Source organism: Microcoleus sp. FACHB-672 (assembly GCF_014695725.1).
Lineage (GTDB): Bacteria > Cyanobacteriota > Cyanobacteriia > Cyanobacteriales > Oscillatoriaceae > FACHB-68.
In genome coordinates this window covers 1-57671 of sequence record NZ_JACJOU010000033.1, presented here as the reverse complement: position 1 = coordinate 57671, position 57671 = coordinate 1, and the positions used below count along the sequence as shown (strand labels likewise).

Genomic DNA, 57671 nt, shown 5'->3' with positions numbered 1-57671 from the left:
GAGGTCTCTAACTTGATTGTTCTGAAGCATGAGGTTCTTCAGGTTCGTCAGGTTCGTCAAGGGTTTGAGTTCTCTGATTTGATTGTTTTGAAGCCAAAGGCTAGTCAGGTTGGTTAGGCTACTTAAGGATGTGAGTTCTCTAATTTGATTGCCAGAAAGGTCGAGGCCAGTTAGGTTAGTCAGAGTGTTCAACGGTTTAAGATCGCTGATTTGATTATTCCAGAGTCCAAGGATCTTTAGGTCGGTCAGAGCGCTTAAGGGTTGAACATCGCTGATTTGATTGTTGCCGAGGCTGAGGATAGTCACGTTGGTTAAGCTCCTCAAGGGTTTGAGATCGCTGATTTGATTGCCGGAGAGGTGGAGTTCAGTCAGGTTAGTCAGGGAACTCAAGGGTTTGAGTTCTCTGATTTGTTTGTAGCCGAGGTCGAGTATTCCGAGAGTTGAAAGCTTCTGGTTAGCCTGAGTGCAATCAGAAGTGCCGGCCTTCTCCAAAAGCACATCAACAGTATGTTTTGTCTCTGGAGTCAGACTTTCTTTACTCAAACACCAATCCGCAAAACTTTTTGGAGTGGCTGTTTGTGCATTAACAGAAAACGATGATCCTCCTAGAAACAGAGGGACAACTAGGCCGGCTAAGAAGATTTTCTGCATCAGATACTGAGATTTATTCATCTAAATACTCTCTACGCACATTGAAAAAGTTAATCATCGGCTTGATTTCGTGACAGTTCCCACAAAGAGCAATCGAACCTTAAATCTTAGTAGTTTAAAATCTACAGATAGATTCTGGCTTAACTGGACAAGTTTGATTTGTGAGCATTGGATTGTTGTCGAGTTGGATTTCTTTCAGATTGGTTAGGGAATTCAAAGATTTAAGGTCACTGATTTGATTGTTGCTGAGGTTGAGGAAAGTCAGGTTGGTCAGGGAACTTAAGAATTTGAGTTCACTGATTTGATTGTTCTCAAGCCCGAGGCCAGTCAGGTTGGTCAGGGAACTTAAGGGTTTGAGTTCACTGATTTGATTGTTGCTGAGGTTGAGGCCAGTCAGGTTGGTCAGGGAACTTAAGGGTTCGAGTTCACTGATTTGATTGTTCTCAAGCCCGAGGCGAGTCAGGTTGGTCAGGGAACTTAAGGGTTTGAGTTCACTGATTTGATTGTTGTTGAGGCTGAGGATTGTCAGGTTGGTCAGGGAACTTAAGGGTTTGAGTTCACTGATTTGATTGTTGCCGAGGCTGAGGCCAGTCAGGTTGGTCAGGGAACTTAAGGGTTTGAGTTCACTGATTTGATTGTTGTCAAGGATGAGGCCAGTCAGGTTGGTCAGGGAACTTAAGGGTTTGATATCACTGATTTGATTGTTGTTGAGGCTGAGGATTGTCAGGTTGATCAGGGAACTTAAGGGTTTGATATCACTGATTTGATTGTTGCCGAGGTCGAGGATTGTCAGGTTGGTCAGGGAACTTAAGGGTTTGAGTTCACTGATTTGATTGTTGTCAAGGATGAGGCCAGTCGTGGTTGAAAGCTCTTGGTTAGCCTCGTTACAATCAGAAGTGCCGGCCTTCTTCAAAAGCACATCAACTGTATGTTTTGTCTCTGGAGTCAGACTTTCTTTACTCAAACACCAATCGGCAAAACTTTTTGGAGTCGCTGTCTGTGCATTAACAGAAAACGATGATGCTCCCAGATAACAACACAAGACGGTGTTAATTAAGCAAGCTTTCTGTTGAAGATGCCGGCACAGTTTCATAAAAAAGTCCTCATTTTTTAATACAAACTCAACTCAAACAAAAGGCATTAGAAAAACTTCAGTCGATAAACTTCAGTAAATCTTTATACACAATCTCAATTTTATGAGACTCAGTAGAAACATCCGTTTCCAGTTTTTTCAAACGTTCGAGTTCCGCACTTCGGTTGATTTCACGGGATTGTTTTTGTTGCAGTAAATTATCCAGTTCAGCTTTGCGGGAATTAATATCATCATTCACCCGTTTAGTCACTTCCCGCTCATACACATCAAAACACTCTTTAACCGCATCATAAACTGGCTGCCATTGTTCTTGGGCAACTTGTGGCAGATGTTTAACTAACTCTTTTCTCGCTGCTTTAACGACTTCCTTCCGCGCTTGATCGGCTTGGAAAAAACCCACACCTAAGCCTAATAAAGCAAGCCCCACCGGCCCAAAAATCATTGCAGCTGGAAAAACCGCAACAATGATGCTGCTCAAACCAATTACCGTAAAATAATTGAGGAGAATGCTTTTCCAATCAAAACCGGCACCTGCCATTGCTACCCCAGCAATATTGCCGGTTGAGAGAGAAAATAATCCCATCGCCCATTTCGCCCATCCCGGTGATTTATCCTCCGTTGAATTATGGGTGCCGGCTTGTACTTTTTGCCCGGTTAACTTCTCCGTAATCTTATCCGTCACCTGGCTATAAGAAGCCCCATAATTTGCCGCACTTCTGGATAATTGGGCAAAGGCAGCAGTCATTTCTTGCTCAGCCGTGAGACTCCAATCAGCCAATTTATCACTGATATATTGCTCAAATGCCTGTTGCAGCGATGTATTAAATGCTTCCCGTTTGTCTCCATCAAAGAAATCAGTTAACTTTAACTCTGGTTGATAGCGTAAAAAATCTGATTCAAAGGTGTTACCCAAATTCAACACATAAGTACGGAAAGAATCTGCAACCGTTTTTGCTTTGAGATCGCGAGTATTTTTGATTTCTTCCTGAAATTTATCCCGAATTTCTGTCAAGATTTTAAATTCTGGCTCAACAGAGCTAATTTTATTTTTTAATTCATTGACATCTTGATCCAGCAAGGGAATCCGGCGTTCAATTGCTTCTTGAACATGAGAGGAAGTTTGACGCGCTAAGGTTCTCACCTGCCGCAATTCAGAAACCGCCCGTTCTTTCGTCAAAAATGTGTTGAGTGCGCCCATAAACTCGGAAAAGCCGGTTCCTTCTAAAGACGCCGAAAGATTTTTTAAGCGTTTGCGTAAAGCTTTCAGCGCAGAAACTTCAAACACTCGTTCATCGTAAATATCATGTCCTTCGACTTGGCAGTATTCTGCTAAGTTTGCTTTGAAAACTCGCCGCAGTTTTGTCTCAGATTCTTCCAGTTCTTCCGTATCATCCGGATCGATTAAACTCTCGCGCACCTGATCCCACGCATTAATTAAAAAGAAGACAGTTAACCCGCGACCTTTGATATAATTTTCTAAATACCGGCGCTCTCCAAGAGTACAAGGTTGCGAGGCTCTCAACACAAAAAGAATTGCATGACAATTATTAATATAACCAAGGGATAACTCGTTTCGCGCCTCTGTATCATTCAGCCCCGGACTATCAACAATTTCAATACCTTTTTCTAACAGAGGCAGGGGATATTCTACCACCGCACAGTCAACATCTGGAAAGGCTTGTTTTTTCTCTTGTTCTAGCCGCTTGGCTTCAGCCGGATCAATCGTATAGTTCTGTTTAAAGCTTTTAAAGTCTAATTGTTGTGCCGGCTTCCCATCATTAAAATAAAGTGTAACTTTCTTTTCTGGGCCAAATCGTAAAATTGTTAACAGCGCTGTACAAGGATTGACATCGCTGGGCAAGACATTTTCACCAATTAAAGCATTTAAAAAAGTGCTTTTGCCCCGTTTCATATCCCCCAAGACTAAAAGCCGAAATACTCCCGTTCGTAAATTTTCACCGGCAACCTTAATATCCTCGATTTCTTGCTCTAAACCAAGCCCCCCAGAATTCTGTTTTCCTTCTAATTCTGCTTGCTCGATTGTGTCAGCAATTCTGCCCAAACAACCCGCAACTTCAGCACGAACTTGCGCCACTTGGTTTAAATTATTCAGGAAACTGTCAGGTTCAATTTTGTAAGTCATATCAATTAGAGCTTTGCTGAGGTGTGAGTGCCGGCTCTAACTAAAAATGAGTGAGAACAAATCAAGAAAATTATGTCAAGCGCCGGCAGACAGGTATTTCACCATTTAAACACCCTTCGCCAAGATTTCGTAAGTGGTTTTCTCTACAAAAATCATGTATAAATATGAAGCAGACCGCGAATTATCAATAATTTCGTAAAAACACTTATTAAGCAACTAAGCCAACGAGATACCAACTCAGGTAAAGTTGCGAGCAATCAACGAATAAGTCTATGGTTAATCTCCAAACCCCTCATAGTGGCTATCAATGGGACGGCACCAGTCAGCGATTTTTTGAAGGTTGGTATTACCGCGTCACCCTGCCGGCAGACAATCAAACCTTCGCCTTCATGTACTCAATAGAAGATCCTGCCGGTGGTACACCCCACAGTGGCGGCGCAGCCCAAATTCTCGGCCCTGATGATAGCTATCTTTGCCGCACCTTTCCCGCAACGGATCGATTTTGGGGATGGCGAGATGCCTTGGGACTGGGACATTGGGGCAAAACCGACTTAAACACCCCTCCGCTTTACTTAGAGCCGGCAGAATTTGAGCATCACATTCAAGAAGGTTATCAAGGAACCGCCACGTGGCATCAAGGAATTCTTCGCGATCCCGGCAGTGGAAACTTAGCACAGTGGCAGTACGAAATAAAACCAGTGTACGGCTGGGGCAACACCGGCAGCCCGCAACAATCAACTGCCGGCTGGCTGTCTTATTTCCCCATTTTTGAACCCGGATGGCAAATTTTGATGGCACACGGGTTGGCCACCGGCTGGATCGATTGGAATGGCCGGCGCTACGAATTCACCGACGCGCCCGCCTATAGTGAAAAAAACTGGGGCCGGTCTTTCCCGCAAAAATGGTTTTGGCTGAATTGCAACTGCTTTGACAATGAACCCGATCTCGCCTTAACAGCCGGTGGAGGCCGGCGCGGCGTGCTGTGGTGGATGGAATCAGTCGCGATGATAGGCTTGCATTATCAAGGCAAATTTTATGAATTTGTGCCCTGGAACTCCCAAGTTTCTTGGAAGATAGAACCTTGGGGTAATTGGCAGATGCAAGCAAGAAATGCCCACTACGCGATTGAACTGACCGGCACCACAGATCGGGCCGGCACACCACTAAGGGCACCCACCGAACAAGGCTTAATCTTCTGCTGCCGCGACACCATGCACGGTCAGCTTAGCCTGCAACTGAGCGAACTTTCAGCCGGTCAATCGCAACCGATCCTGAAAGCCACCAGTTCTGTCTGCGGACTCGAAACAGGCGGTGGCCCTTGGGAAGAAACTTGGCACTCTTCTTAAAAGTGAAAAATTAACAAAAACTCATCTCCAAAAACTGCTATCATAGTTCTGTATTTGGGGTTGTAGCTCAGTTGGATAGAGCGAGCGCCTCCTGAAAATCGGGCACCTTGGGGGAAACTCCAGGCGTGAATGTGGTCAAATTCAAGGAAGCCTACCTCTGGCAACAGATAAGGTAATCTTGAGCCAAGCCAAAGACAGTGCTGAGTAATGGGTGAATTTAAAACTTAAAAATTGAAGCTCAAAACTCAAAACGCTTTGGAAGGTGCAGAGACTGGTTTTAAGGAGTCAAAAAAGATAGACTATCATGTCTTATCAAAAGTAGAGCAGAGAGGAATTCTGGTTGGAGTGTTATTAGGTGAGGGAAGAAGAAGCCAAAATAACTTCTTTATTCTGAACTCATCTAAATTAGAGAGCTACATTCTTTATAAAAAAGAAGTTCTCGAAACCATAACTAGAAGACCCGTAAGTTTACAAAGGGTGCAGGGAAAAGAAGGAGAAGAACTGATTCGCATAGAACCCAAGTTAATTCCTTTAACGCGGGTTTTGGTGAAAAAGTTATATCGGGGTGGAACGAAAACAATCACACGAAAGTTTTTGAACCTTTTAACTCCCCAAGGAATAGCGATTTGGTTTATAGATCGCGGTTCTAAATCCTTCAAGAAAAAAAACGGTAAAGTTCATGCGCTGGAAATTAGCCTAAATACTTATCTTTCCAAAGAAGAGAGTGAGATCATCGTTTCTTATTTCTCAGACGTGTGGGGGTTTAAGTGGGGGTTAAGTAAAAGTCACGAAACTTACCGGCTCAGAATGGGCACCAAAGAAGGAAAACGGTTTTTATCCTTCATTCACCCTTACGTTCACGAAAGTATGCTCTACAAAATTCAAACCTCCTTAAACACAACGGCCACCACCTAAGGGTTTATAGCCTATGGTGAAGGAATAGTCCAGAGAGTGAAGAAACTCACGCAAATCTGAAGCGCTAGGCCGCCGGTTCGATCCCGGCCAATCCCGTTATCTGCTAAGCTTTATGTGACAAATTCCCTGATTTGAGTGGATCTGCTTAGAAGGGAGTTCAGGAAGCGCTCTGAAGCCGCCGGCTATAAAGGGCGGTTCTGGGTGCAGTGTTATATATGATTTTTGTATATGCTTTTGAGGATCTGTCCAAACCCTAAACGTCACCGACGTTCCAGAGACTCGTTACGCTCCGTCTCTATGTGGTCTAGAGGCAGATCGGTTTTATGCTGGTTACTAGGAGTTTCTGTTGTGTGTTGGATTGGCTACCGGCAGTTGCAAAATAACTTCAGTACACCCCAAGCATTATTAGTATTGGGTGGCGCGAAAGAGCGAGAAATTTTTGCGGCAGAATTGGCAAACGAGCATCCTGAAATGGATATTTGGGTTTCTAGCGGGAGCAACCCAGAGTATGCAGAATGGGTGTTTTCAGAAGCAGGAATCGATCTGAGCCGGCTGCATTTAGATGATCGCGCGATAGACACCGTCACCAACTTCACCACCCTGGTTGATGAATTTCAAGCCAGAGGCATTAAAAGTGTTTATTTAATTACCTCCGATGACCACATGAGGCGAGCTACGGTCATTGGAGAAATTATATTCGGAAGTCGGGGAATCGCCTTCAAACCGATGCCGGTGCCTTCTGGACGACCGCCAGAACCGATTGAAAAAACACTCCGAGATGGAGCCAGAGCGGTTCTGTGGGTGGCAACAGGCCGTACAGGTTCAACATTCAGCAAGGTTTTACCGCCTTCCCAATCCGTCAACAGAAACCGTTGAAGCGTCTGTGCCGGCTAAGAATGCCGGCTGAACCTTTATCACCCCTCAAGCAGCCGCCAATTCTTGAACCAAAACAAAAGGCTGCACAATTAACGTATTAAAGCGTTTGCTGCGGTTCACGTTCCAGTTTGCTACTTGCTCAGGTGATGGTTTGTAAATCAATTGCTCACCCAGCCAATGCTGTACAGACTGAACGTTATCACTAGCAATTGCCACTCCCACGTCAATCAAGTCTAGCTCTTGCCCCACCACAACCAACGCTTGCCGATCAGCATGAGGCTGCAGCCAGTTCCACTCAGCCTCATCCAGCATTTCCTCTAATTCTGCTTTAATATCTTCCATTCGCTCAAAATTCCCGTTCGCTCATCGCTCATTTTAGCGAATTCAGTAAGGCATTCGCGTTCAGCCCTGCAAAATTTCTTCCCTGCTCTTGAGTTAGTTTATAACTAGAAACAGCAGTCACTCGTCCTGTAAATGTTTCTGCACAGCCGGCAGCCTTCCAAATCCCCTAATCTCAGCTTTTAAAAAATTATCCATAAAATTACCTCGAGAAAATCCTATGAAACGCGACGAAGTCATCGCAACTTTAGCAGCCCATAAAGACGAATTAAAAGCTTTAGGAGTAAAATCTTTAGAGCTATTTGGTTCAGTGGCGCGGGATGAAGCCGGCCCAGATAGTGATGTAGATTTCTTAGTAGAGTTTGAAGATGAAAACTCTATTGGACTGTTTGAATTTAGCAAAGTGCGGTTTTTCTTAGAGGATGTCTTGGGATGCTCTGTTGAAATGGGAACCCGAAACGCTTTGAGGAAAGAATTACGGGAGCGAGTGATTAAGGAGGCAATTCGTGCCTACTAGAGAATGGCCTCTACGGATTCTGGATATTATCGATGCGATTGCCAGAATTCAACGTTTAACAGAGCAGAAGACGTTTGAGGAATTTGAGGCAGATGAAGCGATTTCAGGAGCCATTCTCTACTGTTTTATCATCATTGATGAGGCGGCTGTCAATGTCCCTTTGGCTTTGCAAAACCGTTACCCTCACATTCCCTGGCGGCTGATGGGAAACATGAGAAATGTGATGGCTCACGAATATTTTCAAGTGATACCAATTTAAAAGGAGTTAACGACAGATAAGGCATCCAAGATGAAGGAATAACCTGTGATGGAAGCAATCATTTCAGGTGTTAACTGCGCCAAGAGTTGATCCACTTTGGTTTGCAGTTGAGCCAGGGTTTGGAACGACGCCCACTTGAGGTTAGCCTTGAGATGTTCCCATAACCGTTCAATAGGATTTAGCGCTGGACAATAAGGTGGTTGAAACAACAAAATGACATTCTCTGGCACAATCAAGTTTTTGCTTGTGTCAAACCGTCCATTATCGACTTGAAGAATATTGAGACTATTTCGATAGGCTTGGGAAAACTCATCCAAAAACCGTTGATAGCACTGGGTATCAACATGAGAAAATTGCAGGAAGAAAGACTCTCCCGTTGCCGGTTCTACGGCACCGTAGAGCCAGAATGCCTTGAACAACCATTGCCACTGTCCAATGGGTTTGACTCCGCAAGCTGTAATTAATCGTCCACAGATGGTTTTAAGTCCAAAGCGACTCTCATCTTGTGCAAAGTAGCGAATCTCTTGCTGAGCCTGCCCCACTAGCCGAGCGTGCTGGCTCAACAGCGCAAGGTCATCGGCAAGGTTTTTTTAAATGCAGAACGCTGTTGACTATTTTGCTTGTAATTTTGCGGACGGGCGACCTTGAGTTTGGCTTTGAGTCGATAACGGGTCATCTGGTACACCGCATGATACTGTGCTTCTACCCCCAGAGTTTCCAAAAGCCATTGCTGTACTTCTCCATAGCTGCTAAATCCATGATTTGGCTGTTGTAAGCGCTTGGCCAACGCCGCTTCTGCCCATTGCGGAATCACTCGTACCCCTCCTGGGGATTTCTTAATTTCCAGCATCGCTTCCACTCCCCCGTATCGGTACATCGATAACCACGTTTGTAGTGTGCTGCGATGTTTCCCCATGGCTTTGGCAATTGCACTAATACTGGGTGGATTATCTTGTTTGAGCCAGTAGAGCACTTGCAATCGTTCTTTGATGGTTGCTGTCTCGGCTTGACGCAACCTTTGTGCCAGATTCTCTAAACTTTCCTGCACGTCTATTGAGGTGACTCCAACCATCTCGACACAGGGGTAAACGGCGATTCTCACTTTATCACATCTGTCGATTATTCAATTTAAATTGGTATGAATATGAGACGAGTTTGGAATACGATTCAAAATCACCTGCCGGCACTTGTACCGCAATTACACGAGTTACTACGAAGTGAAGGGATCAAATGAATAGTTCACTTCTTAGGAGGGTGCATGAGTCACGCACTCTACGCGCTTGCACCTCTTACCAGCATCACCGTGCAATCACAACCTCGCGTGATTGCTTCGGGAATATTTCCTTTAATAACTTGCTGCAATAAACCCTCTCGGCTTGCCCCTAAAACAATCACATCGCACTGATCCTTGTGCGCTAAATCTATTAAGGCTTCAGATACAGAATTCGCACACACCGGCATCGAAATCACCGGCACATTCAATTGCCGATCTAGAAACTTCGAGGCATTATCCAATAACGTTGTATCAAATTTCCCAGCCGACGACTGACAAACCTGACACAGGCGGATTTCTGGTTTCGCACTAATTGCGACCAAAGCCGGCAGTAATTGCACCGCACGCTGAGAATTCGGGCCGCCGGCCATCGGCACCAGCCAGCGATTTAAAGAAAGTGCTGAGTTTTGAGTGCTGAGTGTTGCGTGGGGGATTGCTGGCTGGTTGAAGATTTCAAGCTTTCGCCGGCTTTTCTCACCCCATTTCACCAACACCACATCGCATGCCGCCTGCCGGATTAGCGTATCTACAGAATCGCCAAAAATCCGACCGGGAGTGGATGTGTTGCCTTTCCACCCCATCAAAATTAAATCGATGTGTCGCTCCTTAATGGTTTCTAAAATTGCCTGGGCTACATCATGGGCGACGCGCACCTGGGTATGCACCGGCACGTCCCAATCTCGCCCGATCCGCTCAGCCTCACGCAGCATCCGGCGACTTTTGACGGTTCTCACCGGCGTCTCAGCCGGCGAACTATGGCGAGATACCAGCATTACCTGAAGGCACTCAATTTCATAGTTGCGCTCGTGGGCCATTGCCGCCGCCAGACGCAATAAGGCTGGGGCGGTTTGCGGGTTGGCCAAAGGCACCAGCAGCCGACCTTTACCCGTCGCCGGTGCTCGCGTTTGGTAAACCACATAAGAAGGCTCAGGATGAGGGCCAACCTGAGCCTTTTCACCAGTCAGTTTGTCTGACTCTGCGCGAATAATATCGCTGCGCGTGATAATCCCCACCAGCTTTCGCCCCTCCGTCACCGGCAGTCGGCTGAGATTGTAGCGATTGAGCCGGTACAGTACCTCACTTAAGGTATCCACAGGTCTCACTGTCACCGGCTGTGGCGTCATGAACTCGTTCAAAGGCGTATTTCCGGGCAACTGGCGCTTGCCGGTGTTTGCCAAGTCTGTTTGGGTAACAATCCCCACCAGCTTGCCATTATCGACCACCGGAAAGCCCCGGTGGTGAGAGCGGGAAAACGCCTGCATCACTTCATCCAAGTTCATTTGGCTCGATAGCGTTTCCACACGGCGCTGCATGACATCCGACGCCGACAGCTCAGCCAAAATCCCATCTGCCGGCTTTTCCTTTTTCAAATTAATGCCATTAAATTCTAGTAGCCGGTCATAAAGGGATTCCTTCTCTACCTTTTCTGCCACCAAATAAGCCACTATAGAGCCAATCATTAAAGGCAGCACCAGTTTAAAATCGGTAGTAATTTCAAAAACAATCACCACGGCTGTAATCGGTGCTCTGCAAACCGCACAAAAAAATGCGCCCATGCCGGCAAGGGCGTAGGTGGTAGGCACCCCAATGCCGAACCAATCCCACTGCAAAATCCCGACGATGTGGCCCAAGGCAGAACCCAGCACCAGGGATGGGGCGAATAACCCGCCCGGTGCGCCTGAAGAGGCGGCGATAATGGTCAGAACGAAGTGAGCGACAAAGGCGAGGGAGATATTTGTCAGGTTGGCTTCTTTGCTGAGGAGGAACTCTCGCAAACCTGAATTGTTGCGGAAGGCTTCGGGTAGCATCGCCACCACCAGGCCACATACCAGCCCCGCTAGGGCGATACGCACCGGCAGGCTCAGACGCAGTACGCGCCGGTTGAAGTATAAGAGCGCAACTATTGATTTCGTGAACAGGCTGCCCAGCAATCCAGCCAGGATTCCCAACACCACGTAACAGGGAATCTCCTGAGCTAAAAACCGAGTCTGGGAAACGCTTTGAGTGATGTCAAGATTCAGATCGCCACCCAGCAATTGGGAGACAACAGCACCGATAAAGGAAGCGATAATTGCTGGGCCAAGGGTAAAGCCGGAGATATCGTAGAGCAGTTCTTCCACGACAAACAACACGCCGGCTATGGGTGCGTTGAAACCGGCAGCTAAGCCGGCTGCCGCCCCACAAGCAATGAGTTGGCGTCGGTAGTCGGGCGAGGTGGGAATCAAACGACCGATCCCCGCAGCCAAAGCGGCTCCAATTTGCACAGTCGGGCCTTGCCGGCCTAAGGTTAACCCTGAACCCACCGCTAAAATTGTGCCGACCAGCTTGACACTAGCCACCCGCCAATCTAGAGAAATACTCACGCCGGCTAAAGCGGCTTTGACGTGGGGAATGCCGCTGCCGGCAGTCTCAGGGGCCAGTCGTTCTACCAGCCAGCCGGTGAGCAACCCCCCAACGACTCCGACACTGGGGAGCAAGAACCATGCGGGAATCAGATGGGCTGCTGTATAAACTCGCCAGCCTCCCAGCCATCCCACCCCTTGTTTGAGCAAAACACCCGCTAGTCCAGAGACTAAGCCAATCAGACACGCTTCCAAAATTGCAAGGCGTTTTGGGCCTAGAATTTGAGATACGAGAATCTTTCGATATTTTTTAAGCTTGAACTTTGAATTTTGAATTAAGTTCTGATAATTCATAATTCATAATTCACGAACCAAATGGATATTTTTAAAGCCATCTTTTTTTAGTTTAGTCTGTTTTTTAAGGGTGGGTTCGCTTGATGTACAGTCAAAACTTTTGATGGAGCTTCTTTAATAATTCCACCCGACAGATATTTGATCAAACGTCTGTTGGGTAAGCAGTTGAGTCAGTTTTTACCGGCTGGGAATTACTGGCCCCTGTGAGGATTGCTGAAAGGGATTTTCAGTAAAGGCTACTACCTCTAGGAAAAATAGTTTAAGGCTCAGCCCATAAATGAACCCACGCACACTGCCCTTGGAAGCGTTTCTCGCAGTTTCACAAGGAGTGGGGTATGCGTGGTGTGGTTTATTGCATTAAACCAGGCTCAGCAAAATTTTGATTTTTTCTTTTGCAGGAACACTTCAATATTATCAAAGTATTGGAGCGGATCTTCTAGTTTGCTTATTATTAGATTTGTTGCAAAGGTTGTTTTTTTCTACCGCAGATGATAAGGCATTGTGCGGAAGCCATAGGCAGATAATAGGGTAGTCTGCCGGCAGGCATATACAGATAAATGCAGATGGTGAATGCCGGCGCGGTAGGTTATCGCTTACAAGGGCCGGCTTTTGGGATTTTTGTAAAAAAGGTACTGAGTCTGTGCCTTTCCTTATCGCTTACTCTGCTTGGGATGAGGGGTGCTCGCTATCCAATTTTTTAATCGCGGTTTCCAAGCGATCAGTGAGCTGTTGTGCGCCTTGCTTGGTATGTTGCTTGCAGTAATCAGCCACCACTAAAGGCGAACCGATGCGAACACTGACACCGCAGCCCCAAGTGGCATAGGGATGACCGTAACGAATGCTCATCGGCACAATTTTAACACCCAATCCGGGGTGGGTCGATTCAGCTTTCAGGGCGATCCGAGCAAGTCCGGGTTTTAGCGGGTGAACTTCACCATCATGAAAAATGCCACCTTCGGGAAAAATCACCATCATCTGGCTATCTAGAAGCAGTTCTACACCATGACGCACGCTGGAAATGCCAGGATGTTTGACATCAATGGGAAATCCACCGAGTTGCCGAATTATCCAGCCTTGCAGTCCTTTAACTTCATCTGCTGTCACCATAAATCGCAAATGCCGGCCTGTGACATGATGTCCTGTGGCGTAAGGCAGCATCAGCGAATCCCAGCGAGAACGGTGGGTGGGGGCCAAAATCACCGGCCCTTCTTTTGGTAGATTTTCTTGCCCGCTCACCTCTAGCCGGCCAAAATAAGATGGCAGAACCAAGAAACGACCCAAGGGATAAGTTAAGGCAGTTAGCCAAGGCGAAACACCAGAAGTTACCGGCCCCATATTGGAAAAAGGTGTGACGTTGAGAGAATTTTCGGAGGAATTGAGCTGCATCATGGTGGTATCGCTGACTGTGGCTAGAACTGATGAACTTCCTTAAAGGCCGCTTAAACCCAACTTAAGGTGCTTTGTCTGCCTTGTCTTCTTTCTAAGGGACACTTTTCCCAGTGTCCTCAATCCTCCAGTAGCTAGATTAAAAAGGGACGTAAAGGCGATCTTTGGCTTAAACAGATTTTATTCCTAAAAAAAATTAATCGTTAAACTCACTTTTGCAACAGAGAAAAAGGCGTTAAGAACAAAACTTTGCAAAAGTTAAACAGCTTGATGCCGGCAGTGGCGCATCTAACAATTCATACAAGCCGGTGATGAAATTAAACCTTTATTTAACTCGATGCTGTGATGTGTTAAGGAGAAAAGCACAGAGCGCTGCAACGTGAGAAAATGAGCGAATAGATAGATTTATGCGTTATCTCAAAGCCTGATTGTCGTTGACTAAATGAAAAATCAGTAAATATACCAGGTGCATACAGCGACTCATCACTTAACCTTAATTGAGGAAGCTTGGGAGGTATTTTGCGCCCTATTCAATTCGCTAGAGATGGCTACACCGGCACAGACGCAAACGCAGTTTCCCCAAGCACTGAAACTGTCGTTTCCATCGGTGAACCGCTGGGAAGGTGGCGGGATACCGCCCTTGCCAATCGTTCTCCCGCAGATTAAGGTGATGGTGAAGAAAAAAAAGAATCCGCCTAACGGCAGACTTCGCCTGCATGGGGAAGATTTGCTGCAAAGCAACCCGTTACATTTTTAAGCATTTAGTGGAATTAACCCAAACTATTAATTACAGGGGCATCCAGTGGAACTCAATATTGAAGCTCAGTTAAACAACACCCGCAACCTCTTAAAAGAGTTAGGTAACTCAGTTTCTAGCTTAGTCAACGCGTCCCCTGATGTTTTTAATGATCCACAGATTAAATCTTGCCTAGAGGAATTTTTAACGGTTTATGAAGAAGCCGTCCAACGGTTAGAAAATCCTAGTTTTCGGATTGCGACTCTGGGAACTACGTCTTCTGGAAAGTCAACAATTGTTAACGCGCTGATTGGTCGGAAAATCGCACCGATTGAAGCCGGAGAAATGAGTGGGGGTGTATTAACTATCAAACATTCTCAAGAACAAAAATTAATTATTGCAGAAACGGAAGATGCTGCTTGGGAGACTGGTGAATGGACTGGATTAAGTGATGAGGATTTATACCAGCGGATTAGCACGGTGATGCACTCCTATCACGCGGCGCGGAAAAAGCGTGACTATGTTGCGCCACAAATAACCGCTCATGTTCCTCTTTTACCTGCTTGTGATGCTGCTTTGCTAGGTTTACCCAACGGAATCGGAGTTGAATTGATTGATTTACCAGGATTGAAATCAGTTCAAGACCGGGCCAACTTAGCAACTATCCAAACGCAAGTTAATAAAGCTTTTAATTTAGTAGCTTTGGACTATATGCAGGTAGATGATGACCACAGAAAACGCCTCTTGGAAGAATTAAAGACAGTGGTCGAATACTTACAGGGAAGCACAGATTCGATGATTTTTATCTTAAATCGGGTCGATAACCGAGGAGCGGATGATTTACCCCTATCAGAGCGGATTGATCAGTTAAGAGAGGGAATTAAAGAGGTCTTATCACTTAAAGAACTTCCTGATGTTCTGCGTTTTAATGCTCGTCTTTTATATTATGCTCAGTGTGCTTGGGGTTCAAACTCCCCTTATGAACCTTCAATCGTTGACCCAAAAACACGGCTAGAACGACTCAAAGCCCTTTTTAGAGACTGTGCAAGTACGATTGAAGAATATACCGATCAAAATGAGGAGTTAGAGAAGTGGTTTTATGAAGTAAAACGAGAAGTAAAAAGAGGTCAACCTATTAATGATGAAACCATGCGAAAAATTCTCCGCTATTCCCTAGAATGGAGTGGTGGCAGAGAACTTTGGGATTGTTTTCATCGGCGGGTTCAAGAATCATTTGCAAAAATGGTAATACTTCCTGCTTTGTTGGAGGTATTCGCTAATTACGATGCTTTGGCGAAATCTCTCGATGTTCTGATTGAAGCTAGAAAGATTTATAATCAACAGCAAGTTACACAAGAAAGAGAGAAAATCGCTAAAATTCGCCAAGATTTTCATAAAGATATAAAAAATATCAAGAAAACTTTTGATAATAAGCTTAAAAAATTAGTAGAAGGATTAAAAAAGAAGAATAATAGTATGACTCCCATTGAGTTCATAAACGAGAACCCAGAGATTACAGGCTTTGCTAGAGTTTTTCACGCTGTCGCTGAAGTAGAAGGAGACTTAACAAAATATCTAATTGTGCCAGTTCGTGATGCTCTTAAGAATAATCAAGGAGCTTTTAAGCTAAGAGATAAATTAGGAGAAGTTATATCACCTGCATTAGCAGATGATATTGCTAAAGCCTATGATGATGTTAGTCGAAGGCTCAGTAAATTTTCTTCTGAGTCAGAACATTTGGTTAAGCGGGTACGGGATGATGATAATAAGGGGAAAAAAGAACTTGAACATGATGAGCGTTATGTTCGTCTGCTCTATCACACAATGAGGCAAGCTATATCCGTAAGGGCAGAGTTTTTATTACAAGGAAAAGCAAAACAGTTTGAAGACGCTCTAGAATCATTAGGTAATGCAGAAATTGAGGAATTAAAAAAATCCTTGTCTGAAGCAAATCTCTCTTCAATTAAGCTTGAAAAAGCAGCCATTAGTAATTTACTCAAGAAGTTAGCTCAAAACCCGCCAACTTTACCTGATGAATTTTTTGAACTTCCAGACGCTATTAAGCAAAATCGTTCTAAACAAACAGAAGTAGTTGGTACGAAAACAGAATATGAAACTCGCACAAAAACAGAAGAGGAAGAATATACAGAATCTTATCAAGATGGTTCTTGTTTCGCTAGCACAAAAACGAGAACAAAAACACGTCCTGTAACCCGTAATTATGAAGAAGCGGTAACTAGCAATGTTTATGAAGATATTGAATATGTTGAACTTTTTCTTCCATCCCCAGACTTAATGGCAAAACAATGGTTAAGTGGAATTGAGAAAGGAAAAGGAAGCTTATGGGATATTTTACAAAAGTGGATTCAGCCACGATTGGATTATGTTAGCACTAGCTTTGAAGAATCCGTTGATGAGGTTACGAATTTAGCTGAACGTGCTTTGCAACAACAGTTAAGGATTATTGAGGATAACTTTGAACAGGAAAAACAGTTTTGGCGCGATTTTGAAGTTCAAAAAAATAATACGACAGAACTTTGTCAAAAGTTAGAAGAAGGTTCTCGTCAGTGAAGTAAGTTTTAAACATAAGGAAATTCAGGAGTTAAAAAATGGAGCCTAGGGAATTTTTAGCACTACTAGCAAAATTAGCAGCAATAGGAGGAATGGCAGCGGTAGTACATTTTCTCCTCAATCCCAAGAAGCAAGAAGAGGAGCAGTCACAACAGCTAACTCATCGAGGAGAACCTAGAGGCTCTGTTCCAACTCAGACAATTCAAACTCCTCCAGTTAAAACTCCTACAGTTCCACAGTTTTTAGTTTTAGTAGTTTCTGCTGCACAAGAAGAGTTTCTTAAATCACTCCAAGCAAAAGGACAAATTGATATGGGTGATGGAGAACGGCTTTATGAAATTACAAATTACTTATGCCTAGACTCTGGAAGCGACTTTAATAAATCAGTTGACGCTATTAGCAATCAGTATTCAGTCTCAGCAGGAGAAAAATCAGAATATGACATTTGCTTAGTCTCTATTGAACTAAATGAATCTAGCAAAGGATTTGAGCCTAATGTCAATCAACTCGATAGATATGACGCTTTTCGTAACTTAGCTGGGTTAAAAATTAATTTTCTATCGCGTAGATTACAAATGGAATCCTACGGAAACTTTGAAGTTTACAATCGATAAATAGAGTAAAAAATGTTAATTGATACGACTCTTTTAGTTAACAATCCCGAAATCATCAAAGCTTTACTAGATGGCTCAATGAAACGCCACGGAAGCGTTATTAGATGGGCTGCTGGTACAGAAAATGGTGGTCAAATTGTGCGCCATTTAGCCGAAACCCCAGGACTAACTAGCAAACTAATGGGTATTCCCTTTTCCCCCATCTTAGGAGGAACTGATGTTATTGGTCATGGGCTTACTTATCATAAATTAATCGGTATTGAAAAAACTTTATCCTCAGTAATGAGATTAACTCAAATTGCTGCCGGCGCAAGTGTTTTAAACCTTGGTGTCAGCATTGCCGGCTTTGCCTATATGGGCTATAAACTGCACCAAATCCAAAACACTTTAGGTCACATTCAGCAGTCAATGGAAGCAGGCTTTAACCGAGTTGAAGCTGGATTGAATCGGATTGAAAACAGCGTAATAACAGGTTTTAATCGGGTTGAAGCTGGATTAAATCGTATTGATAATCGCTTAGATACTATTTCTGGACAATTAGCCTATCTGTATTTATTAGTAGAAGATAGCCGGCAAAAACAACAAAGCCTCGCCAAAGCGATTTCCCATGTTCATCAAGCAATGCTCATTAAAGAAATTGCTGCTTTACAAGCTGAACTAAATGATCGTTCTCGGTTTCCTGATGAATCACCGAGAGAAGCCATTAAAACAGCTTCCAGAGTGCGATTATTTCTCAGTAATCAAGCGATGCAAGCTACGCCTGAATTAGAAGCTGAAATTATGCTCAATGTTGATGTTTCTATTCAAGGTTGGGCAGTAGCCACAGCAACAGAGGCGAATCTTCTCCTAGAAATCGGGAAGCATCAAGAAGCTAAAGAATTGCTTGCGATAGAAGTCCCTAAATTTAAACAAGTCGCGGAAAGATGGGGCGATGAGTTAATCAGTGAAGAAAACTCTTATTTGTCTACAGCTTATCGCTTTACTAATTCTCGGTTTGAAAAGCATATTACAACCGAACGAGTAGAACGAATTACGGAAATATCAACCAGCGACCGCGCTTTATCTCCTGACCAAATCAGAGGCAAAAAAACTAATGTTGATGTAGAGTTTGGAATGTCCTATAGTTCTTCAAAATTTGATGAAACATGGACACATCGCCAAATTGCTGTAGCTGAATATTTAGATGCTTTGAGCGAACTGGCAGCAAGATTAGAAAGTTTAGAGTCTTTTGCACAGTTGTGCGAGAGTAGAGGTGTTAAAAGTAGCCGTGATATTCTTCCTGGGGCTGACACTGAACCAGGTTTATATATACTTTAAAAAAATATTGAAAGCTTATAAACAATTGAAATAATCGACTACTCACAGCGCCAAATCTTGATAGTCGCGTCATCACTCCCACTCACAAGCGTCTGACTATCGGGACTAAAGGCAACCGAATAAACCGGCCCTGAATGCCCAGTCAGGGTGTGTGCGGGGTCGCAGGTGTCCATCTGCCAGAGCTTAATCGTGCCGTTCTCGAATCAAATTCTTCTGCAACAGCATCTGACAGCAGTGCTGAAAGACCACTTCCTCTAGCTCGTCCAAAGTCTCAAACAATTCATTAGCAACTAGCTCATTTGTCAAAGCTAGTATAGTGTTGGGCGCAGTAACAGCAGATGTTGCAGTGAGAAAGTTTGGAGATGAAGCTTAGGGTTATTGCATCAACATCATTCCAATTTGTAAAGGCTTTCAGTTTCCAGCACCCACGCCGACGAGAAAAAAATCACCCATTCGCCAACACCGGCTAAATCCAACGCTACTCAGGCTGCTTGAGTTGGTAATTGTACTGTCAATCAACTATTATCCACGCCCTTGAATGTATCCTCGGATAAGCTGGGTGATAGCCAACATCTCAAGCATCAAGTAGGTATAACCATTCGCTATCCAAAATGATTGGCTGTTTTTGATTGATTTTATCAAAAAGGAGCCAACGAAAAATTCTAAAGCAACAGAAGCGAAAAACATGGGAATGAGTGTTACCATAATTTCTACGGGCAAAAATGGAAAATTACCCGACTGGACTGGCAAATAATAATATCCCAGTAACATCGACACAATATACGGCAATAAAAACAATAGAACTATAATTCCTGCAATTGTTGAAATAATATTAACAGCAAAAGAAACCCAAATCGCCTTAATTTGACTAATTTTAAGCATTTTTTGGTAAATGAATGCTTCGATAATAATAATTGGAATAAGCAGCAAAATCTGATATCCAATACTTTGGGCGAATAGTGGGACACCTAAATTCGCAAGATAGAGATTGTTCATCTTTTTATTCAATAAAAACTAAGAAGTGAAACCTAGGGGAGCAAGGGTTAAGACATTCATTTCCGCCAAGGCCATTTTGTCCCCATCTCAGTCTTTGCTGAAACAATGAGGTAGAGTACCAACAACCCTGCACTAGCCAGAAATAAAACAACATCGTTATCCATTAATGGTTGTCGCTAAACTGCATACTGAGGATACACCTCGTTTGTCATCCCATCCCATACCCAAACTTCACTAATATGATACCTGCTCGTACTGTGCCCGTCATTATGCACTTGTCTGTGCTGTACTATTATGTCGTTAACCATAATATGGTTCGGTCGCTAATCTTGTCCTACCAGAATTCGGCCATCTCACGCTGAGTTTTGTCCCCGTGGATTTCCACGAAGGCTCGAAACTTCTCCCAGTCGGTGATTTTGTGTCTATTACCTCGATGCTCTCTGACTTTTGCCTTAAAGTCACCCGTTTGCGCTCTACGCTGCAACCATGTATGGATAGTGTTGCGACTAATGTTGAAAACTTCACTGGCTTCTCCTGGCTTCATACCATTGAGTTCTATTGCCTCGATCACTTTTCGTCGCAGGTCATAGCTGTAAGGGTTTGCCATAGGAACGCGGAAACAAATGACTTCTCATCTATCCTATGTACTGACTGAAGTGGCGACTGCTATATATATTTCGATTTAAAAAAGAATTTTCACAAAGAAGGCTTTATAAGGTTGGATTTATTTGTGTTTATATACGGTTTTTAAATTTTAAAAAATAACTGAATCAACAATTGAAATAATCGACTACTCACAGCGCCAAATCTTGATAGTCGCGTCATCACTCCCACTCACAAGCGTCTGACTATCGGGACTAAAGGCAACCGAATAAACCGGCCCTGAATGCCCAGTCAGGGTGTGTGCGGGGTCGCAGGTGTCCATCTGCCATAGCTTAATCGTGCCGTCGCGACTGCCACTCGCTAAAATCTTGCCATCTTCACCAAAGGCAACCGAATAAACGTAGCTGGAATGACCGGCAAGGGTGCGTAGCGGCTTAGTTGCCGGCTGTCTGTGGATCTCCCACAGCTCAATCGTATTATCCCAACTGCCACTGGCTAAAAGTTGCCCATCGGGACTGAAAGCAACAGAACGAACGCAATTTGAATGACCGGCAAGGGTGCAACAATTGGCACTGTCGGGTCTGCCACCGGCACCCAATCCCCATAATTTAACCAGCCGGTCATCACTGCCGCCGGCGAGAAGTTTCCCATTCGGACTAATCGCCAGAGTGCGAACACAATCTGAGCCGGTCAGGGTTTCTATAAGCTGTCCTGTATTCAACTGCCAGACTTTAATTGTTTTATCCCAACTGCTGCTAACAAGGGTTTGAGCATCGGGACTAATCGCCACAGAATTCACATAATTGTTATGTCCTTTCAGCGTATGAATCAGTTTGCCACTGCCCAAATTCCAGACTTTAATCGTGCGATCCCAACTGCCACTGACGAGAATGTAACCATCTGGACTAATCGCAACGGAACTGACATGACCGAAATGGCCTCGCAGCGTGTGAATTAGCGTGCCGGTGTTCAGATTCCAGACTTTAATCGTGTGATCCCAACTGCCACTCACCAGAACGTAAGCTTGAGGACTGAGGGCAATGGAATTCACCTCTTTTGTATGACCGATCAAGGTTTGCACACATCGCCAAACCGGCACACTTTTTGATTTAGGATTTTTGATCGTTTTGGTGGATTTCACCCCTATCTTTGCAGCCGTTAAATGTCCCAAACCAACAGTAGAACTCACGGGCTGCTTATTAAAAATTGCGGGGATTTTATTAAGGTCTTTAAGCACTTCTGCGGCGGATTGATAGCGCTCATTCACCCCATCTTTCAGCATTTTGTCTAAAATTTCAGCCAACTCAGGGGTAATATTTATTCCTTTCGCGCTTAGAAATTCTCGCCATACCCAGCGCCCTTCCATCGCATCATAAAGCTCATCCAGTGAGCCTTGGGTGAGCAACTGAATACAAGTCACACCCAAACTGTAAAGATCGCTCGCTGGATAAGCCTTGCCACCCCGTATTTGCTCAATAGGCGCATATCCTTCTGTCCCCACTCTTGAGCCGGCTTGGTTGCTGCCGTTGCCGGTTAGCTGCTTGGCAACCCCGAAATCAATCAGCACCAATTCCCCATTGTGCCGGCGTAGAATATTCATCGGTTTGATATCCCGGTGAATCACCTGATGCTCATGGACAAATTGCAACACCGGCAGCAACTCTTTCAACAACTGCCGGCTTTGTCCCTCATTGTCAGAACCCTTGCGTTTGCCCTTGCCCAATTCGTGCGAGAGATCGTGCCCATCAATTAACTCTTGCACCAAATACAAGAGCCGGTTTTGCTCAAAAAACGCAAACAGCGATGGAATCTGGGGATGATGTCCTAAGTGAAACAACTGCCGCGCTTCCCGCTTAAACAACTTGATCGCCTTAGCCATTGCCTGAGAATTATTTTGAATATGCGGCTGTGGCAACAATTGCTTAATTACGCACAAACTCTCCAGACGATGTGCGTCTTCCGCTAAAAACGTTCTGCCAAAGCTGCCGGCACCGATTGGCTCAATCGCTTTGTAGCGCTCTTTCAGCCGCAGCAGCGAACCACAAGTTAAGCAGAAACTTGCGGAGTCTGGGTTTTGGGCCTTCAGGCAAGCAGGGTTGAGACAGTAGCTCATACTGGCGACATCACCAGGTTAAACATTCACTTTAGACGATCTAGAGAATTTTGAGAGTTTTCATAAATTCTCTTAATCCCAGCTTGCCGGCTCTACCGAACTCGACAACAAAGCCGGGGGTTGAAGTGCTGGAGAAACAATCACTTCAACCCCCGGCTGTCGCCGTCTCCCTTGCTAAAGGGGACTACAGGGCTGTATTTAATGATGGCTACCTACTTAGAAAACCGAAGCAAGCAGCCAAAGACAATTTTTCAGTTTTAAAGCAAACTTTGACTTAGCGGGCTAGTTACAGATTTTTCTTCTGACCAATCTGTAAAGGTATTGTCATCTTTGTAATGCCGAGGAGTTTGCAGCAACAACTGCCAAGCTTCGCCGGCATCCAATATATTCATCCGACCCGGATAGTGAAGTTCTAGCAATTCTCTGACTTGGGGGTAATAATCAGAGTTCATGCCAGGGAAAATATGATGCTCCGTGTGGTAAGAAAAATTGAGATGCAACCAATCAAAAAATTTAGGCACCCGGATTGACAAGCTATTGAGCAAGGGATCATTAATGCTTGTCATCGGGGAAAGCATATGATTGGTATAAATATAAAACATCAGGCCGGCATAACCAATCCCGATGGGAAGAAAGTAACCCAGTACGAGTTTGAGTGGGTTAAATTGCAAGAAGCTGAGAATACACAGATGAAGCGCTAAAATTATGAGAACTTCACCCGCAATTGCCCGCCTTTCTTTATCGCTGACTGTAAAAGCAGCCGGCACATAATCAACCGATTCATCATTAAAAAACAGCACCGAGGTGAGGTTTCTAAAAGTATGAACGCCCCAAGCACTTGTCATCCCCACAGTTAACCACAAAGGATTCACTTCGGCAGAGGGGACAAATAAATTTTGAATCCATTTTCCCCAGGTTTTCGGCTGCTCGTTTAAGTAATTGCGGTCGGGATCTGTCAGAGAATTCGTTTTGTTGTGATGCTCTCGGTTATGCACTGCTTTCCACTGCGTTGGCGGCATCCACAAGATCGCAAGTCCCAGCAAACCCAGAACACTCATGATTCGGCGGTTTCTAATGACGCTGCCGTGCATGAGGTTATGGGAACTGAAAAGCAATACAATCACGCTGTTACCCATCACCAGTGAGATGGGTAGGTAAAGCCATAAAAGGTAGGCCGGCCAATGATCTAATGTGGAGGCAATGGCCCAACCTCCCATCAAAATTACCAGATTCAGCAACAGGAGGACTAACTTGCTGGGAGCCGGTTCAAATGCTTCGGGTGGCAGCAGGGGACGCAATTTCTTTGCATACTCTGGCTGGGAAACCATAATCTGCTCGTCAGCAAGATTCTTTAGATTTTGTAAAGTCAACGGGAAATACCTTGATTAACAACCAACTGAATTGGCTAAGCCAACAGGCTGTGCATAATATTACACTGGACTCTTTGACAAATTAGGAGAAATGTATTTTGTCAAGAAGCCGTGTGTAAATCTTATTAAATCTTGTATTGAGTAGTTTGGGAATCCCCACCCAGGCATAGAGTTGGGTGAGGAGGCGGTTAAGAATCTGAATCACTCAAGATTCGCAGACGAATGGTGCGTTCGTTATCGCCTAATTGCACTTCAATCACCTCACCGGCAAGTCGCTCCATGCAGCTGATGAGAGAGCGCAGGTGCGGAGTTGTCGCGCCGGTGTCTACATAAAGCCGGTCAGCAAGACTTGACAAACGCTTCCAAGTGGTGTATAGCTTTGCCACTGTCTGTTCTACTTGGGATGCTTGCTTCACCATATCCGCTGCCGTATTGAGACAGCCTAGCCGCAAAGCTTCTTCTAGCGCCATTTCCATATCTAGAGACGACTGGTTAATGGTTTGCACTTGGGCGGCAGCATCCAGATATTTTGACAAGTTACGAGCGTCCGAAGTGAGCTGTTTGACAGTATCAACATCGGGATTTTCGGCGGCTTCCTGGCGGATGGCGTTGAGGTGCGACTCTGGCAGCTTTTCCATCTCTTTCACCAGAGGCGCGAGAAAGCGAGTGGGGACTGATCCACCGGCAGCTTTTTCCTTGACTTCATCCGGCAGCAAGTCGGAACTCATAGCTGTCCACTCATCAGAGAGTTGGCGCACTTCCCGCCGGGTGATGCGATCGCCGGTGCGGGCGGCATCTGTGACAAGCTGCTGCACTTCTGGGGAGGCTTTGGCAGTTTCCACAAAAGCCCGTTTGCTGAAGTTGTTGATCGAAGAGGGATCGAGATGTCCTTGTTCGAGGAGGGTGTCAGCACTGTTGGAGAGTTCAATGAGTGCGTAGGCTTGACTTTTACTAATTTCCCGGTTTTTCAGCCAGTTAAGAAAGCCGGTGCCGCGCCCGTCTCCACCTTTTTTCTCACGATCTCGGATGGATCGCAAAATTCGTCCGCGCCAAATGTCGGTTTGCAAGTCGAAGCGATCGCAGACTTGCCACGCACTGTCAAGTTGCTGCTGATAATCTAATTCAGAAATTTGCTCATCTTCTGGATCAGGCAGTTGAAAAGTCAGATCGGTGATGCCGGCGAGGGCATTGGCAAGATCGTCGGGAGACTGGAAAGACTGAACCATTGGAGAAAAGCAGACAACAGCTGGTTTATTATCCCACCTCTTGGGAAGCCGGCGCGTGGGGAGCCGGCTAACTGCCACCCATTAGCCGCCGGTGAACAGTCTCACCACTAGGCTGATCAGGAATACGCTCAAACCCGCAACCGCAATCACGACAAGCATCAAGCCGGCTAGCAGCAGGAACACAAACCACTTGTCAGCTTTTTTGCTATTGGGTTGGGGAACGTTCAAGTGACTTTCCACCAATGCCACGTTCTTAGTATTGGCTTTCCAAGTGACATCCACCAAGTCTCCCAACACCGGCACCGTGCCGGCGAATGTCTCAAATAGGATGTTAGAAACCATTTGCACCAAGGTTTCTCGCGGCAAGCCTAGCTTTGCGGCTGAGTAGACGATGTAGCCAGAAAGAACCGCGCCGGCAATGTCACCGCCACCCGGTAGCAGTCCCAGGAGAGGATCAAGTCCGATGCGATAGCGAGTGCCAGGGATGCCAACGGCGTTATCGAGGAGATGGCTAAGCTGGCGCAGCCGGTGCACGGTTGCTATTTGAGCTTCGTTGCCTGGAGTGATGGGGGAAGGTTGATGAGGAGGTTGGGACATCTGAACGCTCTCTTTTTATCGCATGGCAGCTAGCTTACAATTTGCCAGATGCCTATTAAGATCCAGATCATAATGCAGTGAAGGTCACAAAATGAGAGTCAAGCGCCTGAAGATGCAATCGTTTCGCGGAATCGGCAATTTAACCCTAGAGTTCCCAACAGATGAACCGACAGTATTTATCGGTATTAACGGCGTGGGCAAATCCAGTATTCTTGACTGTATTGCTATTCTCTTCTCTCCTTATATAGATTTGATTCGAGTGCGCGATAAAATAAATTTCGAGGATTTTCGAGTAGATAGCAATTCGATTGACTGGACATCCAGGGATATAGTAAGGCTCCTCTATAGAAATCATCTCCCAGGAGAAAGAGAATCAAATACTTTGATATCACGTTTTTTTAGTAATGAAGATATTAAAAATGGACAAATTAAAAACAATCTCGAAATTACAACATCAGTAGGCAAAAAGAGAGAATTAAACTGGTCATTGAGTAGCAAAAAGCCTTTGATCGATAGCACAGAACTTTACGCTCTTGTATTATTAAAGATACTTAATCAACCTCAATTAATTTTTGAGAAAAACTTACCTTTAGTAATTTACTATCCGAGCAATCGAGAATTGCTTGATATTCCTTTAGATATTTCTAGTAATTTTTCATTTGATCAGTTAGATGCCTATAAATCTGCAGTAGCAGGTGTCCAAATAGTCTTTGATAGATTCTTTCAATGGTTTAGAGCATTGGAGGATTTGGAGAACGAGGAACGATTGGATAACTCTAAATATAAAGATAAGCAGCTAGAAGCAGTGAGAAAAGCAATATATGCTCTCATTCCTAATTTTTCAAATTTACGAGTTAGGCGCTCACCATTGCGAATGACTGTAAAAAAACAAGGTCAGGAGCTTATTCTAAATCAGTTATCTGATGGGGAGAAATGCTTGCTGGCAATGGTAGGAGATTTGGCGAGGCGTTTAGCACTTGCTAACCCAGATTTAGAAGATCCCCTAGAAGGAGCGGGTGTGGTATTGATTGATGAAATTGAGCTGCACCTTCACCCAGAATGGCAACGTAAAATTATGCCGGCGCTGAGCAGGACATTTCCCAATTGCCAGTTTATTGTCACCACCCATTCTCCACAAGTCCTCAGCCAAGTTAAACCGGAAAGCATCTATATTCTTGAGAGAACAGATGAAGGAGAGATCGTTGCCACGCGTCCGGAAAGTTCATCATTTGGCAGAGACAGCAATCGTATCCTTGAAGACTTGATGGGGGTTTCAGAACGTCCAAAGGAAATTAAAGAAGAGATTCTAGAATTGTTTCGAGTTATTGATGCGGGAAACCTCGATTTAGCAAGGCAATTACGTCAGGAAATTGCTGAAAAGATTGGATTAGACGATCCAGAACTGGTTAAGGCGGGTGTATCTATTAGACGCCGGGAGATCCTGAAAAAGTGAAATATATTAAAAAGAGTGAGGAGCCACAGTGTTTGGCAAACTGGAAGGCACTCGCTAACGAGAATTGGACACCTACTTATGAGGATGATTTTCGAGGAAAAGTAAAAACTGAGGTGCATGATTGGTTACTACATGAGCAAGGTTATATCTGTTGCTATTGCGGAATCCGAGTTACTAGAGATACCAGCCATATTGAACATCTCAAGCCAAGGAGTGCTTATCCAGAACTCGCGCTAGATTATAGAAATTTATTAGTTTCATGTCAGAGAAAGCGAACACAGTCTGAACACTGTGCTTATAAGAAAGATGACTGGTACGATGAGCATCTGATGATTTCTCCATTACAATCTAACTGTGCGGAGTTTTTTAGATATTCAGAGGCTGGAGAAATTTTGCCGGCAGATAAGCCAGATAAGCAAGCGGCTGCTACCACGATTTTCAAACTTGGACTTAATATTTCTAAGCTAACTGCAAATCGCAAAAAAGCAATTGAAGATATTTTAGAAGTTATCGAAGTTTTGTCTGACGAAGACATAAAAAAGCTGATTCAAGGGTTCAATCAGCCGGATGCTAATGGAGAGTGCGAAGAGTTTAGCACGGCAATTATTTACATCCTAAATCAAACACTACTTTATCGGCACCCCATGATCTAACCTATCTTGCCGCTTGCGAATTTGAACAACCCTGTTATCTAAATCGCCCATCCAATTACTATTTTCTTTGAAATTACAATATTATTCGTATTTTTATTAGTTTTTTGCTTGAGTTCGCTTAATAACAAGTTTAAGCTAATTTATCTCTTTTTGCCTTCTTTTAGCAATGCAGAAACAGTGGTGACTTCACGCACAATTAGTAGCCATAGACACCGGCAATTTCTGTTACCACCGGCAGAGAAATGTTGTGGCTGCCGGCTTAAAAATGATCAATCTCCAGGCAGATCCAAGGTGAGGGGTGGGTCTTGTTATCCTGCTACAAGAAAGGACGAAAAAATCTCAAGGAGAAGCATAATGCCTGACCAATATCAAGCAGAACGCACAATATCAGCCGTATTTAAAGAAGAAAGTCAATTAGATGGCGTTGTTCGGCGTCTGCTAGATCGGGGTGTGCCCCAAGATCACATCTCAATGATGGGCAAAAACTTTAAATCCAACACCCGAATCACTGGCTTTATAACGAAAAAAGATGTGATTTTGGGAGGCTTGCGAAGCGGCGCGATTTTTGGTTCCCTTTTTGGTTCGTTTTTAAGTCTGCTGACCGGCGTTGGTATCCTATTTATTCCCTTTGTCGGTTCAGTGGTAGCAGCCGGCCCATTGGGTGCTGTACTCTTAGGTGCAGCCAGTGGGGCTCTGGCGGGTAGTGCCGGTGCCGGCTTAGTTTCCGCATTGGGGACGCTGGGAATGCCTGAAGATAAAGCGGCAATTTATCAAACCCGCGTAGAAGCTGGGGAATTTCTAGTGATGGCAGAAGTGCCGGCAGATAAAGCCAGTGACATTCAACTGCTGCTGGAAAGTGCCGGTGGGGAAGAAATTACAGTCAACGAAATGACGCTGCCTCGTGCAAGTGCCGGCAAGTACAACAGTGTAGCCGATTTGTCTCCCGAAGTCCGTTCACACCTATCTGAAGAGGCGCAACAGACATTTATACAAAGCTACAACACCGCCTTAGAGCAAAATAACGATCCCTTGAACGCTGAACACGCTGCCTGGAAAACCATTCACGAACAGTACGACGAAGACGGAAATGGTGTTTGGTCACTAGCCAAGGCGACTGTGTAGTTTAGATTACATTCCTTGCCTTCGTTTGAAAGAAGATTGTAACCAGCCTCTAGAACTTTGGTTCTGGAGGCTTGGCTTGTATCATAAGAGGGAATGTATCAGGAGAAACTTAGAATGCAGAAATATATATGCACCCTCTGCGCCTATGAATATGACCCAGCACAAGGCGACCCTGATAGCGGAATTGCACCCGGTACCCCATTTGAAGATATTCCAGAGGATTGGGTTTGTCCTACTTGCGGGGCTTCCAAAGCAGATTTTGAGCCGGCTGGATAATCGAGAGTTCCTTTACTTTTGAATCAGGGAAATGGGTAAAAGGTAATCAAAAAATGGGATGAAATGGAGCTTTTACCCATTTCCTTTTTTAAACCACCAAGCTTGAAAATTTTAAGTAAGCGCCCATCTCCTCCCCATTTTATATTTAAACTGGAAGGTGAGGAAAACTGAAGCGTAAAAATAAGAATGAAAAAACTTTTAATCACCGGCAGTAGTGGATTCCTAGGGTGGAACCTATGTCAAATTGCCCAGGAAGAATGGCAGGTTTATGGAACCTACTTTTCCCAGCCGGTAGAAATTCCAGAAATTAACTTATTGCAATCTGATTTAAGAAACTTTGAGGAACTCAAGCATATCTTTGAAGAAATTAAACCTGATGCTGTTATTCATGCTGCCGCTCAATCACAACCGAATTATTGCCAAACCCACCCTGAAGAATCCCACGAAATCAATGTAACCGCATCTTGTAATATTGCCGGCATTTGTGCAGATTACTCCATTCCTTGCGTTTTCACTTCCACCGACTTAGTGTTTAATGGCTTAAATGCTCCTTACCGGGAAACAGATCCCGTGAGTCCTGTCAGCCTTTATGGCGAGCAAAAAGTGTTAGCTGAAGAAGGAATGCTCGAACGCTATCCCCAGACAGCCATTTGCCGGATGCCTTTAATGTTTGGCTATGGAGGGCCGGCAGCTAAAAGTTTCATTCAACCCATGCTAGAAAGCCTCAGAAAAGGACAAGAACTTGCCTTATTCACCGACGAATTTCGCACGCCAGTAAGCGGCCAAACAGCAGCAAAAGGACTTTTACTCGCATTAGAAAAAGTCAACGGACGAATCCATTTAGGCGGAAAAGAAAGAATCTCGCGTTATGACTTTTTCCGATTACTCGTAGAAGTGCTAGGACTAGACGAAGCCAAAATTCTAACCTGCCGGCAACAAGACGTTAAAATGGCAGCCCCCAGACCCCCGGACGTATCCCTAGACAGTTCTAAAGCATACACCCTAGGCTATCACCCACAATCCTTGCGAGAAGAATTTGAACAATTGCGAGGAAAAGTGTAAGCTTAATAAAGCCTAAGCGTGCCCTAAATCTTATTTGTGTTTATCTGTGTGCATCTGTGGTTAAAAAAAATCCAATATCCCTAAAAAAACTAATAAACCCTTCAGCTTCCCTTCTTACATTCAGCCCCCAAAATAACCAGGTATCGCCTTGAGTTCGCAATCTTTAAAAGTAGTCGTAATTGGTGGAGGTGCCGCCGGCTTCTTCGGTGCGATCGCGTGCGCCAAAACTCATCCTCACACCCAAGTTACCCTACTTGAAGCAGGGCGGGAACCCCTCGCCAAAGTTCGTATTTCCGGCGGAGGACGGTGTAACGTCACTCACGCCTGCTTTGAACCGGCCTTATTAGTGCAAAATTACCCTAGAGGCGGCAAAGCCTTGCGGGGCGCATTCACGCGGTTTCAGTGTCGCGATACCGTTGCCTGGTTTGAAGAACGGGGAGTGCAGCTAAAAACCGAAGAGGATGGGCGGATGTTTCCCATAACCGATGACTCCGCCACAATTGTAGAGTGTCTGATGCGGGCGGCTCACCGGGCTGGGGTAGAATTTCGCAACGGCAGCCAGGTTAGTTCCATCTATCACTCTCCCGACCCTTCCTTTAAAATTGAATTAAAATCCGGCGAAACTGTAACCTGTGATCGCCTCCTACTCGCCACCGGCAGCAATCCGATGGGTTACAAATGGGCAAAAAATTTAGGCCATCAAATTGAGTCACCCGTGCCTTCTCTCTTCACCTTTAACGTGCCCGATGAGCGACTCAAGGAATTAGGCGGCGTCTCCGTTGCCAACGCCCGCGTGCGCCTGTCGGCAGCCAAATTAGAGCAAACCGGGCCGGTACTCATCACCCACTGGGGATTAAGCGGGCCGGCTGTACTCAAACTCTCAGCGTGGGGTGCTCGGTTTTTGCACGAGTGCCGGTATCAAACCTCTTTGCTAATTAATTGGTTGCCGCAGTACAAAGAAGAAGAACTGCGTCAAATGTTACTCCTCGTAAAATCTCAACTGCCCCGACGTGCAATCTCAACCAGTTGTCCCGTTCCCATTCCCCGCCGGCTTTGGGAACGTTTAATTGATGCTGCCGGTATTGATAACGAAAAACGCTGGGCAGAACTTCCCAATAAATCCTTAAATGAACTCATTCAACAACTCATTCAAGGCAAATACGAAATCACCGGCAAAGGCATTTTCAAAGAAGAATTCGTCACCTGTGGCGGCGTTAACTTAAAAGAAATCGATTTCAAAACAATGGAAAGCCGGCACTGTTCAGGACTGTATTTTGCCGGAGAAATTTTAGACATTGATGGAGTCACCGGCGGCTTTAACTTTCAGAGTGCCTGGACAACCGCTTGGATAGCCGGTCAAGCAATTGGCAATACCCAATCACCCTAACCATTAGATCATCTGCGTTTATCTCTGTATACCTAACAGCAAACTACCGCAACATCTGCGTTTATCTGCGGTTAAAAAACTCCTCCCTAACTCCTAAACAAGAGGCCAACCTTCAAGTTCCAATTCCTCAATCAGCTGTATACCACGCGGATCGCCCACACGTAACAGAGAACCTTTAGCATCTTCGCGAACGCCCATATCTTCATCTTCCGCAAAAGCCTCAATTAAGGCATCAATTGCCGTGGCATACACCACATTAGAAGGCAATTCACGGCACAATTGCCCCAACGCCCAAGCGCAATTACTCCGCACCGCCGGCATCGGATCTCGACGCAACGATTCAATGAGTGGAGGAAGGGCAGCAATCACCGTATCATAACCGACTGAAGCCATCTGGCCCAGTGAACTAGCCGCCCACAGGCGCACCGCAGAAATATCCGTTTTCAGCGCATCCAGCAAAGGCATTAACGACCGGCGATCGCGACAATTTCCCAGCGCCCAAACCACGCCCTTACGCACATAGCCATTCCAATCCCGATTAAGCTGTTCTATCAGCGAATCGACCGCATCCGGACTGGGATTTCGCCCCAACGCATAGCCGGCGCTAACCCTAACTAACGGGCAAGGATCTTTTAACAACCGGATCAAATGGGGAATTGCCCGCTCATCCTGAATTTCGCAAAAAGCCCGCGTTGCCAACATCCGTTGTTGGGAGTCTGGTGAGTCCAGCAATGGCAGCATTTCCTCTGGATCGGGCTTGGGAGGCTCTGCCTCTTCCATCAGATCCAAAGGACTTTCCAGTTCTGCCTCAATCGTGAGGGCACTCAAGTCATCGTAATCGTCCATAAAAGTAACTTTACCGCACGAAGCGCACTGCTATTATACGGTTTCAACTTCGATTCGCCACATATCAGCAGAGGAGCTTTAGCAGTTTAGGGGAAGTCTTTGTTTCTTTGAACCTAAATAATAGTATTCGCACATTCTACACAAGGCAGCAGGAAGCAATCAGCCCAGACTTACGCACAATTGCGATTATGCGTAAATCTTGTCAGGTTCATTCTTGATTGGGTTGCAGAAGTTTTAACATCCACAGAGACTGGGTTTGATAGCCCAGCTTTTGGTATAGATTCAAAGCAGGCTGGTTCTGCACAAAAACTTGCAGGGCAATTTGATGATCACCGCGTTCTTTGGCCCAAGCTTCAGCATGAGACACTAACGCCTCACCAATCCCGCGACGTCGGTGTTCTGGCGCGACATATACCAGAAAAATGTGAGCGTGCCGATCCCCACTCGGCTGATCGATGGCATTCCCCACCCACAAACAACCGACAGGGGAAGGATGACGGGTGAAGGGAGGGGGGTAAAATGTACTGTCCGCTTCATCCTTGAGATCAACCCACCAAAGCGGCGTTTTGTTGGAAAAATACTGTTCAACAGTTAGGGCTAAATGGGAAAAATCCTGTTCTGGGTAAAGTTCTTGGTAAGTTCGCTGCATGAACTTGACCAGCAAAGCCCGATCTAAGCCAGAGCCGGTACGCAACGTGTATCCCGGTAACAGCACTAATTGACACTCGCCCTTAAATGTAATTGGTATGCTGAACTATTCTGCAAGCCGGCATCCGCATGGAGCGAGCTGAGCGTTTGGATTGGTGCGCTTGATGTTTGGGGTGTGACTTCTTCAACGGGTGCCGGTGCTGCCATATCGTTCGGCAAAAAGCTGCGAGCAGCCACTGCAACCAGTGCCACCAAAAACACTAACAAAATTAAAAATGGTGCGATGTACTGACGGAAGATTGCCATAGTGATTCGGGGTTGAGAGTTGGGGAAATGCTATATTTAGTGGCTTTTACACAATTTGAGAAGCTAGCTCAAGATTTGTAAAGCTTTCTTTATCTATTTTACAACTCGTCGCCACCGGCATTGCACTCGTCGCGTCTGAGTGAGGAAAGGTGCAGAAATTTTGCTAATTTGCGAAATAAGCGCCTATTTTGTGGGTTTCAAATCTGAAAACTTGCTCAGCATCCTTTGTGCCGGTGTCGGTAGCAAAAAGCATACGAAGTCACGACACATCATGTACAATTGCTGAATTTCAACCGGCAATAACAGAGGAAACTAAGTCATGAGTGCATCAGCAGCCGTTTATGAAAGTCTAGCAAAGTCAATTGTTTATGTGGATGATAATCCACAGTTCCAAAGTCAAGTTCAAGGTTTTCTAGCGGCCACCGGCTACACAATTGATCGAGTATTTGACGATCCGCAAACAGGTCTTCACGCTATCGGGTTAGTTTCCGCAACACCAGATAGACCCCCCGTTCTTGTCTTTCGCGGTGCCGATTCCCCTGTTGATGATATCGCGCTATCAGATGCGCGGGGAGTAGGTGTTAGCCAAATACAAGCCAATCAGGAAGCTCTACAAAGTTGGCTCACAGAAATTAGCCAAGATACCACTAAAAATCCCAATCAATTATTAGCTCAAGTGATGGGTCACAGCCTGGGTGGTGCCTTAGCGCAAACTGCAGCAGCTGTATTTACCCCTCTCATCGGCGGGACAATTACTTTCAACTCTCCAGGGGTTAACCAAACGGCTGTCAGTGCATTTATTCAACAAGGAGGCTCTGACAAACCCGTCGTTCACTACATTGTTAATGGCGACTTTGTCAGCCTGTCTGGACAAGCTTTTCTTCCGGGACAAGTAATTTTACAATCCTTTACCGACCCAAATATTAATCCACTAATTGTACGAACTAAACATCGAGTGGAAGGTCTACTAAGTACCCCTCCTGCCGGTTACAGTGAGCGGGAAATTTCTGCTGAGGAATTGAACAACCCTTCTTTTTCTTTCACCAATGATCCTGATTTTCAAGAGTTTGCCGCAGCCATGTCGGTTGCACTGCCGCAACTGGTAACACCCCTTAGCTCAAGGTTGGGTGCGGAAAGTTTAAGAGTTACGCCAGGATTTTCTTATTTGGGACTACTGAATCAGATAGATACTGCTCTCGATCTGTCTCAAAACAATTATCTGGATGGATATGCTTTAAATAATACAGTTTTAGGGCTGGAAGGCAATGACATAGTGATTGGAGATGAGGGAAATGATACCCTTAATGGCAATCAAGCCGATGATATTTTGAGCGGTGCCGGTAGAGATGATATTCTTTATGGCGGTCAGAATAATGATGCCCTATTCGGCAACCTAGGGACTGATTATTTATCCGGGGATTTAGGGAATGATAGCCTTTACGGAGGCAAAGGAAGTGATACCTTAATTGGTAGTGAGGGTGATGATATTCTCAGGGGAGAATCAGATAGCGACTTTTTAACCGGCGGCAGTGGTTTCGATCAGTTTGTCTTAGCTGTAGGAGAAGGAACCGATACCATCATTGATTTTATCAAAGGTGAAGATTTACTGGCTTTATCGGGTGGTTTAACTTTCAGACAGCTCGTAATTGCAGCGGGCGAAAATTCAACGTTGATTGCTTCTAACGGTCAATTTATTGCCAATGTGGTTGGAATCGATCCCAGCTCAATTTCAGAAAGTGATTTCATCCAAATCTAACTTTCTCCCCTACCTCCATAATTCGGGCGCATACGCTCTTGCGCCCTTATCGCTCACTCTCTCCTCAATTTTATAAACCCTTAAATCGAAACTCACCGGCGCGTGTAGCGATGCTTAACTCCAACCGGAAAATATTCAGGATCGCCGGTGGGTGTTAGGGTGATTTGTGGGATTTGGTAATCTTCTGGGACATAGTTCGCAAACTCACTATTAAGCCGGCGCAGATGAGTTAAAATAGAAGCCGCAATCGCCTCCTGCTTTTCTTCACTTGCTTCCACTGCCGGCGCTAATTCCACAACAATAGATAACAACCGATTTTTATCCGCGTCTTCTTTTACTTGCAAGACAAATTTACCCGTTACCCAATCTTGAATAAGTGGCTGTTCTAATCCAACGGTGACGTTTTCTGGATAAACATTTGCCCCGAAATAAGAAACTGTAAAATGAGAGCGACCAAACACATAAACAAAAGGTAAAGAATAAATGCCTCGCTCACTCTGAGATTGTAATTCATCCAGGGGATCAAAACCCCAGTCTAAAAGAAATTGCAGCATTTCAGAATAAGAAATAATTCCACCGGCATCGGAAATGTGATAGCGAACTAAAGGAATACCGTTGTCACCAGAAAACAGCAAAGTGCCATTATCTACCTCAAAAAAGCGACTCAAGGGATCATACTGTACCAGCGTTGGCAGGCGAGACTCCCCAAACAGGGAACGGGCGACAGTAGGATGATTTGCCAAAAACCGGCGAATGCAGATACTCAGCGGTGTCTCATTGCCTAAAACGCCGGCATCTGCTGTCCCGTAAAGGGAAGCAAAGTCATAGCAAGGACTTAACGAACCCATGCGTTCGCCTACTAAAGTCCGCCACTCTTCGCTAAAAACCTCACCTGCCATCACTAACTTAATTGCATATTTATCCCACTCGATGCCTTGGGCGATGCCGGCATCAATGGTATCTTTTAAAAACGGTGGATAGCCTAAAAGTACGACTTGATCAAATGCCGGTGCGAGTTCTTGTACAACTCGAAAAATTTCTGTTTTATTGTTACCTGGAGTGATCACAGTAATCGGGTAGCCTTTTGCAGCAAGGTGCCGGCAGCAGCTAGCGGTATACATCCCTCCTACCCAAGTTCCTAAAGCAAAACAAATGACAGCTAGTGTGTGGAGACTATCGGCTTGGAAACTGTCACGAAAAATTTGCTCAAATCGGCTGGCAATTTGGAACTCATCGGTGATAAAACGGGGCCAAAATGTGGGAGTGCCGGTTGAACCGGAGGAAACGGCAATTATATCGCAATTTTCCAGTTTTCCATTGCGACAAAGTGCAGGGAGAGAGTGCCGGCGCAAGTAATTTTCTTTGGTTGTCAGGGGTAGTTTTTGAAAGTCTTCAAAGGTTTTAATTGAAGTTGGATCAATGCCTTGTTCTTGTAAGAATGACTGATAAGCCGGCACAGTTGCAACCACTGAATCAAACAACTTTAGAGCGGCTGTCGGCGCGTTTTCTTTTGCGCGTTCTTGCAACAACGTTTCCACCGGCATATTTAAAAACGCTTGCAAACCCGCCAGCGCCCTCTGTTTTTGTTCTTCCTGCATTTCCTCATTCCTCTTATCTCTGCTTTGTCGGCAACTTCTTCTCCATCTTGCTCAAAATGATAAACAGGTAAGTCTCAATAAATATGATTGCGTAAAAAAATGTAACTTAATCAATTAGCAGATTTACCCGCACTGCATAGTCGGTCAGTAGGCAACATAAAAAATAAAAAAATCATAAAGCGAGTAATATATAATACAAAGTTTTAAACCTTAATTAATAAATTTTGTTGTTTTTGTTGAACAATTTTAATGCCTATTTAATTTTTAAATATTTAATCAAAGAAAAGTAGGGTGACACCAGTAAAATGTTAGAGATTAAACGATGACGATTTCCGTCGGCGCACCCCTCTCAGCTTGCTTTCACACTCTTATTTTCATTCTCCAAATAGCGCTTACCCCAACCACTCTGGATTCTTCGCTGTACCGTCAAATCGGTTAGACGTCTTATAAAGCTCGTATTCACCTTTTAAAGCCGCCTCGCGAGTCTTAGCTAACAACGCCGAAACTTGTTCTTGACTCATCGCCTCAAACGTTCGTACTGCCTCGAAGGCTTGCTCTAGAATTTCCATAGTCTCCATGCCGGTGATGACTGTTGAAGTTGGCAAATTCATGACGTAATGAAGGCATTCAATTGGTTTAATCGTATTGCTCTTTAAAATGTAGGGATCGCCCATTGATTTCATTCCCAGAACTCCGATTTCATCTTTCACCAGTCTGGTTAAAACTTCGCTTTCAAAACTGCGAAAATGAGCGTCCATCGCATTAAGCGGCATCTGCACTGCATCAAAACGGAAATTATTTTGATCGGCAATTTCTAGCATTCTGAGATGAACAAGAGGATCTTTATGTCCTGTAAAGCCAATGTAGCGAATTTTGCCGGCTTTCTGTGCCGCAACCACAGCCTCCATCGCACCGCCGGCAGCAAAGATCCGATCCGGATCTTCCAAGCGAATCACTTCATGATGCTGCATCAAATCGATAGAATCGGTTTGCAAGCGTTTCAAAGACTCGTCAATTTGCTTAGCAGCAGCCTCTTTCGTTCGCCCGTCGATTTTAGTCATTAAAAACACCTTGTCGCGATAACCATTCTGGAGCGCTTTACCCATACGGATTTCGCTATTTCCATCATGATAATCCCAGCAGTTATCCATAAAATTGATGCCTCGATCAATGGCACTACGCATCAGTTTGATGCTCTCTTGCTCATCTTCTATCCGTCCGATGTGGTGCCCGCCTAAACCAATTAGGGATACTTTTTCTCCGGTGCGCCCCAGTGTCCTGTATAACATCTCCCCGCTTCTTGTTTGGGCTGGGGTTGATTGTTGTTGCGCTAAAAGCGATTTGCCAAACAACCCGTCTGAAGCCGCAAGCCCTGCTGCAACCAAACCAGAGGTAGAAGCTACTTTCAACAAATCTCGTCTACTGATATTCACGAACGTCTCCTTCTAAGGACTTATCAGAACTCATCCTCACAGGATTGCACGATGACATCATGAGGTGCATCTAACTATTGAAAGAGAAGAGCCGTTGCTTTTGTTGCCAATAATTTGTTGTTTAATCAAGTTGCTGCTCAGTAAGCAATGCTCCCAGCTAGAGCAGCCACCACCAAAGTTCTTAGAGGATACAGGGGTAATCAACAAAAATGATCGTTATCCTCAATTATTGGTGAGCGTTAAAAACTTGAGTAATTTCCCTCATTTACAAATCAAATAGGAGGGTTACAAAAAAATCACGACTAAAATTTTTGATTAAACGGAAAAAGAGTCAAGTTCAAGCCGACAAATAATGTTTAAACTTTGTTTAGACGTTTACAAGCCAGAAGGCTACTCTAGAGGAATTTGCGATCGCTCCATCATAATCGCCCCTCCCAAACGCCACACACTCTATACAACTCATGGCATAATAACGCCTTAGTGCAACTAAGCTTTTGACTGTCTATGCCGCTCTCTGCTGCTCAACCGGCCCTTCTCGTACTCATCGATGGAACTGTTTATCGCGGTTGGTCTTTTGGGGCCACCGGCACTACCGTCGGAGAGGTAGTCTTCAACACCGGCATGACCGGCTATCAAGAAGTTCTGACTGATCCCAGCTACTGTGGCCAACTCGTCACCTTTACCTACCCAGAACTCGGCAACACTGGCGTCAATCCCGAAGACGAAGAATCCAACCGCCCTCAAATTAGAGGAGCGATCGCTCGCAACATCTGTAGCCGGCCTAGCAACTGGCGATCCACCCAATCCTTAAGCGACTATCTCAAAGAACACAACATTCCAGGAATCTACGGGATCGATACCAGAGCACTCACCCGCAAAATTCGCTCGGTTGGAGCGATGAACGGGGCCATTTCCACCGAAATCCTTGACCCGACAGAGTTGCGGTCAGTGGTGCAAGACGCGCCCAGCATGAATGGATTAAATCTGGTTCCCGAAGTCACCACCTCTAAAACCTACGAATGGTCAGAAGCCACCCAAGGAGTCTGGGAATTTAGCGACACAACCCAGCCTGCCGGGGAACAGTTAACCGTTGTCGCGATTGATTTTGGCATCAAACGCAATATCCTGCGGCGTCTGGCCAGTTATGGCTGCCGACTCATCGTCGTGCCGGCAAACACGCCCCCAGAGGAAATACTCAAACACAACCCAGACGGCATTTTCCTCTCCAACGGCCCAGGCGATCCGGCTGCCGTCAAAGAAGGCATCGCGACAACCAAAGCCCTGCTGAACAGCGAGAAACCCGTATTTGGCATTTGCTTGGGGCACCAGATTCTCGGCCTTTCCCTCGGTGCGGAAACCTTCAAACTCAAATTTGGCCATCGGGGTTTAAATCAGCCTGCCGGTTTAGAACAGCGGGTAGAAATTACCAGCCAAAATCACGGGTTTGCCATCGATCCCGACTCCTTATCCCCTGAAGTAGAAATCACCCATCTCAACCTCAACGACCACACCGTAGCCGGTTTGCGGCACCGTTCGCTGCCCCTGTTTTCTGTCCAATATCACCCAGAAGCTAGTCCCGGACCGCATGATGCCGATTATATGTTTGAACAATTTGTCCAAACCATGCGAGACGCCCGCAAAGCCACAACCGCCTCTTAAATACATCAGTGAGCAGAGAAAGTGATAAACATAAGTCAGTAGCGTTTACTGTCGGCTTTTTTATCACCAGCAGGGCAGTAGACAAGACACAAGAAAGAATCTATACTGGAGCGTCGATTTGAGGAAGATGCAGCTAGGAGGGAGCTATTGCTGAGCCACTAACCTTGACCGTAAGCCTCAGAGGCACTCGCGAAGTCAAGGAGAATTACCAACTATTCCGACTCACCGGCTTATTAGACGCCTTTTCCGAAGCCACCTTTCGCAAGGTTATTAGCAAGTGTATTGAGGACGGTCCAAAGCATATAATTTTGGATCTCTCTCAGATAGACTTTGTTGACAGTTCCGGGCTGGGCGCTCTGGTGCAGTTAGTTAAGAAAGCCCAAACCGATGAGGGCACATTGCAAATTGTCACCAATCCCAGGGTGACTCAGACTGTCAAGCTTGTTCGCTTAGAGAAGTTTCTGTCGTTGCAGCCTTCGGTTGATGACGCCTTAAACAACATCAAGCCGTCCAAGTCATCTTGACTTATAAGGAGGAAGCGAGCTATCCAGTTTTTTCTGGATAGCTTGTTTGTGCAGGGTGCATCTTTCACTCCCCAGAAAAAGTCAAGGCCCAAGCGCTTTTACGGGAAATTGAGGCTCGTGGGTCAGTGCCTAAACCCCGTGCAATCCGCACCCCGTCAAAACCGCAGACTCAATATAATATGAGGTAAGTAACAACACTAATGTCATTAAATCAATCAACATCAGCGTGGAGGCTAGGGCTATCAGCCATTTAATCAAAGGTCAGCTCCGGTGATAGCTTGTGAAGGATAGAGGCAGGATCATGTCATCAAGCGCAGATGAAAATCCAGCGTCGAATCTGGCCAATATAGGGTTCATGCAGCTGCCTCCAGAAACCTTGTCATGGGCGCAACTTCAACAAATATCACCAGCAGCCTTAGCCTATTTAGGGGACGCTGTTTACGAACTCTATATCCGCAAGTCCTATCTCATGCCTCCCAGGCGCTTACAAACTTACCATAACCAAGTCGTTGCTCAAGTGCGAGCAGAAACTCAGGCAAGGCATCTACGCCTACTTGAACCTCACCTCACGAGCACAGAACTAGACATCCTCCGGCGAGGCCGCAATGCTGCCCTCGGAAGGCCCAAGCGGGTCGCTCCAGAAATTTACCAACAGGCAACCAGTCTGGAAGCCTTAATCGGATATTTGTACCTGAGCGATCCCCAACGTTTGACCCAGCTGCTAGCACAGTTGGAACTTGAACCCACTTGAACTGAATAGTTAAAGGTTTCCTACGTCTGACGCTGATCAGACTGTAACCAGGATAATTCAGCTAAAGTGACCCAAAAGTCAGGAATTCATCACAAAGCTCGACAAGTCAGGAATTGTATAACGCTATGCCAGAGAAACCGCAAAACCCCTCCCCCAGAGGCAAACCCCAACGCAACAAACTTTCCCTCAAACCCAAGTCTAAGCGGGTCATAACCACCCCAGTTTCCAGCACTTCGGAGAGAAGAGGTGAGCGTAAACGCAGCATAACCACCCCAACTTCCAGCACTTCGGAGAGAAGAGGTGAGCGCAAACGCAGCATAACCACCCCAACTTCCAGCACTTCGGAGAGAAGAGGCGACCGTAAACTCACGATTCCAAGCAGGCCGGCTGAGGAGAGAACGTTCCAAAGCCGGCAGCGCCAAGTCATTGAGACGCCTCTTCCGCCGTCAGAGGAAGAAGCCGACTTGATCTACGGTCGTCATCCGGTTCTCTCGGCTTTAGAGAACCAGCGCCAACTCCACCGACTCTGGATAACGCCCCAACTGCGCTACGATCCCCGCTTTCATGCCTTGATCCTCCAAGCCAAAGATAACGGCACCGTCGTTGATGAAGTTGAGTACCGCCGGCTCGACCAAATCACCCAAAAAGCCAATCACCAGGGGGTTGCGGCTCAAGTCTCATCCTACGATTACTTCGAGCTAGGAGATCTGATCGCCCAAGCCAAATCTGCTTCCGATCAACCTGTGATTATTGCCGCTGATAGTATTACCGATCCGCACAATCTTGGGGCAATCATTCGCACAGCTGAAGCTGTGGGTGCCCAAGGGTTGGTGATCCCCCAACGACGGGCTGTTGGCATTACTTCAACTGTGAGAAAAGTGGCAGCAGGCGCTTTAGAAAATTTTCCAGTCGCAAGAGTTGTCAATCTTGCTAGAGCCTTGGAAGAATTAAAAACAGAGGGCTTCTGGATATACGGGACGGCAGCCAAGACTAGCCAGACGGTACACACAGTAAAATTCACCGGCCCGATAGTCCTAGTCGTTGGCTCTGAAGGAGAGGGTTTGAGTCTTTTGATACAGCGTTGCTGTGATCAATTGGTTTCAATTCCATTACAGGGAAAAACGCCCAGCCTCAATGTCTCGGTTGCCGCCGGCATGGCGCTTTACGAAATTTATCGTCAGCGATGGTCTAGTACGTTTTACCTTGATTCTTTCAAGAAAGAAAACAATTGAAAAAACAAAAGCAAGATAGTATAACAAAATGTAAAAGATAACAACACTTCTTCGACCGCGTAGCATCCCCACGAACCCTTGGTAAATAGGCAAAACGCAATGAAAGAATTGATGATTAGCTTGCTTAACCTCTTAGGTTGGGCTTTCTGGGTTGAGGTCGTTACCGAAACCCCCCGGTGTACCTACTACTTTGGCCCTTTCATGACAAAGAAAGAAGCTGAATCTGCTCAGGCAGGATACATGGAAGATTTGCTCCAAGAAGGCGCTCAGGGCATTACCCTCAAAACTAAGCGGTGTAAGCCCCTCTATCTCACTGTCTATGACGAAATGGGGGAGATGCGTGACCGCAAGCGCAACATCCCTGTTTTTAGCAGTCAACCTTAGCCGGTTGAGCCATCGCAGCAGCGAGTGGAACAACTTGTAAGTGAGGCCAATGTTCGGGCATAGCTGTTTAATCTGAGCAAGGCAGAACTAAACGTTCCGCTAGATGAGAGGTTTAATAAACTGCCTTTCTATCGTGACTCAGCAAGCGCTCGGACTTTTTGTGTGAGGAGATTAAGCCTCATTCATACATCTGTTGCTACCATTTGTGGATGTAGAGCCATCCAGCCGTCGATGTCGGCTAGAACTTGGTCTGGAATTTCCCAAGGGAACAGGTGAGCTGTATTGGGGTAGCAATGAGATTGGCAGTTCTGCAGAAGTTGAGCGGTTTCTAAACTCGACTCAGGGGTAATGTGGCGATCTGCTGCTGCAGCGAGAACTAAACTTGGGCATTGAATCTGGGGCAAAACGTCAAGCCGGTTGTAACCGGATTGCAGCGCTTTCTCAAGTGCCCGTCTTGCCGCACCAGACGTTTGCAAATACGCCGGCAGTCCTTCATCGGCAATGTGTTGGTAAGCAGTGGCTGTGTGTTGCTGTATCAGATAACGGAATAACGAGCGCTTGCCAAAAGTGTCAATATTCCACTGCCAGCCTGGACTAGCCCGGTTCACGATCCCAGCCACTCCAGTGTAGAGCAAATCTTGCCAGGTAATCGGCGGATGGCTGCCCCTAGGCCGTGCGGCGGTGGCCACTAAAATCAGGCCGGTGACTCGCGCCGGCAGCCTCAGCGCTAGCTCAATCGCTAATATCCCTCCCAAAGACCATCCCAGAACCAAGCACCGCTCGATACTCAATCGGTCTAAAAGCGCTTCCAAATCGAGCATGTGATCGGTCATATCAAAGTCATTACTCGCCAGACTCTTGCCATATCCTCGGAGATCAGGAGCCACGGTTTGGAACCGCCGAGATAAATGCTTTGTAAAAACGGCCATACTAGGGCCGGAACCAGGATGGCCATGCAAGCACAGAATGGGGAAACCTACCCCCTGAATGTCAACACTCAGTTGAGGGCGATCGCTTGGGTGCGATTTTACGTGGGTTTTCTGCATGGTTTGGCTGAATGAGGAGATAGTTTAGCGATGTTGTGCCGGTGGCGATTCATTGATTTCGCTCCACCGATCCCAGCCGCTCTATTTGATTTTTAGCACTTAATGCTGAAAATTGCCAAAAAGGAATATTCCCCACGGACCTTGTTAAGTGTAAAATTTTGTAAAGTTTTGGATCTAGCTCAAAAAAACCAGACAAACTTCTATCCCACTCTACCCTTACCTAGCTCAACTTCAAGAAGTCCCTGTGGCGGTCAAATTACAACCACCCTAACCCCTATTTCAGCTAACCCTTATTTAAGATGTCTTCTGCAAATCTATCGTTAGGGGGTTCCAGGGTATACATCTTATAAAGAATAATGTAGAGACTCGTTTAATTGTTACTAAGAGATTGAAACTCCCTCTGACTTGCACCTTAATGAATCGAACTTTTCTGCTATCCGTCAACGACAAAAAAGCCGGCATTACCGATATAGTATTCAAAACTTTGTCAAAAAATATCAGTCATCTGCTTCAGGACTGAAAGGGAAAATTTTCAGATGAATAACACTCGCAGCGTATTTTTTCAAAGAGCATCGTTGAGTCAAGATATTATTTGCCTATCAAAATTATCTATTTTTTACAGACAATTAAGTATTTTTAGTCATTAATCGAAACTTTAATTAAGCGGTTCAGCAAAAACTTTGAGGGAACCTTCATGAATTTAGCCAAACAAATCGAAGACATTTTTACTGTTTGCTTAGAAAAATTAGAATTAGCTTGGTGGGTAGAAATTATTACTTTTCAGCCGGCCTGCACCTACTACTTTGGCCCTTTCATCACGGCCAAAGATGCTGAACTCTCTCAAAACGGTTACATAGAAGATTTAGAACACGAGAAAGCCCAAGGAATTGCCGTTAAAATTAAGCAGTGCCAGCCAATAACCCTAACGATTTGCCAGGACTAATATTAAAGTGTGAGCTTGGCTGGACTCGTAACGTTGCCGATACTTCCAAACTCGGCGACGTTATGAGTCCCGTCAACTCAACATTTTTCCTAAATCCGTACTAACCTGAAAGTGAAATAAATTCACAACTTAGGATTTAAAAGCTTTACGCACCGGCTTCTTTTTCAACGCTTGCAAACGTTCGCGCAAGTCATTGACGTTTGCAGTTTGACCCCCATAACGCCAACTGACATAAGCGTGTGTAATTTCCTCAATTGTCTGGGCCAACCCGCCAGAATGGTGCTGCTGCGACTCGTGGGCATATTCTAAAGGCGTTTGAGCTGGGTGCTTGCGGAATCCTTGGGTCGATAACCAACCGAGCATTTGCTGATAAAGACGTTCCATCGGAGGCAACTTAGCCAGCCATCGCCGATATCGCCATGCTCGCCACTGGTTCCAACCTAACCAGCCTAAAAAGCCCAGGCAAATCGCAAAAAGCAGGCCCATAAATAAACCGCCCCAGCCTTGAGAAAAGACCCCCCACAACCAAGCAACTGTTGCAAGTAGCCAGCCGATCAATCCACCGAACAACGTGTTTAAAAAACCAGCCACTGGCGAAGGTAGCCAGCCGGCAACCCAATTCCAGAACTGACGCAACACACTAAACGTTTGGTTTTCTTCAATCGAAGGTGGAATCAATTCATGACCGGGGATCGGATCAAAAGCAAACCAGCCGTGATTGGGGAAATATACCTCCGTCATCGCGTAGGCATCCGTGTTGCGGACGATATAGAAGCCGGTGAAGGGATTAAACTCTCCAGGGGCATAACCGGCCACCAGTCGCGCCGGAATGCCTATTGAACGCAGCATCACCGCGAGAACTGTAGAGAAGTGGTCCGGATAGCCTCCTTGATATTTAAACAAGAAAGCTTCCACCATGTCTTCATCTTCCTCGAAAAACGGTAGATTTGGCTCAATCGCATAGCGTTGCTTTACCGCTTGGGCGAGATAAAGCGCTTTTTCATAAGGAGAAATAATTGGTTGTGGCGACAGGGCTAACAATTCCTCAGTGCGTTGCTTGACCTTACTAGCAATTTTAGGAGGAACCTGTAGGTAATAATTTCGGATGTCCTTGTAGTTACGGCTATTAGGAGAAAGGGGCTTTACTTTGCTCAACACCGCACGGTTGCGGTAGGGCACTTGCGAAATCACACTGTAGGTTAGTCCCTCGCCTAATCCAACCGGCGCTCGTAGACCTCCTTCTGTATCCACCGCTATTTCCTGTGTGGGAAAGTAAATCTGCCGGGGTTGGGACAGAACCGGAATCAGGTTAGGCATATCCGAGATAACGGTATAAGTTTGAATTACCTCCTCAACGCGATTAGCCGTAGGCAGCACATTCAGAAAAAATTGATAAGTCCAAGAGGGTCGATTCACCTTCTGCGTTGTCTCATTGCGGGAAATTTGCCAACCTTGGCCGGTGTATCGGTCGAACGCTAGCACTCGCAAAAATCCCTGCGCTTGAGATCGCAGCCTCATCACCACTTGGGGTTTCATCTCACCCCGCAGGTTTAGGTTCATCTCCGTGTTAAAGCCAGAGTAAAAGTTCTCATCGACCTGTCCTGGCCCGCTGCCTATCCCTTGTCCAGTGCCTTCATTTCCCGCTTTTCCAGAACGCGGATTGAAAATGCGGCTGCTATCAAATTCACCCTCAACATTTATCGGGGCACTCACCGGAAATGTCCGCAACTGGTAACCGGGAAAGCGGGGTAGCAAGGCGAAAATTCCCAAACCCAGCCCAACAATTAAAGTAAAAAGTAAAAGGTAAAACGTAAAAAGTTTTCGAGTTTCTTTTGGCTTTCTTTTGACGGCTGCCTGTTTGCTTTTGCCTGGGTTCAACCCCAACCGCGAACGGTAATCAAGGACTAAAGTGGGCAGAGCTAGCGCTAAAAAAACCAGCAAGAGTGGCCCGAACGCTAACGTTTCAGAGATGGTGCCGGCAACCCCTAACAGAATTAGCCCAATCACCATTGAATAGCCCAAATCCTTGCGGCGTGGCAGGTCGAAGCTATGAAGTACCTGTAGTTGAATGAGCAACTGAGCCAACACCAAGCGCGTATCATTCGTTGCGTTAATGGCCGAGGCAAATAGACCCTGAAAGAACAGCGCCAAAGCCACGAGCATTCCGATCGCAATTAAGAACTTAATCGGCACATTAGGCCGGCGTCGCCGGTACCAACTCCAAGTGGCACCCGCAATGCTCAATGGCACCGCCCACAGACTCAACTGAGTCTCAGCGGCAATATCGGTGGCCACAATCCCAACAATAACAAGCGCTTGAACCAACACCCGCAGCAAGATAGAGTCCTCTGCTACTGGTGCCGGCACAGCCTGAAGACGCCGCCACAGATTGCCCAACAACGGAGTATTTCGCAGCTGCCGAATCCCTGACGAGGTAGACATAATCAATTTTTGATTTTGGATGCATTTTCAATCTAAAATCAAAAATCGAAAATTGCTATAAAGTGGGGCAAACAGCCAACATCAGAGGTTTGTTTTCCAAGTTTTGAAAACGCACTTCTAAAGAATAAGTCTGGCCCGGTTGTGGGTCGAACATTTCCACACTTAAGCACCCCGCATCAGGACGCTGTGCAGTTGCTAGGGCTTGGCCGCACCTTAACTGCAAACTGCCACCACAAGGCAGTAGGCTTTGAATCCGCAGACGGGGAAACTGACCTTCCGGTTGATATTCTCCGTCCAAGTTCAGCACACCAGCCGCAGTTAGCCATTGCCGTTCCACCCTCAGCTGAGTCGGTGAGACTTTCAGCGTCAGATTGCCCACGATCTCCCGCGCCGCCAGGAGTGACAGTAAAATCTGTTGAGCCTGAGTAGCAGCTTCGTAAGTATCAGGGAAATTGTAACCACCACGAGCCGGTCCCAGCAGCATTTGCCCAGCGATATTGTTTAGTGTTTGGGACTGATCGGGAAATAGGGCTTCTACAGCACGCACCAGCTTTACCCCTTCCCGCAGAGAAGATTGCACCAACTCCTGGCATCGATCCAGAAGTGGGGCTAAAACGGTTTCCGGAACCCGGACTGGCAGTTTAAGCGTTTGTAGTTGAGCAGTCCATAAAGACTGTTCGGGAACTTGCGCCTCAAATCCGCAGTCAGGATATTCCAACACCTCAGTTTCCCAAGGAAAAAGCGGCAGCTTCTCTTGGATCTCAATTTGCATTCGACGCTTCAGCAGCGCGTGAAAACGATCTTGCACGGCAGGTATGTCTCCCAGTTTGAGTTGTTGACCACCTCGATCCGGGGGAAGGACTTGCGATGCACGGTGACTAGAGATTGGGGGGGTCTCCTCTTCCGAATCCAGGGGGTCTATGTCAGCCAACTCCAGGTCTTCTACCCCGTCATCGCCCGCAGAAGTCCCTGAGCTGGAGAAGTCTCCAGCTTGGGGAGAGGCATTTATGGGGGGATCCTGTAACAGCCAAGCGAACAAACTTTGTAGCGCTTCTGAGTCTCTATTCATTAGTAGATGTACCCTCTCCGGACACTAAACGATTGCGAATTTCCCAGGCTTGCTCCAGCAGCTTAAACCACCGTTTCTGCACTTGGTTAACTGTACAACCCAAGATTTGTGCGATTTCCGTATCAGCTTTTCCCTTTTGTTTTAACCGTAGCAGTTCAGAATTTTCTTGACCAATTTTTTCGTGCAACTCTTGCCACTGCTGCGGCACAAGCCCTAGGTTTTTCTCTAAATCCGCTTCCAGCCACTGATGCACGAGTTCCCAACGATGGCGAAGTGCAAACCGAATGAGATGGTATTTGAAACGCTGCTGTAAGTAATCGCGCTGTCTAGGTGTCAAACCCAGAATAGACTCAATTTCGTGGGTCGTTAAATCTTGCAAGCGCAGCGCAAAGTAATCCGCACAGTCGCTTCGCTGATTTTCTTCCAGATAAGCCATTAATTCTTTAATGACCTCTTGGCGCAGATCCTCAACCATCGGTTCAGGTTCTTTAGCAACCATCAGCTCCCGTACTTGCTGTACAGAGGTGTCGTTCCACGTCTGATCTGACTCGACACCGGCTCCCTCTGCTGCCTGCTCCATGTCTACAGAGGTTTCTAGGGGCTGCTGTTGCGAAAATGTTTGCGCCCGCAGAATAATCAGCTGCTGGCTGCGTCCCCCACGCAAAGGAATGCGCCGCTTGCCATAGCGTTCCACGAAGGCCATATATTCGGAGAGTTCTAACAGCGTTTTGGGGCTGTAAGTCGCACTGAGCTGCGCCTCCCGCCGAAAGGCATTTAAGGATTCCAGATAAAATCCCTGCAAAAAATCTTCTATCAGGGTTAGCCGCGCTTGATAGCCGGCTTGTGCTTGGGGAGGCGTGATGTAACGATAGACAATGGCACTGAGGGTGCTGTGTAATTCTACTCGTCCTTGACGCGACCCCACGGCGTAATAGTTAAGACATTGCTGTAAGCGATGCCGAGCCAAAGTTGTCGCCCAGACTTCTACTTCTCCGGATGCCTGAATGCGCTGGCTTTGGTCGCAGATCCGAGTGACTTCTTCGCCGATCCGCATTGCCACATCTCGGCAGTTGTGCTCAGATGCACGAGTGGACTGTTTGAGTTCACTAAACAGCAGCTGAAATATTGCTTCCACGCCCTGGCAGCTCTCCCCTTTAATGGTTAATCGCTATCGAAAACCCTAGCACAAGCTGTTGAAACTAAACTTATGTGGGTTGAATTAAACCGGCAATTAAAATGTTACTTTCACCGGCACTGTATGCCACGCCCCTCGGCTGATGATCGCTTGTCCCGTTACACTCAAAGTATAGAAGCGCCTCAAAATTCAGATGGATTTAGACCAACAACTTCAAGCCCTCGTGGACAATGCCCCCCAAGACGGCACAACCCCCCAAATTGTAGCCGCGATCGCACCGGCACTGAAATGGCTGGCCGCTCAGCTGCGCCATTCCCAATACTACATCCTGCAAACCCTTGATCATGATTGGGTGTTGACCACTTTAAGCAATCGTGCACAACCCAATGTCGAAAAACGTGCGATCTATGCCTTTCCTACCCTTAAAGACGCTGCTAGTGGAGCCTTTGCTCCCCAAGATCCGCAAGTGATGGCTCTGCCGGTTCCTGTCACCCACATATTGTTTCAAATGGTGGCCCTCAATACGGTTGACAGTACGGTTTTTTTTGAAACGCCCGGAACTCTGGACGCGGCGACTGAGGTTCGGCGTGAGGATGTGCAAAATCTCATTCAGTCCCTGTTGCAACAACATCTGTCCCCGCCGACACCAAATTTTAACCAGATTCCCCCAGATATTGCCTGAGGGAATTTAGCCTGGACTTTAGATGCACAGATTGTGACAAATCTCCCTCTAAAATCCTAATAAAGCCGGCTTAAAACGTAGTCGGCTAGGTTAATTAAAGTTTGACGCGGCTCTGATGGCGGTAACTTGGTTATGTGCTGCACTGCTAGCTGAGCGTGGTGTGCAGCTAATTCGCGGGAGCGATCAATGCCGGTACTTTCTTTAATGTAAGCGAGGGCTTGTTCTATATCTCCTGCTTGGGAAAATTCTCGCTCGATTAGGGCTTCTAAGTAAGGCTTTTCTTCCAGGGCGAATAACACCGGCGCTGTCAGATTTCCACTTTTTAGATCGGACGCTGCCGGCTTGCCTAGTGCTTCTGTAGAACCCGTAAAGTCTAAGATATCATCCACAATCTGGAAAGCCAGACCGATATGACGTCCATAGCTGTACAAATCTTCTGCTAGTTCTTCCGAAACTTCACTGAGTAAACCGGCTGCTTTAGAACTGTTGGCGATCAAAGAAGCTGTTTTGTAGTAGCTCTTTTCTAAGTAAGCTTCTATTGAAAAGTCAGTGTCAAAACGGTTCAGTCCTTGCTGAATTTCTCCTTCTGCCAAATCCATAATCACTTCGGACAGAAGTTTGACAACCGCTAAGTTATCTAAATTGGCCAAATACCAGGAAGACTGGGCAAATAAGAAATCGCCTGCCAGCACAGCCACTCGATTACCAAAGCTGCTGTGAACGGTGGGAATTCCCCGACGGACTTCTGACTCGTCCACCACATCGTCGTGTACCAAGCTTGCCGTGTGGATCATTTCCGTAATTTCTGCCAGCCGGCGGTGACGGGGGGTGATGTCGAGCTCCTGCATTGTTGCTCGCGAGATCAGCAGGACAATTGCTGGCCTCACTCGCTTTCCCGTGGCACCGAATAGGTGTTCTGCCGCAGCGAACAAGATCGGATGACGAGCACTGACGAGTTGTTTTAAGTTCTCTGTCAGCACCCGCAGGTCTGCTTCAACGGGGGAAAATAGGGAGGTGGCTGAGGTCATGGATAGGCCGGCTCAGGCGTTAGTTACGAAAGTTTACATATCTGCTCCTTATTCTAAGCTAAGGCTTTCAGATAGGGAAGTTTTGTTTCAATTATCTGTACGGGCCAATTTAATTGTGAAGGGGTAGCCGGTGCTAGAAGGTCCATAGGCAAGGGTGGGTTGACGGTGACCCTTCTCGGAGCAAAAACTCAGCAAAATCAACGCTTCCCGCTGCTTTGCCCCACTTGGCTGCTGAATCAACGACGTACTTTTATCCGCTTCAATCGGCACAGCGACAGCTTGACTCAACAATACTGCCCTGGTTCGCCCTTAAGTATGTAGATTTATTAAGCATCTGCCCCAACACCCTGTAAAAATCACGCATACTGTGTTACTTTAGATAATAAGAAATTCACAAATTCCATATATTTTGTCGGCAATAAAATTACAGGGAATCTTGAAATACCTGTATATTATTTACCGGAAAATGCTCTGCGCTTTTTACGGGGGCTTGTAGCCCGGAGCTATCAACCCGACTCTCAAAAAAGGCATCAGGTAAAAGATGGGTTTTCTCATTTTTAAGTTTTAACTGTTTACCGTTGTCTTCTCACGAGTTCGTGTTGTTTGCAAAAGCTAACCGTAGTCTTTCAGGATACTTGAGCGACTCCTGAAATAGAGCATCCGAAGATCGATCAGGCATACCGGGTTTACGCTAGTGTCTTTTTGGACAATGGCCTCTTTATAAACGGACATAGCCCGCTACGTCTGGAAGCTAGACTCAATTAACTTTCTTTGACCTCTTAATGACCGAGGGTTATTTAGCCGGCGGGTAATGGAGGTTGAGGGCTGCTGCTGTGTGATTCGGTTTTTCGGGTTCGGCTCGTTTGGAGGGCTAAGGACATTTGAAAACGGGCATTTCCTGAGTCACTGGAAAACAGCCAACCACGCCTCGCTTTTTAATGCGGCTTCAGCCTAGAGAAAGCAGCTTGCCTGAAGCTAGCCACTGCGTTCTGTAGTGGAATTAGCGTAGGACTGAGGCGAAACTCTAAGAGTGAGGGTTTTGAGTTGAAAGTGCTGCCCTCAGTGCAATTGCATTGATTGCAGTTCGTGGGCAACGGGGCACTCGCTTGGCAGTGCAGTCGGCACCCGCAACCGTGTTCTATAAATAAAAATAGCTGCCGCATTTGACACAAGGACTCGTCGTTTGTGTTCACAACTCGCTGGGAAACTGCCTAATCTTTAAAGAAGGTTAGAAAGTCAGCAAATTTTGAAATAGGGTTAGGGCGAGTAATCCAGGTACAGTTCAATCACAAAACAGGATTTTAAACCGGCATTAGATTCGGTTTGCTGAAAGCCTTCTTATTTTCTATTTAACTTAACGTATCTCTCGTATTCTGGCCGTACTATGACTTACCATGAAATTCCTCTGATTATTCCCTTTCTGGCAACAGGTTATTTGTTAACAATCTATGTGCTGTTGAGTTTTGCTCAAAGAAATCCTGGGATTTAAACTTTAAATTCAGCAAAGTGCCTGTGAACTCAGTTAGGTTCGCCGTGGATCACAGGCGGTACAATCGCTTTGCCTTGTGTAAAAGCAGCCGACGAGGAACGGCGCACAGGACGGTGAACTCACCGCCCGACGGGTTCTTATTCAGCAGATTCTAAAGGCACAGGCTGGTAGAAAACTGCCGGCAAAGACACCTTTTCGACAGCCGGTGTGAAACCCAACCACTGCACAGACAGTTGGGCAAACTGTTGCGGGCACCCACTCACCGTAAACCGCGTGGGCAAGGGGGGCTGGTTGTCCCGCAAACCCAGCACTTCCAATTCCTGGGCGGCTGCTATCACCACCCACACAGCCGGATCGACCAACTGCACCGAGGGGGGCAATATCTGGCGCAACACCGGCGCTAAGTGAGGATAATGGGTGCAGCCATAGATCAGGGTGTCAATCTGCTGCTGCATCAGCGGTGCCAGGTATTCCCGCGCCACTTCGTAAGTATAGGGGTCGTCGATCCGCCCTTGCTCGATCAGGGGCACAAACTCCGGACAGCCCACTTGCCAAACCCTAGCCTCGGCGTCCATTTCTAAAATGGCGCGGCGGTAGGCATTGCTAGCAGCCGTTGCCGGCGTGGCGATCACCCCAATTCGCCGCCCTTGCTGAACAGCAGCGCGAGCACCTGGAAGAATCACGCCCAAAATAGGCAGGGGAAATTCAGATCGCACAGCTTCCAAGGCAAGAGCTGAACTGGTGTTGCAGGCCATGATCACCATTTTCACGCCCTGTTCCATCATCCAGGTGAGAATCTCACGCACGAACTGCACAATTTCGGCTTGTGAGCGAGTTCCGTAGGGCAAACGTGCCGTATCCCCAAAATACAGGATAGATTCATGGGGAAGCTGCCGGTAGAGTTCCCTCAAAACAGTGAGGCCACCCACACCGCTGTCAAAAATTCCAATTCTGTCGCGCTGGGGTTCTCCAGTGAAGGATGAAGGATTGAGGGATTTGGGAGAGAAGGATGAATTCATTCCGTCTTCTGATTTCTGAGTGCTCAGTTGTGAATTCAAGGACACAGGTTGCTCCATCAGGAGAGGTCTATCGATTTTGTTGGATGTATTGCAGGATACCGCGAGCGATGGCTTCTGCCATGCGTTGCCGGTAAGCGGCGTTGGCAAGTTTAGGTGCGTCCTCAGCACCAGTGACAAAACCTGTTTCGACTAAAACAGCCGGCATTGAGGTTTTCCGTAAGACATAAAATCTGGCTTGTCGTACTCCGCGATCGCGAGAGCCGGTGCTTTGCAGCATACTGTTGTGGATGGTCGCAGCTAAACGCTCACCGTTGGAGTAGTAATACGTTTCAATGCCATTCACTTCAGGCCGGCTCATGTCAATGGCATTGGCGTGGATGCTCACAAACAAACTCGCATTCACCCGTTCAGCTAATTGCACGCGAGGTTCTAGGTCAATTTCCCGGTCATCTGACCTGGTTAAAATTGCCTGTACCCCCTGTTGTTCCAACAGTTGCGCCACCTGTAGCGAGATGTCCAGCACAATGTCTGCCTCCCGAATTGCGCCAATCCCAACTGCACCGACATCGCGTCCGCCATGTCCTGGATCGACAATGACCACAGCTCGCCCGTTGCGAATGCCGGAGTTTGGCGAGGGTGGGTAATTGCTTCTCGGCGGTGGTGCGTTATTGCTTTCAGCGCGTTGCAGTTGCAAGGATAGTAGTTGGGCTGTGGGCTGATTGAGTTCTGTAATTTGCACACCGGCTGCCGGTCGCACCAGAATTGCCACCGTGCTTGAGCCTGTTTGCTGGATCTGCACAGATGAGAGAGAAGATCTGGCATTTGTTATGGGACTTCTGACTTTGGCACCCACCCGCGCTGAGGCAATCACAATCTTGTAAGCGCCAGATCCTTGATCCCAATCGCTGGTGTAGGTAAATGGCTTATCTGTTCTAATTAAAAGTTGTGAGCCATTCGCGGCCAGCTGAACCGCTTCGATGGTGGCTACATTGCCGGGATTTGCCGATTCTGATGGCTGGTTTGGGCTACCCGAAGCGACTCCTGCGCCTTTGGGCAAAACGATCACCCCGCCTAAGTTGGTGACCGTTGCCTCCCATTCGTCCTTGGGGTTGGTGACTTTTAGAGAAACGCGAGCCACCGGCCCGGAATTTCTCACTTGGCTGACTTTCAGTTGCTGGATACCATAGCGATTTACCGCTTGCTCGAATCCCTGTAAATCGGGCCTAATCGTCGCATTTTGCAGCTCTATGTTAACAACTGTGCGATCTCGTGTGCGCTGCACTTTAACCTGGGGAGAGCGTCCGCTTGTACGAAGGAACAATCCATCGGGTGTAACCCGTACATTCTCCAGCACAGTGGGTGAACCCGCTGTGTCTGAGCTTGTTCCAGGGGACGGTTCCAGGGGGGAATCTCCAGGAGCTTCAGCAATCGCTTGGGGAGTCGGTAATTGTACTGTCCACCGGCTGGCTGTTGTGCCTCGGACTATAACTTTTTGGGGATCTAGGGTGTAACCGGGGTTTAACTCGATCACCAGGCGAGTTGTCTGGCCGTTAAACTGTCCCACGCGTACCGATTTAATTGCGCCCCCCACTGGTTGCGCCTGCGGGTTACGCCCTACGGTTGTACCGGGCAAATCAATCACCAAACGGGTGGGATTGGCCAGCAGTTGCGCCTTCGGTTGAACGCCGCCCTCTGTGTTAATGTATAGCCGGTTTTGATCTGTGTCAAAACGCCAAGATTGCAGTTTAGCTGCTTCGGCAGGAGTTGACAGCAAAAAGATGGTAAACAAACTGGGTAGTAGCCAGTGGAATCTCACAACAGCTTCTCCTTGTTCGCGTTGCTGAGCTGTAAGCGTTTCCCCAATGGGAAATCCTTAAGATGTAGCAGTGCACCTCCCTGTGCTAAGCCGTCTAGGTCAGAGGCTTTTAAACAACTTAAGACTGGGTTGAAAAATATCATGACTCGGTCAAGAGTGTAGCGTTGAAAATTAAAATTTTTTGTCAGTGAAGCCGGCGCGGATAGCGGGAAAGCCATTTTCATGACATTAATTTGGCGACAGCAACCTACTAAAATAAGCTTTCACGCAATATAATAATTTGCATTTTTTTACTGTAGGGGCGAGTCACGAGGGGGTGTTCCCGGTGGGTGACGAAATCATTTCTTGCTCTGTGCCAATTGCTTCTATCCAATGCCAGCTCCTCAAAACCGTTTTCAGCTTTCATCCTCTGCTGTCCGCTTAAAAATCTTGCATTGAGTTTTGTTACCCCACATCCGTGAAAATGCTGAGTCCATACAAGCTGAGTTTTCTGTAATAGTTGTCTGACCCGGAGTTTGGCTGAGTTCTCACTTTAAGGTTTCCTGCTGCTGACGCTTTTTTCTGAAGCCCTTGTTTCTAGGCGCTTTCAATTTCACTTTTAGTCTGTACCTAACTGCTTCATGAACGACCTTGTAAGATGCATCGACACCGCACTCTTCTTTCAGCCAACTGCGGATCTCTCCGTAGTTACTGAATTTCTCTGCCTTTTGCAGCCGTTGTTTCAATCGTTCCATTGCTTCTTTGGGAATAGCCGGCTTTCTGCCTTGACCTTTTTTGAGTTCTAACAGCCCTTCTAATCCCTCTGTTTTGTACTTTTGAAACCAGCGATAAAGGGTTGCCGTATCTCTACCCAAAACCACGGATAGCTCTTTGAGGGTCTTGACCTGGCCAATTTTGAGTAAATACAAGGCTTGAATTCTTTCTTTGCCTCTTGCGGTTGTCTGTTGCGCCAGGAGCGTTTTGAGTTGTTCACCAGTCTCGGTGATATCGAGCTTGAGAACCCCTGCCATGAGAAAATTTTCAACTCCAAGACCACTATACAGTATGAATTGCAAAAAAAAAGTGAACGGACGTAGCGTTTGGTTGACGCTGAATCGATTCATCAGGTCATGAGATTAAATCCGATTGTTTTTTATTTCTTTTAGCCGGCTGCTAAAAGCACAAAGCCTAACAGCTTATGGATTTTACCAGTTTTTACACAATTTAATATTTAAAATCGCTGCAACCGGCTTTTTCTAAGTCATGATGTCTTCTGCGGTTGTGTCTGCAGCCGGTTGAGCTGCTGGGGGGACTGGATCGTAACCGCCAGCATGGAAGGGATGGCAGCGCAATATTCGCCGGATCGCCATCAGTCCCCCACGCCACGCCCCAAACCGCTCAACTGCTTCGATTGCATACTTTGAACAAGTCGGTTGATAGCGGCAAACTGGGGGAAACAAAGGAGAAATGAGCGTTCGATAGGCCCGAATTAACGCAATGAGTAAAACTTTCATCTGAACCTCGAAAAAGATACCTGCCTTACCCATTAAAAATCGACCGCCCCAAGTCGCGAAAGCCGGCTAACTTGACCGACGGGAGCGTTGCACCCAAACTTCAAGCAGTGAGACACTCTATCATACCAATTATGGGGAGGGGCGTTTGCCGGCTTAAGTCTGTAGCCGGTAAAAAAGCAGTTTTTAGGTAGAAAAATGGCAGATTTTCCGAAAGTGTGGTTTTGCCGGCTGCCGAAAGTCTAGCGGCGAATGTCAAACTGCTGAAGTCCTTCGGGCTTTTGGTACTCCACGAAAACGTCTTTTACGACCGATGTAGGTGGCCCTTGATCACACCAGCGAATCATTTCTGTGACGGTTTCTTCAGTTCCTTCAAAGACAGCTTCCACACGTCCATCAGGAAGGTTGCGAACCCAGCCGGTGATGCCTCGGCTGTTTGCTTCATCCAGTGTTGAAAAGCGATAACCGACTCCTTGAACTCTCCTAGAAACGATAACATGAGCGCGGATAGAATTTGGCGGTGATGAGTTTTGCATTGGATGACGATGTCTGCTGGATTTGATTTTTATTAATTTAAAATTTAAAAAAGCTAAGAATAGGAAAGCCTATTATAGCGTTTCTCAAATAGATGAAGTACAGTAACAGCAGTGAGTAAACCAATTAAGAAGGTCCTGAGAGGACACTTGTTGGTAGGCTAGTGTAATCGCTTCATCCAAGGCTCGATAAGTTCTTGCTCCTATCGTCCGCAATATCCCTTTGATTTTTGACCAGCAATTCTCGATGGG

Annotated in this window: 54 protein-coding genes and 2 pseudogenes (1 of these 56 running past the window's edge); 23 read left to right on the top strand and 33 right to left on the bottom strand. The window is 46.3% G+C overall.

All coding sequences use genetic code 11. From position 1 onward, the window contains the following. The 3 genes from H6F56_RS23535 to H6F56_RS23525 all read right to left on the bottom strand — a co-directional run. Positions 1 to 672: the 5' portion of a leucine-rich repeat domain-containing protein gene (locus H6F56_RS23535; RefSeq protein WP_199313226.1), read on the bottom strand. Its footprint begins 174 nt before the window's first position; only the first 672 of its 846 coding nucleotides appear in the window; the start codon lies at positions 670 to 672; its stop codon lies beyond the left edge, outside the window. A gap of 94 nt (positions 673 to 766) precedes the next feature. Next, a complete protein-coding gene (locus tag H6F56_RS23530; RefSeq protein ID WP_190673757.1) occupies positions 767 to 1744 on the bottom strand; it encodes a leucine-rich repeat domain-containing protein in 978 nt (325 codons plus the stop codon). Positions 1745 to 1802: 58 nt separating this feature from the next. Continuing rightward, on the bottom strand, positions 1803 to 3887 hold the full coding sequence (locus H6F56_RS23525; protein WP_190673754.1) for a dynamin family protein: 2085 nt from the start codon (positions 3885 to 3887) through the stop codon (positions 1803 to 1805). A gap of 272 nt (positions 3888 to 4159) precedes the next feature. On the opposite strand from H6F56_RS23525, the gene H6F56_RS23520 reads away from it, so the two are divergent. The 3 genes from H6F56_RS23520 to H6F56_RS23510 all read left to right on the top strand — a co-directional run bounded on the left by H6F56_RS23520 (position 4160) and on the right by H6F56_RS23510 (position 7024). Continuing rightward, positions 4160 to 5233 (top strand): tocopherol cyclase family protein, encoded by a 1074-nt coding sequence (locus H6F56_RS23520; protein WP_190673751.1) that lies wholly within the window; start codon positions 4160 to 4162, stop codon positions 5231 to 5233. Positions 5234 to 5488: 255 nt separating this feature from the next. Beyond that, positions 5489 to 6148, top strand: a complete 660-nt coding sequence (locus tag H6F56_RS23515) for a DNA endonuclease (protein ID WP_199313224.1) — start codon at positions 5489 to 5491, stop codon at positions 6146 to 6148. A gap of 348 nt (positions 6149 to 6496) precedes the next feature. Continuing rightward, positions 6497 to 7024 (top strand): YdcF family protein, encoded by a 528-nt coding sequence (locus H6F56_RS23510; RefSeq protein ID WP_416361007.1) that lies wholly within the window; start codon positions 6497 to 6499, stop codon positions 7022 to 7024. A gap of 45 nt (positions 7025 to 7069) precedes the next feature. On the opposite strand, the gene H6F56_RS23505 is transcribed toward H6F56_RS23510, so the two are convergent. Then, positions 7070 to 7366, bottom strand: a complete 297-nt coding sequence (locus tag H6F56_RS23505) for a DUF2288 domain-containing protein (RefSeq protein ID WP_190673743.1) — start codon at positions 7364 to 7366, stop codon at positions 7070 to 7072. Between the two features lie 217 nt (positions 7367 to 7583). On the opposite strand from H6F56_RS23505, the gene H6F56_RS23500 reads away from it, so the two are divergent. After that, a complete protein-coding gene (locus H6F56_RS23500) occupies positions 7584 to 7880 on the top strand; it encodes a nucleotidyltransferase family protein (RefSeq protein ID WP_190673739.1) in 297 nt (98 codons plus the stop codon). Then, positions 7870 to 8139 carry a DUF86 domain-containing protein gene (locus H6F56_RS23495; RefSeq protein WP_190673733.1) on the top strand — a complete coding sequence of 90 codons (270 nt, stop codon included), beginning with the start codon at positions 7870 to 7872 and terminating at the stop codon, positions 8137 to 8139. The genes H6F56_RS23500 and H6F56_RS23495 overlap by 11 nt, the downstream gene beginning before the upstream one ends. Here the strand turns inward: H6F56_RS23495 and H6F56_RS23490 are convergent. From H6F56_RS23490 to H6F56_RS23475, 4 genes are all read right to left on the bottom strand, one after another. Then, the gene (locus H6F56_RS23490; RefSeq protein ID WP_190673730.1) at positions 8136 to 8702 is read right to left on the bottom strand and encodes an IS630 family transposase; all 567 of its coding nucleotides are present in this window, start codon (positions 8700 to 8702) and stop codon (positions 8136 to 8138) included. The genes H6F56_RS23495 and H6F56_RS23490 overlap by 4 nt on opposite strands. Beyond that, positions 8699 to 9241, bottom strand: coding sequence for a helix-turn-helix domain-containing protein (locus H6F56_RS23485; RefSeq protein WP_199313222.1), 543 nt, complete (start codon positions 9239 to 9241; stop codon positions 8699 to 8701). The genes H6F56_RS23490 and H6F56_RS23485 overlap by 4 nt, the downstream gene beginning before the upstream one ends. 170 nt (positions 9242 to 9411) lie before the next feature. Further along, positions 9412 to 12108 (bottom strand): chloride channel protein, encoded by a 2697-nt coding sequence (locus H6F56_RS23480; RefSeq protein WP_190673727.1) that lies wholly within the window; start codon positions 12106 to 12108, stop codon positions 9412 to 9414. 657 nt (positions 12109 to 12765) lie between these two features. Next, the gene (locus tag H6F56_RS23475) at positions 12766 to 13497 is read right to left on the bottom strand and encodes a lysophospholipid acyltransferase family protein (RefSeq protein ID WP_190673723.1); all 732 of its coding nucleotides are present in this window, start codon (positions 13495 to 13497) and stop codon (positions 12766 to 12768) included. Positions 13498 to 13960: 463 nt separating this feature from the next. On the opposite strand from H6F56_RS23475, the gene H6F56_RS23470 reads away from it, so the two are divergent. The 4 genes from H6F56_RS23470 to H6F56_RS23455 are packed head-to-tail and all read left to right on the top strand — an operon-like array spanning position 13961 to position 18732. Next, a complete protein-coding gene (locus H6F56_RS23470; RefSeq protein ID WP_190673720.1) occupies positions 13961 to 14251 on the top strand; it encodes a hypothetical protein in 291 nt (96 codons plus the stop codon). A gap of 45 nt (positions 14252 to 14296) precedes the next feature. Next, positions 14297 to 16801 carry a dynamin family protein gene (locus tag H6F56_RS23465; protein ID WP_190673705.1) on the top strand — a complete coding sequence of 835 codons (2505 nt, stop codon included), beginning with the start codon at positions 14297 to 14299 and terminating at the stop codon, positions 16799 to 16801. A 38-nt stretch (positions 16802 to 16839) separates the two neighbouring features. Continuing rightward, positions 16840 to 17415, top strand: a complete 576-nt coding sequence (locus H6F56_RS23460; protein ID WP_190673702.1) for a hypothetical protein — start codon at positions 16840 to 16842, stop codon at positions 17413 to 17415. A 12-nt stretch (positions 17416 to 17427) separates the two neighbouring features. Continuing rightward, positions 17428 to 18732 (top strand): hypothetical protein, encoded by a 1305-nt coding sequence (locus H6F56_RS23455; RefSeq protein WP_190673699.1) that lies wholly within the window; start codon positions 17428 to 17430, stop codon positions 18730 to 18732. A gap of 38 nt (positions 18733 to 18770) precedes the next feature. On the opposite strand, the gene H6F56_RS23450 is transcribed toward H6F56_RS23455, so the two are convergent. The 7 genes and pseudogenes from H6F56_RS23450 to H6F56_RS23420 all read right to left on the bottom strand — a co-directional run bounded on the left by H6F56_RS23450 (position 18771) and on the right by H6F56_RS23420 (position 25637). Next, positions 18771 to 18905 carry a WD40 repeat domain-containing protein gene (locus H6F56_RS23450; protein ID WP_190673696.1) on the bottom strand — a complete coding sequence of 45 codons (135 nt, stop codon included), beginning with the start codon at positions 18903 to 18905 and terminating at the stop codon, positions 18771 to 18773. A gap of 349 nt (positions 18906 to 19254) precedes the next feature. Beyond that, entirely contained in the window at positions 19255 to 19728 is a 474-nt protein-coding gene (locus H6F56_RS23445) for a hypothetical protein (RefSeq protein WP_242032146.1), read from the bottom strand. 337 nt (positions 19729 to 20065) lie between these two features. Beyond that, positions 20066 to 20335: pseudogene (locus H6F56_RS23440) on the bottom strand (IS630 transposase-related protein); the annotation flags it as partial. Between the two features lie 183 nt (positions 20336 to 20518). Continuing rightward, entirely contained in the window at positions 20519 to 22444 is a 1926-nt protein-coding gene (locus H6F56_RS23435) for a serine/threonine-protein kinase (protein WP_190673689.1), read from the bottom strand. Positions 22445 to 22701: 257 nt separating this feature from the next. Continuing rightward, positions 22702 to 23814: a fatty acid desaturase gene (locus tag H6F56_RS23430; protein ID WP_309236621.1), complete on the bottom strand. Its 1113-nt coding sequence runs from the start codon at positions 23812 to 23814 to the stop codon at positions 22702 to 22704. Between the two features lie 188 nt (positions 23815 to 24002). After that, positions 24003 to 25040, bottom strand: coding sequence for a hypothetical protein (locus H6F56_RS23425; protein ID WP_190673686.1), 1038 nt, complete (start codon positions 25038 to 25040; stop codon positions 24003 to 24005). Between the two features lie 81 nt (positions 25041 to 25121). Continuing rightward, positions 25122 to 25637 carry a DUF4112 domain-containing protein gene (locus tag H6F56_RS23420; RefSeq protein WP_190673683.1) on the bottom strand — a complete coding sequence of 172 codons (516 nt, stop codon included), beginning with the start codon at positions 25635 to 25637 and terminating at the stop codon, positions 25122 to 25124. A gap of 91 nt (positions 25638 to 25728) precedes the next feature. On the opposite strand from H6F56_RS23420, the gene H6F56_RS23415 reads away from it, so the two are divergent. From H6F56_RS23415 to H6F56_RS23390, 6 genes are all read left to right on the top strand, one after another. Beyond that, entirely contained in the window at positions 25729 to 27090 is a 1362-nt protein-coding gene (locus H6F56_RS23415) for an AAA family ATPase (protein ID WP_190673680.1), read from the top strand. Between the two features lie 32 nt (positions 27091 to 27122). After that, positions 27123 to 27743, top strand: coding sequence for a retron system putative HNH endonuclease (locus H6F56_RS23410; RefSeq protein WP_199313220.1), 621 nt, complete (start codon positions 27123 to 27125; stop codon positions 27741 to 27743). 354 nt (positions 27744 to 28097) lie between these two features. Then, positions 28098 to 28865 carry a ChaB family protein gene (locus H6F56_RS23405; protein WP_190673674.1) on the top strand — a complete coding sequence of 256 codons (768 nt, stop codon included), beginning with the start codon at positions 28098 to 28100 and terminating at the stop codon, positions 28863 to 28865. 114 nt (positions 28866 to 28979) lie between these two features. After that, positions 28980 to 29141, top strand: coding sequence for a rubredoxin (gene rd / locus H6F56_RS23400; RefSeq protein ID WP_190673669.1), 162 nt, complete (start codon positions 28980 to 28982; stop codon positions 29139 to 29141). 186 nt (positions 29142 to 29327) lie between these two features. Continuing rightward, complete coding sequence (locus H6F56_RS23395; protein ID WP_190673666.1) at positions 29328 to 30203, top strand: SDR family oxidoreductase; 876 nt, start codon at positions 29328 to 29330, stop codon at positions 30201 to 30203. A 148-nt stretch (positions 30204 to 30351) separates the two neighbouring features. After that, positions 30352 to 31590: an NAD(P)/FAD-dependent oxidoreductase gene (locus H6F56_RS23390; protein ID WP_190673664.1), complete on the top strand. Its 1239-nt coding sequence runs from the start codon at positions 30352 to 30354 to the stop codon at positions 31588 to 31590. Between the two features lie 93 nt (positions 31591 to 31683). On the opposite strand, the gene H6F56_RS23385 is transcribed toward H6F56_RS23390, so the two are convergent. From H6F56_RS23385 to H6F56_RS23375, 3 genes are all read right to left on the bottom strand, one after another. Next, complete coding sequence (locus H6F56_RS23385) at positions 31684 to 32436, bottom strand: HEAT repeat domain-containing protein (protein ID WP_190673661.1); 753 nt, start codon at positions 32434 to 32436, stop codon at positions 31684 to 31686. 208 nt (positions 32437 to 32644) lie between these two features. Next, entirely contained in the window at positions 32645 to 33151 is a 507-nt protein-coding gene (locus H6F56_RS23380; protein WP_309236620.1) for a GNAT family N-acetyltransferase, read from the bottom strand. Beyond that, positions 33151 to 33390, bottom strand: coding sequence for a hypothetical protein (locus H6F56_RS23375; RefSeq protein WP_190675084.1), 240 nt, complete (start codon positions 33388 to 33390; stop codon positions 33151 to 33153). Before H6F56_RS23375 ends, H6F56_RS23380 begins: the two co-directional genes overlap by 1 nt. Before the next feature lie 319 nt (positions 33391 to 33709). On the opposite strand from H6F56_RS23375, the gene H6F56_RS23370 reads away from it, so the two are divergent. Next, on the top strand, positions 33710 to 35146 hold the full coding sequence (locus H6F56_RS23370) for a calcium-binding protein (protein WP_190673659.1): 1437 nt from the start codon (positions 33710 to 33712) through the stop codon (positions 35144 to 35146). A gap of 92 nt (positions 35147 to 35238) precedes the next feature. Here H6F56_RS23370 and H6F56_RS23365 read toward each other — a convergent pair whose 3' ends face one another. Both H6F56_RS23365 and H6F56_RS23360 read right to left on the bottom strand, forming a co-directional pair. Next, positions 35239 to 36744 carry a phenylacetate--CoA ligase family protein gene (locus tag H6F56_RS23365; RefSeq protein WP_190673656.1) on the bottom strand — a complete coding sequence of 502 codons (1506 nt, stop codon included), beginning with the start codon at positions 36742 to 36744 and terminating at the stop codon, positions 35239 to 35241. Positions 36745 to 37136: 392 nt separating this feature from the next. Continuing rightward, complete coding sequence (locus H6F56_RS23360; RefSeq protein ID WP_190673652.1) at positions 37137 to 38177, bottom strand: aldo/keto reductase; 1041 nt, start codon at positions 38175 to 38177, stop codon at positions 37137 to 37139. Between the two features lie 504 nt (positions 38178 to 38681). On the opposite strand from H6F56_RS23360, the gene carA reads away from it, so the two are divergent. The 5 genes from carA (at position 38682) to H6F56_RS23335 (ending at position 42727) form a co-directional block, all read left to right on the top strand. Then, positions 38682 to 39836 (top strand): glutamine-hydrolyzing carbamoyl-phosphate synthase small subunit, encoded by a 1155-nt coding sequence (gene carA / locus H6F56_RS23355; protein WP_190673648.1) that lies wholly within the window; start codon positions 38682 to 38684, stop codon positions 39834 to 39836. Positions 39837 to 40000: 164 nt separating this feature from the next. Further along, entirely contained in the window at positions 40001 to 40360 is a 360-nt protein-coding gene (locus tag H6F56_RS23350) for an STAS domain-containing protein (protein WP_199313218.1), read from the top strand. Between the two features lie 355 nt (positions 40361 to 40715). Next, complete coding sequence (locus H6F56_RS23345; protein ID WP_242032164.1) at positions 40716 to 41111, top strand: ribonuclease III domain-containing protein; 396 nt, start codon at positions 40716 to 40718, stop codon at positions 41109 to 41111. 125 nt (positions 41112 to 41236) lie between these two features. Next, positions 41237 to 42343, top strand: a complete 1107-nt coding sequence (gene rlmB, locus H6F56_RS23340; protein ID WP_190673629.1) for a 23S rRNA (guanosine(2251)-2'-O)-methyltransferase RlmB — start codon at positions 41237 to 41239, stop codon at positions 42341 to 42343. A 99-nt stretch (positions 42344 to 42442) separates the two neighbouring features. Continuing rightward, on the top strand, positions 42443 to 42727 hold the full coding sequence (locus H6F56_RS23335; protein ID WP_190673626.1) for a DUF1816 domain-containing protein: 285 nt from the start codon (positions 42443 to 42445) through the stop codon (positions 42725 to 42727). A gap of 182 nt (positions 42728 to 42909) precedes the next feature. Here H6F56_RS23335 and H6F56_RS23330 read toward each other — a convergent pair whose 3' ends face one another. Further along, on the bottom strand, positions 42910 to 43686 hold the full coding sequence (locus H6F56_RS23330) for an alpha/beta fold hydrolase (protein ID WP_242032163.1): 777 nt from the start codon (positions 43684 to 43686) through the stop codon (positions 42910 to 42912). Positions 43687 to 44467: 781 nt separating this feature from the next. Here H6F56_RS23330 and H6F56_RS23325 point away from each other — a divergent pair. Beyond that, on the top strand, positions 44468 to 44716 hold the full coding sequence (locus H6F56_RS23325; protein ID WP_190673620.1) for a DUF1816 domain-containing protein: 249 nt from the start codon (positions 44468 to 44470) through the stop codon (positions 44714 to 44716). Between the two features lie 129 nt (positions 44717 to 44845). On the opposite strand, the gene H6F56_RS23320 is transcribed toward H6F56_RS23325, so the two are convergent. From H6F56_RS23320 to hetZ, 3 genes are read right to left on the bottom strand one after another with little or no spacing between them, the layout of a single operon-like run. Continuing rightward, positions 44846 to 47158 carry a transglutaminase TgpA family protein gene (locus tag H6F56_RS23320; RefSeq protein ID WP_190673618.1) on the bottom strand — a complete coding sequence of 771 codons (2313 nt, stop codon included), beginning with the start codon at positions 47156 to 47158 and terminating at the stop codon, positions 44846 to 44848. Positions 47159 to 47213: 55 nt separating this feature from the next. Beyond that, positions 47214 to 48227 carry a hypothetical protein gene (locus tag H6F56_RS23315; protein ID WP_190673615.1) on the bottom strand — a complete coding sequence of 338 codons (1014 nt, stop codon included), beginning with the start codon at positions 48225 to 48227 and terminating at the stop codon, positions 47214 to 47216. Next, complete coding sequence (gene hetZ, locus H6F56_RS23310) at positions 48220 to 49362, bottom strand: heterocyst differentiation protein HetZ (protein WP_190673612.1); 1143 nt, start codon at positions 49360 to 49362, stop codon at positions 48220 to 48222. Before hetZ ends, H6F56_RS23315 begins: the two co-directional genes overlap by 8 nt. Before the next feature lie 193 nt (positions 49363 to 49555). Between hetZ and H6F56_RS23305 the strand changes: the two genes are divergently transcribed. Further along, on the top strand, positions 49556 to 50044 hold the full coding sequence (locus H6F56_RS23305) for a hypothetical protein (protein WP_190673602.1): 489 nt from the start codon (positions 49556 to 49558) through the stop codon (positions 50042 to 50044). 56 nt (positions 50045 to 50100) lie between these two features. On the opposite strand, the gene sds is transcribed toward H6F56_RS23305, so the two are convergent. The 9 genes and pseudogenes from sds to H6F56_RS26580 form a co-directional block, all read right to left on the bottom strand. Continuing rightward, complete coding sequence (gene sds, locus H6F56_RS23300; protein WP_190673599.1) at positions 50101 to 51072, bottom strand: solanesyl diphosphate synthase; 972 nt, start codon at positions 51070 to 51072, stop codon at positions 50101 to 50103. A gap of 87 nt (positions 51073 to 51159) precedes the next feature. Continuing rightward, a complete protein-coding gene (locus H6F56_RS23295; RefSeq protein ID WP_190673596.1) occupies positions 51160 to 51360 on the bottom strand; it encodes a hypothetical protein in 201 nt (66 codons plus the stop codon). A gap of 1338 nt (positions 51361 to 52698) precedes the next feature. Continuing rightward, the gene (gene murI, locus H6F56_RS23290) at positions 52699 to 53580 is read right to left on the bottom strand and encodes a glutamate racemase (RefSeq protein ID WP_190673593.1); all 882 of its coding nucleotides are present in this window, start codon (positions 53578 to 53580) and stop codon (positions 52699 to 52701) included. A 67-nt stretch (positions 53581 to 53647) separates the two neighbouring features. Next, positions 53648 to 55396 (bottom strand): N-acetylmuramoyl-L-alanine amidase, encoded by a 1749-nt coding sequence (locus tag H6F56_RS23285; RefSeq protein WP_190673590.1) that lies wholly within the window; start codon positions 55394 to 55396, stop codon positions 53648 to 53650. Then, entirely contained in the window at positions 55393 to 55620 is a 228-nt protein-coding gene (locus H6F56_RS26020; protein ID WP_206753423.1) for a hypothetical protein, read from the bottom strand. The genes H6F56_RS23285 and H6F56_RS26020 overlap by 4 nt, the downstream gene beginning before the upstream one ends. A 303-nt stretch (positions 55621 to 55923) precedes the next feature. Then, on the bottom strand, positions 55924 to 56499 hold the full coding sequence (locus H6F56_RS23280; RefSeq protein ID WP_190673586.1) for a helix-turn-helix domain-containing protein: 576 nt from the start codon (positions 56497 to 56499) through the stop codon (positions 55924 to 55926). A gap of 132 nt (positions 56500 to 56631) precedes the next feature. Further along, the gene (gene yidD / locus H6F56_RS23275; RefSeq protein WP_190673583.1) at positions 56632 to 56889 is read right to left on the bottom strand and encodes a membrane protein insertion efficiency factor YidD; all 258 of its coding nucleotides are present in this window, start codon (positions 56887 to 56889) and stop codon (positions 56632 to 56634) included. Positions 56890 to 57128: 239 nt separating this feature from the next. After that, positions 57129 to 57422 carry an acylphosphatase gene (locus tag H6F56_RS23270; protein WP_190673580.1) on the bottom strand — a complete coding sequence of 98 codons (294 nt, stop codon included), beginning with the start codon at positions 57420 to 57422 and terminating at the stop codon, positions 57129 to 57131. Positions 57423 to 57506: 84 nt separating this feature from the next. Continuing rightward, a pseudogene (locus H6F56_RS26580) lies at positions 57507 to 57671 on the bottom strand (IS630 family transposase); the annotation flags it as partial.

What these genes read in the sequence shown, in the direction of transcription:
- H6F56_RS23420 (WP_190673683.1), bottom strand. Translation starts at nt 25,637, where the DNA reads ATGTCCCAACCTCCTCATCAACCTTCCCCCATCACTCCAGGCAACGAA.
- H6F56_RS23530 (WP_190673757.1), bottom strand. Translation starts at nt 1,744, where the DNA reads ATGAAACTGTGCCGGCATCTTCAACAGAAAGCTTGCTTAATTAACACC.
- H6F56_RS23505 (WP_190673743.1), bottom strand. Translation starts at nt 7,366, where the DNA reads ATGGAAGATATTAAAGCAGAATTAGAGGAAATGCTGGATGAGGCTGAG.
- H6F56_RS23475 (WP_190673723.1), bottom strand. Translation starts at nt 13,497, where the DNA reads ATGATGCAGCTCAATTCCTCCGAAAATTCTCTCAACGTCACACCTTTT.
- H6F56_RS23415 (WP_190673680.1), top strand. Translation starts at nt 25,729, where the DNA reads ATGAGAGTCAAGCGCCTGAAGATGCAATCGTTTCGCGGAATCGGCAAT.
- H6F56_RS23335 (WP_190673626.1), top strand. Translation starts at nt 42,443, where the DNA reads ATGAAAGAATTGATGATTAGCTTGCTTAACCTCTTAGGTTGGGCTTTC.
- H6F56_RS23405 (WP_190673674.1), top strand. Translation starts at nt 28,098, where the DNA reads ATGCCTGACCAATATCAAGCAGAACGCACAATATCAGCCGTATTTAAA.
- H6F56_RS23270 (WP_190673580.1), bottom strand. Translation starts at nt 57,422, where the DNA reads ATGCAAAACTCATCACCGCCAAATTCTATCCGCGCTCATGTTATCGTT.
- H6F56_RS23520 (WP_190673751.1), top strand. Translation starts at nt 4,160, where the DNA reads ATGGTTAATCTCCAAACCCCTCATAGTGGCTATCAATGGGACGGCACC.
- H6F56_RS23385 (WP_190673661.1), bottom strand. Translation starts at nt 32,436, where the DNA reads ATGGACGATTACGATGACTTGAGTGCCCTCACGATTGAGGCAGAACTG.
- H6F56_RS23450 (WP_190673696.1), bottom strand. Translation starts at nt 18,905, where the DNA reads ATGGACACCTGCGACCCCGCACACACCCTGACTGGGCATTCAGGGCCG.
- sds (WP_190673599.1), bottom strand. Translation starts at nt 51,072, where the DNA reads ATGACCTCAGCCACCTCCCTATTTTCCCCCGTTGAAGCAGACCTGCGG.
- H6F56_RS23395 (WP_190673666.1), top strand. Translation starts at nt 29,328, where the DNA reads ATGAAAAAACTTTTAATCACCGGCAGTAGTGGATTCCTAGGGTGGAAC.
- H6F56_RS23435 (WP_190673689.1), bottom strand. Translation starts at nt 22,444, where the DNA reads ATGAGCTACTGTCTCAACCCTGCTTGCCTGAAGGCCCAAAACCCAGAC.
- murI (WP_190673593.1), bottom strand. Translation starts at nt 53,580, where the DNA reads ATGAATTCATCCTTCTCTCCCAAATCCCTCAATCCTTCATCCTTCACT.
- H6F56_RS23370 (WP_190673659.1), top strand. Translation starts at nt 33,710, where the DNA reads ATGAGTGCATCAGCAGCCGTTTATGAAAGTCTAGCAAAGTCAATTGTT.
- H6F56_RS23280 (WP_190673586.1), bottom strand. Translation starts at nt 56,499, where the DNA reads ATGAATCGATTCAGCGTCAACCAAACGCTACGTCCGTTCACTTTTTTT.
- rd (WP_190673669.1), top strand. Translation starts at nt 28,980, where the DNA reads ATGCAGAAATATATATGCACCCTCTGCGCCTATGAATATGACCCAGCA.
- H6F56_RS23320 (WP_190673618.1), bottom strand. Translation starts at nt 47,158, where the DNA reads ATGTCTACCTCGTCAGGGATTCGGCAGCTGCGAAATACTCCGTTGTTG.
- yidD (WP_190673583.1), bottom strand. Translation starts at nt 56,889, where the DNA reads ATGAAAGTTTTACTCATTGCGTTAATTCGGGCCTATCGAACGCTCATT.
- H6F56_RS23425 (WP_190673686.1), bottom strand. Translation starts at nt 25,040, where the DNA reads ATGGTTCAGTCTTTCCAGTCTCCCGACGATCTTGCCAATGCCCTCGCC.
- H6F56_RS23345 (WP_242032164.1), top strand. Translation starts at nt 40,716, where the DNA reads ATGCAGCTGCCTCCAGAAACCTTGTCATGGGCGCAACTTCAACAAATA.
- carA (WP_190673648.1), top strand. Translation starts at nt 38,682, where the DNA reads ATGCCGCTCTCTGCTGCTCAACCGGCCCTTCTCGTACTCATCGATGGA.
- H6F56_RS23445 (WP_242032146.1), bottom strand. Translation starts at nt 19,728, where the DNA reads ATGAACAATCTCTATCTTGCGAATTTAGGTGTCCCACTATTCGCCCAA.
- H6F56_RS23460 (WP_190673702.1), top strand. Translation starts at nt 16,840, where the DNA reads ATGGAGCCTAGGGAATTTTTAGCACTACTAGCAAAATTAGCAGCAATA.
- H6F56_RS23525 (WP_190673754.1), bottom strand. Translation starts at nt 3,887, where the DNA reads ATGACTTACAAAATTGAACCTGACAGTTTCCTGAATAATTTAAACCAA.
- H6F56_RS23500 (WP_190673739.1), top strand. Translation starts at nt 7,584, where the DNA reads ATGAAACGCGACGAAGTCATCGCAACTTTAGCAGCCCATAAAGACGAA.
- H6F56_RS23375 (WP_190675084.1), bottom strand. Translation starts at nt 33,390, where the DNA reads ATGGCAATCTTCCGTCAGTACATCGCACCATTTTTAATTTTGTTAGTG.
- H6F56_RS23480 (WP_190673727.1), bottom strand. Translation starts at nt 12,108, where the DNA reads ATGAATTATCAGAACTTAATTCAAAATTCAAAGTTCAAGCTTAAAAAA.
- H6F56_RS23305 (WP_190673602.1), top strand. Translation starts at nt 49,556, where the DNA reads ATGGATTTAGACCAACAACTTCAAGCCCTCGTGGACAATGCCCCCCAA.
- rlmB (WP_190673629.1), top strand. Translation starts at nt 41,237, where the DNA reads ATGCCAGAGAAACCGCAAAACCCCTCCCCCAGAGGCAAACCCCAACGC.
- H6F56_RS26020 (WP_206753423.1), bottom strand. Translation starts at nt 55,620, where the DNA reads ATGAAAATGGCTTTCCCGCTATCCGCGCCGGCTTCACTGACAAAAAAT.
- H6F56_RS23325 (WP_190673620.1), top strand. Translation starts at nt 44,468, where the DNA reads ATGAATTTAGCCAAACAAATCGAAGACATTTTTACTGTTTGCTTAGAA.
- H6F56_RS23455 (WP_190673699.1), top strand. Translation starts at nt 17,428, where the DNA reads ATGTTAATTGATACGACTCTTTTAGTTAACAATCCCGAAATCATCAAA.
- H6F56_RS23365 (WP_190673656.1), bottom strand. Translation starts at nt 36,744, where the DNA reads ATGCAGGAAGAACAAAAACAGAGGGCGCTGGCGGGTTTGCAAGCGTTT.
- H6F56_RS23315 (WP_190673615.1), bottom strand. Translation starts at nt 48,227, where the DNA reads ATGAATAGAGACTCAGAAGCGCTACAAAGTTTGTTCGCTTGGCTGTTA.